45 protein-coding genes and 2 pseudogenes are annotated in these 45326 nt (G+C 66.6%); 22 read left to right on the forward strand and 25 right to left on the reverse strand.

Annotation, left to right across the window (positions count from 1 at the left end):
• From ABD53_RS17750 to ABD53_RS14515, 3 genes and pseudogenes are all read left to right on the forward strand, one after another.
• Window positions 1-103: pseudogene (locus tag ABD53_RS17750) on the forward strand (IS5-like element ISNeu3 family transposase); the annotation flags it as partial.
• Between the two features lie 166 nt (window positions 104-269).
• The gene (locus ABD53_RS16230) at window positions 270-1124 is read left to right on the forward strand and encodes a redoxin domain-containing protein (protein ID WP_152670797.1); all 855 of its coding nucleotides are present in this window, start codon (window positions 270-272) and stop codon (window positions 1122-1124) included.
• Window positions 1125-1130: 6 nt separating this feature from the next.
• Window positions 1131-1583, forward strand: coding sequence for a hypothetical protein (locus ABD53_RS14515; RefSeq protein WP_047866549.1), 453 nt, complete (start codon window positions 1131-1133; stop codon window positions 1581-1583).
• Between the two features lie 43 nt (window positions 1584-1626).
• On the opposite strand, the gene ABD53_RS14520 is transcribed toward ABD53_RS14515, so the two are convergent.
• From ABD53_RS14520 to ABD53_RS14535, 4 genes are read right to left on the reverse strand one after another with little or no spacing between them, the layout of a single operon-like run.
• The gene (locus tag ABD53_RS14520; protein ID WP_047866550.1) at window positions 1627-1848 is read right to left on the reverse strand and encodes a Sec-independent protein translocase subunit TatA/TatB; all 222 of its coding nucleotides are present in this window, start codon (window positions 1846-1848) and stop codon (window positions 1627-1629) included.
• Window positions 1849-1894: 46 nt separating this feature from the next.
• Window positions 1895-2371: an SRPBCC family protein gene (locus ABD53_RS14525; RefSeq protein ID WP_047866551.1), complete on the reverse strand. Its 477-nt coding sequence runs from the start codon at window positions 2369-2371 to the stop codon at window positions 1895-1897.
• A complete protein-coding gene (locus ABD53_RS14530; RefSeq protein ID WP_235401672.1) occupies window positions 2362-2730 on the reverse strand; it encodes a metallopeptidase family protein in 369 nt (122 codons plus the stop codon). The genes ABD53_RS14525 and ABD53_RS14530 overlap by 10 nt, the downstream gene beginning before the upstream one ends.
• A gap of 35 nt (window positions 2731-2765) precedes the next feature.
• Window positions 2766-3431 (reverse strand): TetR/AcrR family transcriptional regulator, encoded by a 666-nt coding sequence (locus ABD53_RS14535; RefSeq protein ID WP_084709730.1) that lies wholly within the window; start codon window positions 3429-3431, stop codon window positions 2766-2768.
• Window positions 3432-3651: 220 nt separating this feature from the next.
• Between ABD53_RS14535 and ABD53_RS14540 the strand changes: the two genes are divergently transcribed.
• From ABD53_RS14540 to ABD53_RS14550, 3 genes are all read left to right on the forward strand, one after another.
• Entirely contained in the window at window positions 3652-4872 is a 1221-nt protein-coding gene (locus ABD53_RS14540; protein WP_053058131.1) for an MFS transporter, read from the forward strand.
• Between the two features lie 121 nt (window positions 4873-4993).
• Window positions 4994-5254, forward strand: a complete 261-nt coding sequence (locus ABD53_RS14545; protein WP_047866552.1) for a hypothetical protein — start codon at window positions 4994-4996, stop codon at window positions 5252-5254.
• Window positions 5255-5287: 33 nt separating this feature from the next.
• Window positions 5288-6601, forward strand: coding sequence for a replication-associated recombination protein A (locus ABD53_RS14550; protein WP_047866553.1), 1314 nt, complete (start codon window positions 5288-5290; stop codon window positions 6599-6601).
• 33 nt (window positions 6602-6634) lie between these two features.
• Here the strand turns inward: ABD53_RS14550 and ABD53_RS14555 are convergent, their stop codons facing one another.
• A complete protein-coding gene (locus tag ABD53_RS14555) occupies window positions 6635-6946 on the reverse strand; it encodes a muconolactone Delta-isomerase (protein WP_047866554.1) in 312 nt (103 codons plus the stop codon).
• 167 nt (window positions 6947-7113) lie between these two features.
• Here ABD53_RS14555 and ABD53_RS14560 point away from each other — a divergent pair, with 167 nt between their 5' ends.
• Window positions 7114-7986 carry a nitroreductase family protein gene (locus ABD53_RS14560; RefSeq protein WP_053058132.1) on the forward strand — a complete coding sequence of 291 codons (873 nt, stop codon included), beginning with the start codon at window positions 7114-7116 and terminating at the stop codon, window positions 7984-7986.
• A gap of 38 nt (window positions 7987-8024) precedes the next feature.
• On the opposite strand, the gene ABD53_RS14565 is transcribed toward ABD53_RS14560, so the two are convergent.
• The 8 genes from ABD53_RS14565 to ABD53_RS14600 all read right to left on the reverse strand — a co-directional run bounded on the left by ABD53_RS14565 (window position 8025) and on the right by ABD53_RS14600 (window position 17827).
• On the reverse strand, window positions 8025-8645 hold the full coding sequence (locus tag ABD53_RS14565) for a GNAT family N-acetyltransferase (protein WP_053058133.1): 621 nt from the start codon (window positions 8643-8645) through the stop codon (window positions 8025-8027).
• A gap of 90 nt (window positions 8646-8735) precedes the next feature.
• Window positions 8736-9836 (reverse strand): molybdopterin-dependent oxidoreductase, encoded by a 1101-nt coding sequence (locus ABD53_RS14570; protein ID WP_053058134.1) that lies wholly within the window; start codon window positions 9834-9836, stop codon window positions 8736-8738.
• A 186-nt stretch (window positions 9837-10022) separates the two neighbouring features.
• Window positions 10023-12023 carry a DUF2029 domain-containing protein gene (locus ABD53_RS14575; protein ID WP_047866555.1) on the reverse strand — a complete coding sequence of 667 codons (2001 nt, stop codon included), beginning with the start codon at window positions 12021-12023 and terminating at the stop codon, window positions 10023-10025.
• Window positions 12020-13366, reverse strand: coding sequence for a glycosyltransferase 87 family protein (locus ABD53_RS14580; protein WP_152670798.1), 1347 nt, complete (start codon window positions 13364-13366; stop codon window positions 12020-12022). Before ABD53_RS14580 ends, ABD53_RS14575 begins: the two co-directional genes overlap by 4 nt.
• An 8-nt stretch (window positions 13367-13374) precedes the next feature.
• Complete coding sequence (locus tag ABD53_RS14585) at window positions 13375-14610, reverse strand: potassium channel family protein (protein WP_047866557.1); 1236 nt, start codon at window positions 14608-14610, stop codon at window positions 13375-13377.
• Between the two features lie 32 nt (window positions 14611-14642).
• A complete protein-coding gene (locus ABD53_RS14590; protein WP_160309710.1) occupies window positions 14643-15992 on the reverse strand; it encodes a magnesium transporter in 1350 nt (449 codons plus the stop codon).
• A 188-nt stretch (window positions 15993-16180) separates the two neighbouring features.
• Entirely contained in the window at window positions 16181-16957 is a 777-nt protein-coding gene (locus ABD53_RS14595; RefSeq protein ID WP_047866559.1) for a Gmad2 immunoglobulin-like domain-containing protein, read from the reverse strand.
• A gap of 201 nt (window positions 16958-17158) precedes the next feature.
• Entirely contained in the window at window positions 17159-17827 is a 669-nt protein-coding gene (locus tag ABD53_RS14600; RefSeq protein ID WP_053058135.1) for a TetR/AcrR family transcriptional regulator, read from the reverse strand.
• Between the two features lie 329 nt (window positions 17828-18156).
• On the opposite strand from ABD53_RS14600, the gene wrbA reads away from it, so the two are divergent.
• The 4 genes from wrbA to ABD53_RS14620 all read left to right on the forward strand — a co-directional run bounded on the left by wrbA (window position 18157) and on the right by ABD53_RS14620 (window position 22195).
• Complete coding sequence (wrbA, locus tag ABD53_RS14605; protein ID WP_047866560.1) at window positions 18157-18840, forward strand: NAD(P)H:quinone oxidoreductase; 684 nt, start codon at window positions 18157-18159, stop codon at window positions 18838-18840.
• A gap of 253 nt (window positions 18841-19093) precedes the next feature.
• Complete coding sequence (locus tag ABD53_RS14610; RefSeq protein ID WP_047866561.1) at window positions 19094-19948, forward strand: aldo/keto reductase; 855 nt, start codon at window positions 19094-19096, stop codon at window positions 19946-19948.
• A gap of 163 nt (window positions 19949-20111) precedes the next feature.
• The gene (locus tag ABD53_RS14615) at window positions 20112-21170 is read left to right on the forward strand and encodes an aldo/keto reductase (RefSeq protein WP_047866562.1); all 1059 of its coding nucleotides are present in this window, start codon (window positions 20112-20114) and stop codon (window positions 21168-21170) included.
• Window positions 21171-21175: 5 nt separating this feature from the next.
• Window positions 21176-22195 (forward strand): iron-containing alcohol dehydrogenase, encoded by a 1020-nt coding sequence (locus ABD53_RS14620; RefSeq protein WP_047866563.1) that lies wholly within the window; start codon window positions 21176-21178, stop codon window positions 22193-22195.
• Window positions 22196-22274: 79 nt separating this feature from the next.
• Here the strand turns inward: ABD53_RS14620 and ABD53_RS14625 are convergent, their stop codons facing one another.
• The 5 genes from ABD53_RS14625 to ABD53_RS14645 form a co-directional block, all read right to left on the reverse strand.
• The gene (locus tag ABD53_RS14625) at window positions 22275-22877 is read right to left on the reverse strand and encodes a DNA integrity scanning protein DisA nucleotide-binding domain protein (protein WP_235401674.1); all 603 of its coding nucleotides are present in this window, start codon (window positions 22875-22877) and stop codon (window positions 22275-22277) included.
• A 10-nt stretch (window positions 22878-22887) separates the two neighbouring features.
• Entirely contained in the window at window positions 22888-23550 is a 663-nt protein-coding gene (locus ABD53_RS14630) for an alpha/beta hydrolase (protein ID WP_047866589.1), read from the reverse strand.
• Between the two features lie 42 nt (window positions 23551-23592).
• Window positions 23593-24579 carry a ring-cleaving dioxygenase gene (locus tag ABD53_RS14635; RefSeq protein ID WP_047866564.1) on the reverse strand — a complete coding sequence of 329 codons (987 nt, stop codon included), beginning with the start codon at window positions 24577-24579 and terminating at the stop codon, window positions 23593-23595.
• 46 nt (window positions 24580-24625) lie between these two features.
• The gene (locus tag ABD53_RS14640) at window positions 24626-25042 is read right to left on the reverse strand and encodes a PPOX class F420-dependent oxidoreductase (RefSeq protein ID WP_047866565.1); all 417 of its coding nucleotides are present in this window, start codon (window positions 25040-25042) and stop codon (window positions 24626-24628) included.
• 67 nt (window positions 25043-25109) lie between these two features.
• Complete coding sequence (locus ABD53_RS14645; RefSeq protein ID WP_047866566.1) at window positions 25110-26786, reverse strand: hypothetical protein; 1677 nt, start codon at window positions 26784-26786, stop codon at window positions 25110-25112.
• Window positions 26787-27248: 462 nt separating this feature from the next.
• Between ABD53_RS14645 and ABD53_RS16235 the strand changes: the two genes are divergently transcribed.
• Window positions 27249-28538, forward strand: coding sequence for a S8 family peptidase (locus ABD53_RS16235; RefSeq protein ID WP_053058136.1), 1290 nt, complete (start codon window positions 27249-27251; stop codon window positions 28536-28538).
• 92 nt (window positions 28539-28630) lie between these two features.
• On the opposite strand, the pseudogene selD reads toward ABD53_RS16235, so the two are convergent.
• A pseudogene (gene selD, locus ABD53_RS14655) lies at window positions 28631-29608 on the reverse strand (selenide, water dikinase SelD); the annotation flags it as partial.
• A 6-nt stretch (window positions 29609-29614) separates the two neighbouring features.
• The gene (gene senB, locus ABD53_RS14660) at window positions 29615-30700 is read right to left on the reverse strand and encodes a selenoneine biosynthesis selenosugar synthase SenB (protein ID WP_152670800.1); all 1086 of its coding nucleotides are present in this window, start codon (window positions 30698-30700) and stop codon (window positions 29615-29617) included.
• A gap of 157 nt (window positions 30701-30857) precedes the next feature.
• Here senB and senA point away from each other — a divergent pair, with 157 nt between their 5' ends.
• Window positions 30858-32225: a selenoneine synthase SenA gene (gene senA, locus ABD53_RS14665; protein WP_200900412.1), complete on the forward strand. Its 1368-nt coding sequence runs from the start codon at window positions 30858-30860 to the stop codon at window positions 32223-32225.
• Between the two features lie 6 nt (window positions 32226-32231).
• On the opposite strand, the gene ABD53_RS14670 is transcribed toward senA, so the two are convergent.
• Together ABD53_RS14670 and ABD53_RS14675 are read right to left on the reverse strand one after the other, a co-directional pair.
• Window positions 32232-33083 (reverse strand): class I SAM-dependent methyltransferase, encoded by an 852-nt coding sequence (locus ABD53_RS14670; RefSeq protein ID WP_047866568.1) that lies wholly within the window; start codon window positions 33081-33083, stop codon window positions 32232-32234.
• A 75-nt stretch (window positions 33084-33158) separates the two neighbouring features.
• Entirely contained in the window at window positions 33159-35045 is a 1887-nt protein-coding gene (locus tag ABD53_RS14675) for a propionate--CoA ligase (protein WP_047866569.1), read from the reverse strand.
• Window positions 35046-35151: 106 nt separating this feature from the next.
• On the opposite strand from ABD53_RS14675, the gene ABD53_RS14680 reads away from it, so the two are divergent.
• On the forward strand, window positions 35152-35475 hold the full coding sequence (locus ABD53_RS14680) for a hypothetical protein (protein WP_047866570.1): 324 nt from the start codon (window positions 35152-35154) through the stop codon (window positions 35473-35475).
• 3 nt (window positions 35476-35478) lie between these two features.
• Here ABD53_RS14680 and phnE read toward each other — a convergent pair whose 3' ends face one another.
• From phnE to phnD, 3 genes are read right to left on the reverse strand one after another with little or no spacing between them, the layout of a single operon-like run.
• Window positions 35479-36342 carry a phosphonate ABC transporter, permease protein PhnE gene (gene phnE / locus ABD53_RS14685; protein WP_047866571.1) on the reverse strand — a complete coding sequence of 288 codons (864 nt, stop codon included), beginning with the start codon at window positions 36340-36342 and terminating at the stop codon, window positions 35479-35481.
• Window positions 36323-37216 (reverse strand): phosphonate ABC transporter ATP-binding protein, encoded by an 894-nt coding sequence (locus tag ABD53_RS14690; protein WP_053058138.1) that lies wholly within the window; start codon window positions 37214-37216, stop codon window positions 36323-36325. The genes phnE and ABD53_RS14690 overlap by 20 nt, the downstream gene beginning before the upstream one ends.
• A 7-nt stretch (window positions 37217-37223) precedes the next feature.
• Window positions 37224-38099, reverse strand: a complete 876-nt coding sequence (gene phnD / locus ABD53_RS14695) for a phosphate/phosphite/phosphonate ABC transporter substrate-binding protein (RefSeq protein WP_047866572.1) — start codon at window positions 38097-38099, stop codon at window positions 37224-37226.
• Window positions 38100-38511: 412 nt separating this feature from the next.
• On the opposite strand from phnD, the gene ABD53_RS14700 reads away from it, so the two are divergent.
• From ABD53_RS14700 to ABD53_RS14735, 8 genes are all read left to right on the forward strand, one after another.
• A complete protein-coding gene (locus tag ABD53_RS14700; RefSeq protein ID WP_152670801.1) occupies window positions 38512-38880 on the forward strand; it encodes a hypothetical protein in 369 nt (122 codons plus the stop codon).
• Window positions 38881-39254: 374 nt separating this feature from the next.
• On the forward strand, window positions 39255-40781 hold the full coding sequence (glpK, locus tag ABD53_RS14705) for a glycerol kinase GlpK (RefSeq protein WP_047866574.1): 1527 nt from the start codon (window positions 39255-39257) through the stop codon (window positions 40779-40781).
• A 54-nt stretch (window positions 40782-40835) separates the two neighbouring features.
• Window positions 40836-41873 (forward strand): dihydroxyacetone kinase subunit DhaK, encoded by a 1038-nt coding sequence (dhaK, locus tag ABD53_RS14710; RefSeq protein ID WP_047866575.1) that lies wholly within the window; start codon window positions 40836-40838, stop codon window positions 41871-41873.
• Window positions 41874-41941: 68 nt separating this feature from the next.
• Window positions 41942-42697 carry an MIP/aquaporin family protein gene (locus ABD53_RS14715; protein WP_047866576.1) on the forward strand — a complete coding sequence of 252 codons (756 nt, stop codon included), beginning with the start codon at window positions 41942-41944 and terminating at the stop codon, window positions 42695-42697.
• A gap of 111 nt (window positions 42698-42808) precedes the next feature.
• On the forward strand, window positions 42809-43435 hold the full coding sequence (gene dhaL / locus ABD53_RS14720; RefSeq protein WP_047866577.1) for a dihydroxyacetone kinase subunit DhaL: 627 nt from the start codon (window positions 42809-42811) through the stop codon (window positions 43433-43435).
• Between the two features lie 2 nt (window positions 43436-43437).
• Window positions 43438-43830, forward strand: a complete 393-nt coding sequence (gene dhaM, locus ABD53_RS14725) for a dihydroxyacetone kinase phosphoryl donor subunit DhaM (RefSeq protein WP_200900413.1) — start codon at window positions 43438-43440, stop codon at window positions 43828-43830.
• Window positions 43831-44318: 488 nt separating this feature from the next.
• On the forward strand, window positions 44319-44786 hold the full coding sequence (locus tag ABD53_RS14730) for a ferritin-like domain-containing protein (protein ID WP_047866594.1): 468 nt from the start codon (window positions 44319-44321) through the stop codon (window positions 44784-44786).
• A gap of 238 nt (window positions 44787-45024) precedes the next feature.
• Window positions 45025-45326: MFS transporter (locus ABD53_RS14735; RefSeq protein ID WP_160309711.1), on the forward strand; the 302-nt coding region annotated here is incomplete at its 3' end.

Genomic DNA, 45326 nt, shown 5'->3' on the forward strand with positions numbered 1-45326 from the left:
TGGTAAGCTCAAGTGCTTCCGGCGTATCGCCACTCGTTACGATAGGAAGGCCCTGTACTATAAGTCTTTCGTGTATCTGGCAGCTTCTCTAATGTGGCTATGATCCGCAAATGTCGATTCTGCCTAGCCCGCGAGCCTTTTCTCCTGCTCCGACTCCTCTTCGCCCCGCGGGCGGCGCTTGCTAGTATTTGAGGGGTTGGGCGGGGGCAGGGTGTGGGAGAGGCGTACCAGGAGTAACTGGAAAAGTATCAGGAACAGAGGAGGCCGTCGTGGCTCGCAAACAGATGGTATCGCCGCCCGGGGAGGGCGCGGAGGCGCCGGAGTTCAATCTTCCCGGTGCCCAGGGCGGGCAGCTCCGCCTGCACCTGCGCACGGTTCGCGGGCCGGTCATAGTAGCCTTCTACCGGGGGGCATGGTCCGAGGAGTGCGTGGGGTACTTCAAGAGGCTCGCCGAAAAGGAGCGCGAGATCAACGTCGCCGGAGCCACCCTGGCCGGGATCGGGCCTGTAGAGCCGGATGAGGCCCGGGAGTTCGTCCGGGCCACGGGGATAGGGTCCTACGTGCTCTACGACTACCTCCGCAAGACCACCGGCGAGTACGGCCTGCTCGAAAAAGACGCCGAGCACGGCGACACGGCGCGTCCGGCGGTGTTCCTGATCGGCTCCGACCATCAGATACTCCGCGCCTGGCTGGACGACCGGCCCGCGCCGGAGGATCTCCTCTCGGAGGTAAGCCGGATAACGGGGCTGCCAAAAGAGCCCGAGGAGGAAGAGGAGGAGAAGCCGAAAAAGCGCCCGAAAAAGTCCGCCGGGGAGGAAAAAGAGGCCGGCACGGGAGCAGACTCCGCCGCGGAGCCCGGCAAGACTGCCCGGGGGGACGGGGAGGACAAGAATGCCGGAGAAACCGCGAAATCAGAGAGCGCAGAGGCTGAAAAGAAGTCGGAGGACACCGCAAACGTCGGGAAGGAGCCGGAGGAGTCCGGGGGGGAGGCAGGCTCCCAGGAGGCGGAGACCGGGGCCGAAAATGCCGCCGCCGGAGAGGGCGAGACGCAGCCGCCGGAGAGCCCCGCTCCAGAAGAGGGAGAGGGCGACGAGAAGAGATCCTCTGCCGGAGAGACCGGTTAGAGAGCCGTGACGGAGTCCGGGGACGGGCCGGAGCTCGGAGCGCGCCTCGAAGCCCGGGAGCGTCATCTGGAGGAGCTACACGAGGAGCTGGCGCTCCTCCGGCTAGAGGCGGACGAGCAGCGGGCCGCGAGGGGCGCGGCGGAGGAGCGCGCCCGCGCGCTTGAGCGGCGGGCCTCGATACTGGACAAGCGAGTCAGATACTATCAGCGCGAGGAGCGTTCCCGGGAGGTCTCCACGGGACGCGGGGAGCGCCGCGTCCGGCGGCAGGAACGGGTCCTGGAGCGCCGGGAGGCAGAGAAGGCCCGCTTGAAGGAGCGCCTCTCCGCCAAGGACGAGGAGATAGCCCGGCTGCGGGCCGAGCAGAGAAAGCTCTCCGCCCGCCGGGACGACGCCCTGGAGCGCGCCGTGCGCCGGGTCCGGGAGCTTGAGAGGGAGCTGGATCTCCGGAGCGGAGACTAGCCGGAGCTATACGGTACTCTCGACACTCCAGGTGCTTCTGGAGTTATCCGTGACCCCCGTCTTCCCGCTCGTCGCGGGCGGGAGATAGCTCTTCCCGGGACTCATCCTCTCCGGCTGTATCACCGGACTTGCCGCTGCCTAGCTCGTCCACGAAGTCGTACGCCCCGCGGCCGAGAGACCGGGCCATGCGCGCGATACGGCTCGGGCCCACGATCATGGCGATCACGAACAGGACGACCAGTATCTCTATCGGGCCGAAGCTCAAGAGGCGTGTCCACCGGCCGGATACATTGGGTACGTTGGGTACATTGCTAGTAGCGTTCGGCCTCCATGAGCGCCTTCAGGCGCGTCAGCGAACGCTCGCCGTTGCGGTGGGCGAACCGCTCCACACCCGCGAGCCGGGCGGCCCGGCCCAGCAGCTTTCGCTTGAGACGGAAGTTCCCGGAGTAGAGGACGTTGCAGCCATCGGGCATGGGGCTGATCTCTACCTCGCCGCCGCCTTCGACCGTCGAGGTGTAGACCCAGCTTATGCTCGCCTCCCCGCGCCGGGTGACCCGGACGCCGGGCTCCAGCTTGCCGACCGGGGTATCCAGCCTGACGCGGTACGAGTCGTCTCCCAGGGCCTCGACGTCCTCGACTCCGACCATCCAATCTCCCGAGTTGCGGAAATCCGAGATATATTCCGCTACCCTGTCCGCCGGGGCCTGTATAACCTGCTCCAGGCGCACCGAGCCCGCGGGACTCTGGTAACCTTCGCCACCGGCACTTTCACCCGCGCCTAGCCCCATCCGAGCTCCCTCAGCCGCTCCTCGTCGAAGCCGAAATGGTGGGCGACCTCGTGGATGACGGTTATCCTGATCTGCTCGTCCAGCTCACCCGGGCCGAAGTCGCGCTGGAGCGGGCCGCGGTAGATCGTGATCCTGTCCGGCAGCACGGAGTTGTAGCCGGAGTCGCGCTCGGTTAGCGGCACGCCCTCGTACAGCCCGTAGAGCGTGTCGCTGCCGTAGCCGGAGGCGTTCTCCGGCCACTCGTCCACCACGATGGCGACGTTGTCCAGCATGTCGGCGAGCTCGGGCGGCAGCTCCGCGAGCGACCGCTCGGCAAGCTCCACGAACTCGTCGTAACCGATCCCGTTCGTCTCGTTCACGCCGGTATTGTACACGGCGTATACACGGCGGAGCCTCAGACCAGGGTCTGGGCGAGCTCCCTGGCTTCGTGCACGGGGGCGGAGCTCTCCTCCATCACCGAGGTTATGGTGGCCCCTTCGAGCAGTATCCAGATCCTCTCGGCCAGCTTGTCCGGGTCCTTCGAGCCGGCCTCCCCGGCGAGCTCCTTGAGATAGCCCTGGGTCCACTCCTTGTACTCCTGGGCCGCGACGCGGGCGGGGTGCTCGGGGTCGGATATCTCGGAGAAGGCGTTGATCGCGGCGCTCCCACGATAACCGCCGACCTCCAACCAACGTTCGAGCGCGTCGAAGATCACGACCAGCTTGCGCGAGGACTCCTCCGCCTCGTCCACGAAGCCCTGGATCCAACGCTGCCAGCGCCCCCTTCTCTCCCGCACGTAGGCCGCGGCGAGCTCGTCCTTGGAGCCGAAGTTGTTGTACAGGGTCACCTTCGCCACGTCCGCCTCCTCGACGATGGCGTCCACCCCCACGGCCCTTATGCCCTGCTCGTAGAACAGCCTCGACGCCGCTTCCAGGATGCGGCTGGCCGCCGGACTCAGCTCCCCCGCGCCTTCTTCCGGGCTTTCTTCCGTACCTCCCTCCGCGCCCTCTACGTCCTCTACCGTGTCTCCCGTATCTTCCGCGCCCTGATCCAACCCTTCCGGGCCTTCTGAACCGCTCATCTGCCACCTTCTAATCTCGGTAATCTCGAAGCCTGTGACCGCATTATCCCATCTGTGGGCACCCGCAAAAAATCTCCCTCACACAACCTTGACCAAACAGACCTGTATGTTTAGAATCCCCGGGCTGCGAACAAACTGGTCTGTTTATTACACAGGGAGGGGCGGCAATGCACTGGACACGGCTCATGCAGAGCATCGTTTTAGAGAAGGAGGGGTTCATATGAGGCACGTGAGGCACATGAGCCTTGGGAGTCATCTCGGGTTGGCCGGCGGGGCGGCGGTTGCGGTCGTCTACGGCCTCGCCCGGTACGGGTACGGGTTGTTCTTGCCGGAGCTCCGGGAGGAGTTCGGGCTTTCGGAGGGTTTGCTGGGACTTATTGCCGGCGGGTCCTACGTGGGGTGCCTCGCGGCGCTGATCGCGGTGTACGCGCTCTCCTCTTACGTCGGGCCGAGGCCCTTGATCGTGACCGGCGGGCTGAGCGCGTTCGGGGGGATGGCCCTGATCGCCCTGGCCCCGAACGCCCCGGCTTTGGCAGCGGGGGTGATCCTGGCCGGCATGGGCGTGGGTTGGGCCTGGACGCCCTACAACGACGCCGCGGAGCGCATGGTCGAGGCCGGAAAGAGGGCCCGGGTACTCAGCTTTATCAGCACGGGCCAGATCTTCGGCATGGTCGCCGCCGCCGCGGTGGCCTATCTCGCGACCGACGGCTGGCGCGTGGGCTGGCTCGTCTTCGCCGCCACCGCCCTCGCCGTTACCATCTGGAACGCGCTGTTGCTGCCCGGAGGGGCCAGCACCGCGCGGGAGGCTCGGGAAGGCGATAGGGAAGGCTCCCTCTGGAGCGGGCTGCGCTCGCGCTACGCTTGGCTGTTCCGGGGAGAGACCGAGCCGCTTTTCGCGGTCGCGCTGCTATTCGGGGCCGTGGTCTCGGTGTACTTCTCGTTCGCCGTGGAGCTGGTCTCCGGCAGCGGGCCGCTGTCCGCCACCGCCGGGACGCTACTGTGGATATTCGTCGGCGTCGCCGGGGTCGCGGGCTTCTTTACCGGCGACGCCGTGAGCCGGCTCGGCCTGCGGCAGGTGCTCCTCGGCGGGTTTATCGCCATGAGCGCCGCCATGATACTTCTCGGGGCCGCACCGCTGACCTGGTTGACCGTCGGCCTCTCGGCCTTGCTGTTCGGCGCGAGCGTGATGCTGCTCGGGGCGTTGTTCGCCGTGTGGAGCGCGGAGGTCTTCGAGGCCCGCTCGGGGGCCGGTCTGAGCGTGGTGGTCATGGTCATCACCGTGGGGCAGATAGCAGGCTCCGTGGCCGCCGGGTTCATTGCCGGTAGCGCCGGGCTCGGGATGGCCTTCGTGGCCGCCGCCGGTCTCGCCCTGGTCACCGGCTTCATAAAGCCCCGGAGCGGTGAAAACGGCGACACCGTTCCCGAGGCCTACGCCTACTAGTCCCCGGTAGGCTCGTAAGATTCGCCCGGCGCCGAACTATGTACAGGGTGGCGTATCCGCTGCAATATAATTAGCCTTTTCGGGTCCGAGCTTATGACTTCATGATGCGGGAGGTGCGGGGTTGAGGTTTCTGTCCGGTTCGCGGGTGGGGCGCTGGGCGGTGTGGGGCGTGTGCCGGGTGCTCGGCAGGCCGCTTCCGGTGCCGCACGCGGCGGAGTGGATGATGATCCCGGAGCACTCCGTGGATCAGGTCCTCGAGGACGACGCCCTCTGCAGCCTCTACCCGCAGGACGTCCTCGAAACTGCGCGTACCATGCAGCGCCAACGCCGGGAGCACGACGAGCGCCACACGGCGGCCGAGGACCGGCGCGGAACCGGCTGAGTCGGGGAAATATACTGCGTTTATACTGCGTCCGTGGACCTTTTCGACTCATCGGGAGAGGAAGAGCTGTCGCGCCGGGCCCCGCTCGCCGAGCGGCTGCGCCCGGCCGCGTTGGATGACGTGATCGGCCAGGAGCACCTTACCGGCGAGGACGGGCCCCTGCGCTCCGCAGCCGAGCGGGGCCGGGTCGGGACCGTGATCCTGTGGGGACCGCCGGGCACGGGAAAGACGACCCTGGCACGGGTGGTCGCGGGAGAGACTTCGGGAGAGTTCGTGGCCCTGAGCGCGGTCACCGGCGGCGTGAAGGAGCTTCGGGAGGCGCTGGGCGGGGCGCGGGAGCGGCTGAAGTACGAGGGGCGCGGGACGCTGGTGTTCGTGGACGAGGTCCACCGCTTCAACAAGGCCCAGCAGGACGCCCTGTTGCCCGCGCTTGAAGAGGGTCTCGTGGACTTTATCGGGGCGACGACCGAGAACCCGGCCTTCGAGGTGACGGCCCCGCTGCTCTCCCGCTCGCGGGTGCTGCGCCTGGAGCCGCTCGGCGAGGAGCGGCTGGCGGAGCTTCTGGAACGCGGCGCGGCGGAACTCGGCGCGACGCTGGATGAGGAGGCGCGGGCGCACCTCCTGCGGCTGGCCGGGGGCGACGGGCGGCGGCTGCTGAACGCGCTGGAGGCGGCCTCGGACCTCGGCGGGGGAGAGGTCGGCGTCTCGGAGGTGGAGCGGGCGGTCGGGCAGGCTTCCCTGCGGTACGGGCGCGAGGAGCACTACGACGTAATAAGCGCGTTCATAAAGAGCGTGCGCGGCGGCGACCCGGATGCGGCGCTGCACTATCTGGCGCGCATGATCGAGGCCGGCGAAGACCCCGTTTTCATGGCGCGGCGGGTCGTTATCCTGGCCTCCGAGGACATCGGAAATGCCGATCCGCAGGGCCTAACCCTGGCCGTCTCCGCCGCCCGGGCGGTGGAGATGATCGGGATGCCCGAGGGCCGCATACCGCTCGCCCAGGCCGTGACCTACCTGGCCTCCGCGCCGAAATCAAACGCCGCCTACGCCGCAATCGGCCAGGCCCTGTCCGACGTGCGCGACGGCTCCGCGCCCGAGGTGCCGCTGCGCCTGCGCCAGGCCCCGACCGGGCTCGCCAAGAGCGAGGGCCACGGCGCGGGCTACCGCTACGCCCACGACGACGTGGACGCCGGGGTCGCGGGCATGAACGACCGCTACCTGCCGGACGAAATGGCGGACCGCGTCTACTACGAGCCCAAGGATAGCGGCGAGGAGGCCCACGCAAAGGAGCGCCTCGACCGCTGGCGCGCCGCGCGCCGCCGGCGGGAAGAGACCGGCGGGGATTAGCCGTCCCGGGGTGTTAGAGGACACCCCAGGGTATCAGGAGCGCGCCCCCCAGCGGTTGCGGATGTCCTCGGCGAAGTCCTCGTAGGTTCGTAGGGGCAGGACCTCCTCCATCTCGAGCTCGTGGGCCATCGGGAGGCCGGCCATGAGTATCTGGTCCAGCTCGTCGTTGGACTCCACGTTCATGATCACGATCACCCGCCGTTGGCCCGAGACCTTGTACAGGTCCACGACCTTGCCCGCGCCCTTCGCGCCGAGGGCGGCCTCTGTCTCCGGCTCCCAGATGTCCCACAGCTCCTCCAGGGAGAGGCCCTCGGTCTTTACCCGAATCTTCACGAAATACAGCACTCCATCTCCTTTCTAGTAATTCCCAGCATCTTTATACACCTGCCCGAACCTCCCGCGCGACCCGGCGGCGGCGACCCGCTCCGAATGCCGCGCACATCTTGTGCTACAGTCGGGGCTCATTGGCTGGGCTACCGGAAAGACGCGGCTTTTCCCGACCCGGAGACGCTATGGGAGATATGGGAGAGTCTGGGAGCATGGACAGCGGGGTTATGAGCGTGATGCAGGCCATCGCCTCACGCCGGACCCACAACGGCAGGTTCAAGCCGGACCCCGTGCTCACCGAGCACGTGTATACACTGGCGCACCTGGCCCAACGGGCTCCTTCGAGCATCAACACCCAGCCCTGGCGCTTCTTCTGGCTCATGGACCGGGCAGACATAGACGCCATCGCCGATATAAGCCGGGATAGCTGGTACTGGATCATGGACGAGGGCCGGTTTCTCGACCGTTACAAGCCGAACATCCACGTCCCTTCCAAAGCCTCGGATACCCCCGAGCAGGGCAAGGGCATCCACGTAAGCAACATGCCGAGGATCCTCAGGCCGCTGGCACGGCTGTGGAACACGGACAAGGCGCTCCCGATCATGCGCCTCGCCCGCATCCCGAGCCAGATGGCCGACATGCAGGACGATCTCGTACGGAGCTCCCCCCTCATACTCGCCGGTGGTCTCGACAAGGAGACCATGTACAAGAGCGAGCTGGACACGCTCTACGCCATAACCGTGCTCGGGGCCGCGATGGTAAACATCTGGAACACCGTGGGCTCGCTCGACATGGGGATGCAGTTCATAAGCGGCCCCCAGGAAGCGCCCGGCGCCTGGCAGAAGGTGGAGCGCGTGATCGGGATACCGGACTCGGTGGAGCTGAAGTTCATCTGGCGGCTGGGCTACCTTCCCGAGGAGGACAAGCCAAACCGCTTCGACTGGAACTCGCCCCAGCGCAGCCCCCTCTCGGAGAACAACTCCGTCAAGCTGAACGGCGGCCTCGGGCCGCTCCCGGATGACGAGGACGAGCTACGGCGCTCCAGAGGCGGGGTCTAGGGCCGTACGGGGAAGATACGCTCCCGGAGATACGCGCATCACGCGCGGTTCGTATTACCCTCGGCGGAGAAGATGTCTTTCAGCACCGGGCTCTCGAACTCCGGGGAGAGGCAGTCCAGGAAGATCTCATCCCACATCCGGCCGCCCATGTACCGGCACTGCCTGCGGCGGCCTATCTCCTTGAAGCCCGCCTTCTCGTAGGCTCTGCGCCCGGCACCATTAAACTCGTACACCGAAAGCATTACGTTGTGCAGGCCGAGGGCGGTGAAGGCGTAGTCGAGCATCAGGGTGGCCGTCTCCGTGCCGAGGCCCCGGCCCCTGTAGCCTGACTCGCCGATCACGATCCCGAAGGCCGCGCTCCGGTTGCGGTGGTCTATCTCGTGCAGCCCGGTGTTGCCGACAGGGGTAAGATCCGGCGTCGCGTAGATGGTGAACATGGCTTCGCTTTCGGCCTTCATCCGGCTCTCGTACCAGGACTCTTCTTGCTCTGCGGTCATGGGCTGCGGGGGCGCGCCCAGGGTTCGTAGCGTCTCGAAGTCGTTGATCCAACGCCTGTATTCTGGCAACAGGTCGCGGCGCAGTGGCCCGAGCGCGACCTTCTCTCCCCGGATGTTGGTCGTGGGTCCCGTCTCTCCGACGCTTTCCGTGGGTTCCGCCACCGCACTCCCTTCCTCCTGCTTACCGCTGGTAGCGGAGTATAGCGCCTCCCAGCTCGCTCGGGCCCGCTCTGGTTCGTCCCGGGGCGGCTCTCAGGCCGCGGTGCGCCGGATGTTTACCCGGTGGTAGGCGTTGTTGACGTAGCCCTTGGGGTTCCAGGCCTGGCGGGGGGAGGCGGGCTGTACCCCGCCCGAGGTGTCGCGGGCGCGGGCGAGCAGGTGCACCTCCCGCCGCTCCGGCCCGGGCTCGACTCGCGCCTCCCAGAAAACCCACGACCCGGAGTCTTCGCCCGGCGTGAGATCCGCCGCGCTCCAGGTCTCGCCGCCGTCGGCGGAGACCTCTACGCGCTCGATACCGCGCCCCCCGCCGGTCGTCGCGTATCCCGCTACTTTTACGGGATCGCCGGATACGAGCTCTCCCTCCGCCGGGCGGCAGATCGCGCAGTTGACGTAGAGGTCTCCCAGCGGCTCACCCTCCGCGGGGTCCGCCTCACCGGGGTCCGCGTCCGCCGGATACAGCCTGTAGTCCCGGGCGTGGAAGTAGTTCTCGGAAGGCTCCCCGCGCACCTCTATCTCCGAGAGCCACTTGACGCTGCGGGCCCCGATATACCCCGCGGCCACCACCCGGAGCGGGTAGCCGTGGGCCCTCGGGAGCGTCTCGCCGTTCATCTCGTAGGCCAGCAGCACGTCGCCCGCCAGAGCCTTTTCGAGCGGTATGGACCCCCCGAACCTCGTTACGCTGTCCTCCAGGGGGACCTCGTCGAGGCCGGTAAAGGCCACGTGCGCGGCATCCCCGTCCACCCCGGCCTCCAGGAGGACGTCTCTCAGGGAGATCCCGGTCCAGCGGGCGTTGCCGATGGCCCCGACGCCCCAGGCGGTCTCGCCCGGGATCTGGCGCACCTGCATAAGCTCCGCGCGCCGGTTGCCGGCGCAGTGCAGGGCGGCCGTCATCTCCTTTTTCGGGAAGCGCTTCTTTAGCTCCTTGAGGGTGAGGTCCAACGAGCTCTCCACGAGCCCGGAGATCGTCAGCGTGTACCCGCCGGGGTCCACCTTTGGCATCGTGCCGTGGCTGCGGACGAAGAAGCGCTCCACCGGCGTTATGAAGCTCTCGCGCAGCGAGTGCGGCGGCGTCTCCAGGTTGAGCGGGTCCTCACCGTGGGTCCTGATGGTCGGGCTCTTTCCTGAAAGCTCCACCCGCGCGCCTCCTCTTCGTGGCTTCTCTTCGTGGCTTCTCTTCGTGGCTTCTCTTCGTGGCTTCTCTTCGTGGCTTCTCATAGCCGCGGCGCGTCAGGGCCACGGAGGTAATTCGACTAATCCGACTAGTTCGACCTCCCCCTGCTTACCCGGAAGGCGGGGATCGGACACCCGCCCCGGAGCACGCTAACCCTCTGCGCTCGTCCCTTTCGGCTTCCGGGAGCTTTCTGGGGCTCCTGAGTCCTCTGAGTATTCTGAGTCCCCGACGTCTTCGGGTGCCCGGTCGAGGCCGGTCTTTACGTTCGTCCCCAGCAGCAGGGCGAAGAAGACGAAAGGCTCGAACCAGGTGATGTAGGCGTAGAACCAGTAGGTGACCGTGAGCTGGAAGCCGATCACGAGCGCGGCGGAGAATGCGGCGAGCCGGCGTACCGTGCGACGCCTCGGGAAGACGGCGACGACGAAGCCGAGCAGCACGACGGCCGCGGTCAGGGGGGTCTTTAGCCACGAGAGCCAGGGGATCTGGCCGTAGATGCTCCACGGCGTGTCGCGCTCGCCCTGGAAGAGCAGCGTCTTCTCCACGAAGAGCCGCGCCCCTTCGAACGGCCCGCCCCCGGCGAGCAGTAGAACCCAGAATGAGGCGACCACCACCGCCACGCCGCCGAGCACGAAGTCCACGACCGGACGCCGGCGTGTCCCGCCGTGCAACAGCCACAGCGGCCCGAGCACGAGCGGGTACAGCTTGACGGCGAACCCCGCCGCCACCGAAGCCCCGCGCGCCAGCCCGGAGGAGGCCCCGGCCAGCCCGAGCGCGGCGATTGCGGCCACGATTATGTCGTTGGTGTTGTTGTTGGTCGAGTACAGGGTGTAGGGGAAGATCGCCCAGGCGAAGACCATCGCCGCCGCGCCTCTCTTACCGGCGAGCCGCCAGCCCGCGTACAGCATCCCGAACGCCCCGGCCACGAAGGCGAGGTTCGTCAGGGCGTGGGCCGCGGGCAGGTAGCCCCACTCGCCCTCAAAGCCGAATATGAGGACGAACGGGATGTAGAGGATGTAGTTCAGCGGCCCATAGGTATCACCGGTGCCGACGTCCGACGGCATGTTGCCGTAGGGGATGACGCCGTCCAGGATGCGGTCCGCGCCCACCACCCCGGCGTAGCCCACGTCTATCACGCGGGAGTCTATGTTTAGCCCGAGCACGACCGCGCTCGCGGCACCGGCGAGCACGAACAGCAGCCACGGCGGGAAGTTGCTCGTGCCCTCGACCCGCTCCCCGACCCCGAAACCCATCAGCAGCGTCCGAAAGAGCAGGTACACGAGCGGTACGTACCACAGGATCACGGCCACCCCCGATATACCTTCCCGGAAGAAGCCGTGGGAGACGAGGAATCCGGTGAGCGCCAGGATGTCCAGGTTGCGCAGGGAGAGGAGCCGGTCGTTGCGCAGAAACGCGAGGGCGAACACGAGGGCCATCGGACCCCAGACCCACCAGGCGTTGGCCTGCTTGCCGTAGGCCCCGTTATCCCCGCGGGCCATCTGCCAGCCGACCTGCTCGCCGGTGTACACGTAGGCGAACTCCCAGCTTTCGTCTTCTATGCCGGCGCGGGCGACCTCCTCGCGCTCGCCGTCTCCGTTTTGGTCGGACCAGAAGTGGACCGTCCACTCGCCCTCCTCGTACTCCGCGCCCGAGGAGTACGGCGGCCCGCCAGAGAGCTGGGACCGGATCTCGGGGTTCGACTCTGCGAGCTTCACCGCCTCTTCCTCCGTGAGGTCGGGGCTGTCCACGCCCTCGGCGGCGGGTGTGATCTCCCGCCCCTCGACCTCGCCCGACTCGTCGGAGACGGTGACGCGGGCGACGGTCTCGCTGGACTCCCGGGTGAGGAAAACCCGCCACTCGCCGGACTCTCCAGGCCCCGACTTGTAGGCCGCCCTCGCGTCTACCGCCGAGCTCTCGGCGAGCTCCGCTATGCCCGGCACGGAGACGGCGCTCTCCCGGGCCTGGGCGGGGGACATCTCTGGCTCTCGCGAGCCCTGCGCGAGGGCTCCTTCCGCACCGAGCGTCAGCGCCGCGACTCCCGCCAGGGTCATCAGGGTCAGCGCGCGGACCGCGAGCGGCCAGAACCTACCGGCTCTCCAAGGACTCCAGGCCCGCGCGGTGTACCCGGTGCCCGGCGGGTGAGGGTCGCTCACGAGCCGGCCTTCCTCAGCCTGCCGGTCCCGTCGGAGGCGTCGGAGGGTCTGGATGCCGCCGCATGCTCTGGAGGCAGGACGAGCATCAGCGCCCAGAGCATTACCAGCAGGAGGTTTCGCACCACTAGAAAGGCGACGGCGCCCGGGTCCAGGGCCATGAGCTGTCCGTAGTGGGTCGGGTAGATCTGGGTCGTCGTCCAGCAGGCGGCGAGGAAGATCGCGGCCACCCCCACCCCCGCGAGGCCGCCGGCCGCGAGTGGCACCAGCGGCAGCAGCCAAAGCATGTACTGCGGCGAGAGTACCTTGGAGGCAATCATGAACGCCAGTACGAAGGCCGCCGCGTAACGGGGAAAGTCCGCCCGTGAGAGCCGCCCGGCCCTGGACTCCCGGTACATCAGGAGCGCCGTCAGCCCCAGCAAGACGATTGTGACCGGCAGGCTCAGGGTGCTCAGGAGCCCGGCGCCGCTCCCGGACACGTCGAAGGCTCCGAACTCGAAGGTAATGTCCCGCACCCGTCCGAGCGCCATGAGCGCCGAGGTCCACACGCTTTCCAGCTGCAGCCCCCGCTCGGAGTGGTAGGCGAAGCTCTGCACGAAGCCGCCGCCACCCACCAGCAGCGCGGCCCCGAAGAAGAATCCCACGATGCCGCAGAAGACCACGATAATCGCCGGAGCCTCCCGGCGGAGCACGGAGACGAGCGAGCCGCGCCCGCCCCGGCAGAGCGCGAGCGCGGGGACGGCGAGCCCGGGCACCAGCTTTGCTGCGGCCCCGAGGCCGAGCGCGGCGTAGCCCACGACCGGCCGTGAGGCCGCGGCAGACCACGCGGCGGCGGCGAGCGTCAGGGTGGCGAAAGGGTCGTAGCGGACCGTCGCCACGGGGTACAGGATCAGCGCGGCGGCCGCGAAGACCAGGGCGGGGACGAGAGGACCGCGCTCCAGGCCCCGAGCGGCCAGCGCGACCAGCGCCAGGCTCGCTACCAGAAACAGCGACATCTCAGCGGCGAAGAGCCCGGCGAAACCCTGCAGGCTCGACGACAGCAGGGCCGGCAGGACGAAAGATATGAGGCTCGCCGGCGGGTACTCGATAAAGAAGTCCCGGTAGGGTATCGCTCCTCCCAGGAGAGCCTCTCCGGCCCGGCGGTAGAGCTGCATGTCGTTGGACTCCGCCGCTATACCGGCGGGCATGCCGTAGTACCGCTGCATGAGCAACGCGAACAGGGCGGCTCCTATGACGCCCAGCACGCCCCAGAACACCGCCGGGCTGGAGAGGACCGGACGGGAGTCAGAGGGGAGGGAGGAGGCAGTGGATCTAGTGGAGCTGGTGGATCTCGTAGGCCTCGCCATCCCGGGGATTACTCGCCTAGCTCCTCGATCTCCTCCAGCGCGCCGAACAGCTCGGCGAAGGGCTCCAGGCCCTCGGGCGCGCCGCTCGCCAGCAGCGAGTCGCCTTCGCGCAGCCGGTAGGAGTCTCGCGGGCGGTAGGTCCAGCGTCCGCCGCGGTTCACGGCTAGCGCGTACATTCCGGTCTCGGTCTCCAGCTTCAGCTCGCCCAGGGTCCGGCCGTCCGCCGGGGATTCCGCCACGACGGTCAGCTTCAAGACCACCTCGTCGGACTCGCCGACGGCGGCGGAAAGCACCGGGTGGACCTCCTCGCCTTTCTCCACGATCCACACCATCTCCTGGGCGCAGTCCGCGATCGTCTCGGAGGCGGTCGCCAGGTGCAGGATGCCGCGCAGGCGCGAGGGGCTTTCCATGTGGCGGGCGGCGAGTAGCACCCAGCGTTCGGTGCGGTAACGCATCCCGTCCATCTCGTCCTCGATGGCGACGACCTCGCGGGCGAGCCCGGCGTCGTAGTACAGGAGCGCGGAGTACGCGAGTCCGACGGCGACCTCCGAGAGGTTCTTCATCTCTATCAGGAGGTCCACCGCCCGTTCGAGCTCCGAGAGCGACTCCGTGGCCCCGACGCCCTCGTCTTCGGAGACCAAGCGTTCCAGCGGCGGCGCGCCGGCGAGGTCCCGCACGCCCTCTATCCCCTCTGAGGCGCCCTGGAGGAAGATCACATCCCCCTCGCGCAGCACGTCGTCGGGCTCGGGGTCGAAGTTCCACTCGACGTCGGAGCGGATGGCTATGGGGCGCATGCCGCTCTCCACCGGAAGGTCGAGGTCCCCGAGCGAGCGCCCGTCCATCTGGCTCTCGGGGTAGACCCTGACACGGGAGGTGACCTCCTCGGCCTCGGGGAGATCCTGCAGCAGCTCTGACGGGATGCCGAGCTTCTTGACTACTATCTTGGCGATGTCGTAGGCGGCGTTGCCGATCTTCTCTATGTCCGTAACGACCTGGAGTATCCCGGCCATCTGTCCGGCGTCCGCCGGGCTGCGGGCAGCGAGCACGGCGAGACTGCGCATGTCGAAGACGAGGTCGTTTAGGCGCTCTTCGAGGCGGAATACTTCCTCGGAGAAGTCCTCGGAGTTGTAGAAGATTGCGGCGTAGGCCAGGTCCACCATCAGCTCGGAGGTGTTCTTGGCCTCGGCGAGCATCTCCTTGAGGTTGCGGGGTTTCTGGGACTTCTGGGATTTATCTTCTCGCATGGCTCTAGTGTCTCCTGAGTTTACTAAGCGTCCTAACCGGCGAGTCCGAAGACCGACAGGGCAATTATAAGGCTAGCAAAGCCGAACAGGTCCACCGCGGCCGTGATGATCGGTATTCCGTAGGTGTCGGGGTCCATCCCGAGCCGGAAGCTGGTGACCGAGCCGTAGTAGGCGGCGAGGATGGCGGCGGTCGTCGCTATCAGCCCGGCGAGGGCGCTGATCCCGACCATGGTGAAGAATCCGGGGCTCATGCTCCCGGCTTCCAGCCCGAGCGCCGACAGCGTGCCCGGCCCGAGCAGTGCCCCGAGACCGACCGCCAGAAAATGCGCCGCCCCCCCGATAAACAGGAACACCCCGATGGCGAAGGTGTAGATCAGGCCAAAGTCCGACACCGCCCCGAGCTGGGGCAGGCTCCTGGGCTCCAGGAGCCCCACGTGTACCTTGGAGGAGAGCCGGCTGGCGAGTATGCCGCCGAGCGCCCCGCCCTCCTGCAGGAAGGCCGGGAAGAGTATGAGCATCGCCGGGAACGCCGCGAACTGCTCCAGCCGCGCCTCCAGGGCGACGCCGACGATTATTATGACTGTCCCGTTCAGGGCGAGTATGGGCAGGCTCTCCCGCAAGATACGTACGAGACCGGCGGCCCCTCGCGCCAATCCGACCGCCACGGCGGCCGCGGCGGCCACCAGCAGCGCGACCGCGAGGCTGCCGGAGAACACGGGTATGCCGATGAGGTAGGTTGCCAGAACCAGCGCGGGCAGGGTGAGGATGTCGCCCGCGGCGGTCAGCATGGGGGCGGCGATGTTGTCCAGGTCCCAGCCCCGGCGCACCGAGAGCCGGGCGACGAGCACGGTTATCCCCACGAGAAATATTCCGGCCACGACGCCGCCGACGGTCGAGATCACGACGTAGTCGAGGGTCGAGAGCTCCGTAGGTACCCCGAGCAGCCCGGCGAAGGCGCGGGCGAGTATCGCGAGGAACACGCCGGTGACCAGCGAGAGCACGGCGGCGGCCTGGACGTTCTCCGCCAGCGGCCCGCGCCGGAAGTCCACCCGGAAAAGGCCCGTGTGGATGGCGGTCGAGAGACGGCTGCCCATCGCGCCGAAGATCGCACCTCGCATCGCTATCGCCGCCGGTATGAGGATGGCGAGCCCGACGAGCTCCTCCAGGGTGCCCGTGATCCCGGCCAGCGCCAGACCGGCGACGAGCTCGCCGACCGAGGAGATGAAGAGGGCGGCGAAGCCCTGCCGCAGTGACTCCTTCTCCCGGCCCAGATACCCGAGCAGCTTCGGCACGAGGTGGGGCCGCCCGAGGCGTAGCCGCTGCCACCGCCGAACCTGGCTCTCCTGCGTCTCTTGACGCTCCTGTCTTTCCGTTTCAGACACGGAGAGTTGTATAGCTGGTGATGGGGGAGTTGTAAAGCGTCGGGCGGCCGCCCCGAGGATCGCCGGAGAATAACCGCGGGTAATCGGAGATAACCAGAGACGGTTACGAGGATAGTCCCGCCGGCGCATCGGGTCGCGCCGGCGGGACTATGGAGGTCACGCTTTTTGTCTGGCCGGAGCCGCTAGGTCTACTGGAAGTACAGCGGGACGGCGGCGCCGTCGAACGAGCCGTCTCTGGCAGAGAGGCTGCCCACCTCTAGCGTTCCCCTCTCGCCTTTCAGGGTGGCGGGGTAGTCGGGACGGAAGCTGTACGCGCCCCAGGTGGAGGTCCAGTCGGCGGTTGTGTAGCGGCCCTGCTCGACGATCTGACCCGAGGAGTCCTTTATCCTCCACACGCCGGAGGCCTCGAACGGCCTGCCGTAGCCGTGCACGAGGAAACCGGGCCCGACGGCGCTGCCGGCTCTCGGGGCCATTACGGTGGTCCCGTTCGCCTGAGTCGGGCTCGGGAGGAGCTGCACGGCTCCCGGCGTCGCGTCCACGACGATCCTGCCCGGGTCGTCGAGCGAGAACACGTTTACGGAGCGGGCCGCATCCGTGAGGAAAAAGTCCACGTATAGCCAACCGGCGTTCTGGCGCACGACGCGGTAGTGGGAGAACGCGCGTCCCAGCCCCTGTCCGCCGGTTAGCGCGGTGGCCCGGGTCTCGGGCAGCCTGACCCGGATGACGGTGTCGCCGTCACGGTACCTGTAAGAGAACCTCGGCGGCTCGCCGGTGGGGGAGGCGTCGAAGTCCAGCACCGCCCTCGCGTAGGTTATGTGGTCTCCGAAGCGCACGTCGGTGACGCCGCCGGCGGTCCTGGCCTCGGCGGTTTTGGTCAGGGGCTGTATCGCAATCGCCGCCGCCGAGGCCGCAAGCACCATCGCGGCGAGCGTGGCGAGTAGTGGGATCCGGGTATACCTCTGCATAGCTCCTCCTCCTGGTTTTTAAGATTGCTTACGATTACCTACAACCAGGATGCTAACGGACCGGTTTTACGGAAGGGTTGCGAAGGAGATACGCTGGTGTAAAGAGCCGGTAAGAGTTCGGTAACAGTCTGACCGGCGTCTAAACGGCGGCTAGATCTTTCCGGGCTCTTCCCGGTTATTCGGTTCTTATGTAGCCTTTATCTAGCTTTTGCGGGGCACCAGAGAGGCGAGACCGGCGTTTATGCGCCCGGGTGAGAGCCCGAGGTCCAGGCGCTGATGATGGTAGAGCTCCACGTCGAGCGGGGCCAGGAGGGCGGTCGCCAGGTACTCGACGTCGAGCCCGGGGTCCACGTCACCCTGGCGTACGGCCTCGCGGAGCAGGCCCAGGACGGTCCAGCGGCGCCAGTCGTAGGCCGGGTGTGAGAGCCTTTCGGAGGGGGAGAGAGAGGTGTGCGCGCCATAGAGCAGCTCCAGGTTGTCCTCCATGAAGCCGATCAGGGCCCCGAAGAAAAGCTCCAGCCGTCCCAGAGGACCCGCGCCGCTGGCCGCCAGCTCACGCATTATCTCTTCCTGAAAAGACCTCGTGGGCTCGTCCAGCAGGGCCTGACACAGCAGTCCCTTGTTCGGATAACGCCGGTATAGCGTACCCTTGCCGACCCCGGCGCGGGCCGAGATCTCCTCCATCGTTACCCTGGAGACACCGCTCTCCTCAAAGAGCTCCCGCGCCGCCTGGAGCACCCGCCGCCGGTTGCGGGCCGCGTCCCGGCGCTCGGCCCCGGCGGGCGCGGGATGCCCCCCGTGATCCAGAGTCCAACCGGTGCCCGAGCCCCGCTCGTTGACACCCCCGCTTCCAACTCTTCCAATGGACATAGAGGAGAGCCCCCTGCCTCCGGGCCGCCTCCGAGCCCCGAAAGCGCCCGGAGGTGTGAGCGTACCTTGACACCCCGAGTCTAACGCGATAGCTTCTTCGTGAAAAGTGGACTGGCGTCCGTTTAAATTCGGACTCTCAGAGGCACTCCAGGTTGTTGCACCCGTCCAGGAAGGTAAGCGAATGGTGGTTCGCGGGTGATTCACAGATGATTCGCAGGTTGCTCGGTCTCGGCGCAGAGTCGGGAGAGCAGGAGGGTTCGGAGCCGGAAACACGGTCGGTGCAGTCAGAGCGTTCAGAGCAGTTAGAGCGGTTAGATGAGAGGAGAGACATGAGCACCAGGGTACTTATAGCCTACTATTCGACATACGGTCACGTGCATCAGATGGCGGACGCCGTCGAGGAGGGTGCGAGCCGGGTCTCGGGCGCGGAGGTCCGGGTGCGCCGGTTCCCGGAGACGCCGGCGGCCGCGGAGGCCATGGCCTCCGACGAGAACTACCAGAGCGCGCAGCGGGCCCAGGAGGGGCATCCGGAGGTCACCCATGACGACCTGCGCTGGGCCGACGGCATCATCTGGGGTACTCCCACCCGCTACGGCAACATGGCGGCCCAGATGAAGCAGTTCCTGGATACCACGGGCTCGCTGTGGCAGAACGGCGAGCTGGAGGACAAGGCGACCGGCGTCTTCACCAGTACCGCGACCATTCACGGCGGCCAGGAGACCACCATCCTGACGAGCCTGGTGCCGCTGATACATCTCGGTATGGTCTTCGTCGGCACGCCCTACGGCCAGAACCCGCACATCCTGACCACCGAGGGTGTGGGCGGCTCGCCGTACGGACCCTCGACCATCGCGGATGGCGACGGCTCGCGCCAGCCCGTGGAGGACGAGTTTCTTACCGCCCGCAACCTGGGCGAGCGGGTGGCCCACGTCTCGTGTCACATGTCCGAGGTGCGGGCGAGCAGGTCTCAGGGCCAGCAGCCCAACGCCCCCGTCTACACCGAGAATAACTAGAGGCTCTTCTCAGAGGCTCTTCGCAAGAGGTTGTATTAGAGGCCCGGTCGTAAACCGGGCCTCTCTCGTAACTTCGCCGCCACTGGGGCCGGGTGCGACCGTGTACCCGGACTGCCGGGCCCGTCTCGGGAGGCGGGGTGTAGAGGACCTTGCCCGCGAAGTTTCGGTGGTCGTCCCACCAGGGTATTTACGTAGCCGTGCCCGATCCGAAGGGTGCAAACAACCCATTATTAGAGGAGTTTAGAGGAGTCCTATGACTGTTAATAGAGTGCCGAGCATCACACTCAACGACGGTAATACCATTCCGCAGCTCGGTTTCGGGGTCTTCCAGGTCGAGCCGCAGGATACCGCGAAGGCGGTAAGCGAGGCCCTTGAGAACGGCTACCGGCACATCGATACCGCCGAGATGTACGGCAACGAGAAGGAGGTCGGCGAGGCGATACGGAATTCCGGTCTCGACCGCGGCGACCTCTTCGTCACCAGCAAGCTAAACAACGGCTTTCACGAGCCAGAGGATGCTCGCGCGGCGTTCGAGGAGACGCTCGCGGATCTCGGAATGGACTACGTGGATCTCTTTCTTATCCACTGGCCGTTGCCGACGCGCTACGGTGGCGACTACGTATCCACCTGGAAGACGCTGGAAGAGTTTCAGCGCGAGGGCCGCGCCCGTTCGATCGGGGTGTCGAACTTTCAGCCCGATCACCTGGACAGGCTGGCCGCCGAGACCGACACGACCCCGGCGGTGAACCAGATCGAGTCTCACCCCTACTTCACGAACGACGCGGTAAGAGACTACTGCCGGGAGCGGGGAATCGCCGTCGAGGCCTGGTCGCCGATTGCCCAGGGCGGGGTGCTAGAGGACTCCACCATCTCCGGCATCGCCGACAGGGTAGGCAAGACCCCGGCACAGGTCGTGCTGCGGTGGCACATACAGCGCGGCAACATCGTCTTCCCGAAGTCCACGACGCCCTCGCGCATAGAGCAGAACTTCGACCTTTTCGACTTCGAGCTGGAGTCCGGCGACCTGGAGGCCATCCTCGCCCTCGACCAGGGCGAGGATGGCCGCACCGGCCCGCATCCTGACACGTTCGACTACGTTCCGGGATAATCCGTACAACGTCTCGTCTTGCGGACGGCCCCGGTAACCGGCAGGCGCCGTTGCCGTGGCGGACGTCGAGCGCGGCAGCGGTCCGCGTAGCGGGTTCTCCCATGCGCGGGCCGTCCCGCCACGCTAGACTCACGGCGGCCCGGACACGACGCGAGGAGGTCTCATGCAATATCGTAGACTAGGAAGATCCGGCCTGTACGTCTCCGCGCTCACGCTGGGCACGATGACCTTCGGCGGCAAGAGCGGCTTCGAGAAGGTCGGTTCCACCGGCGTCTCCGAGGCGAAGCGTCAGGTGGAGATGTGCCTCGACGCCGGGGTGAACCTCTTCGACACCGCCGACATCTACTCGGGCGGGGAGTCCGAGGAGATACTCGGCGAGGCCGTCGAGGGTCGTCGCGACGAGCTATTGATTGCGACCAAGGCCCGCTTCCCGATGGGGAGTGGACCGAACGACGCCGGGCTCTCGCGCCATCATCTCATACGGGAGTGCGAGGCCAGCCTGCGCCGGCTCGGGACGGATCACATAGACCTGTACCAGGTACACCAGTGGGACGGACAGACGCCGCTCGAGGAGACGCTCGAGGCGCTAGATACCCTGGTACGGGACGGCAAGGTGCGCTATATCGGGGCCTCGAACTACTCGGGCTGGCAGCTAATGAAGGCGCTCGGGGAGTCCGAGAGGCGCGGCTACCAGCGGTACGTGAGCCAGCAGATCCACTACACCTTGCAGGCTCGGGAGGCCGAGTACGAGCTGTTGCCCATCGCCGTGGACCAGGAGTGCTCCATACTCGTGTGGAGCCCGCTGGCCGGAGGGCTGCTATCCGGGAAGTATCGCCGCGACCAGGAGACTCCCGAGGGCCGGCAGCTAGAGGGCTGGGACGAGCCGCCCGTCCACGACACCGAGCGGCTCTACGACATCGTGGACGTGCTGGTCGAGATCTCCGAGAACCGCGGCGTGCCCGCGTCGCAGATCTCACTCGCCTGGCTGCTTGGGCGGCCCGGCGTCGCCTCGGTAATAGTCGGGGCGCGCAACGAGGATCAGCTCGCCGACAACCTCAAGGTCGCCGACCTCGAGCTCGCGGACGACGAGCGCCGCCGGCTGGACGAGGTGAGCGCGCCGCAGCTCATCTACCCGCACTGGCACCAGCTGAAGACCGCCTCCGACCGTTTCGGCCCCGCCGAGGAGCCGCTGTTCGAGCGGCATCTCGAAAGCAGTAACTAGGCCTCATGCGGGGCACCCACCGCTCGTTGCGCACGGACCGGGTCCACTTCGGGCCCGGCAGTCTCGACGAGCTCGCCACCGAAGCCGGAGAGTACGAGCGGGTATTCATCGTCACCGGCCGCACGCTGGACGAGGAGACGGATCTCGTCCGCCGGGTAGAGGAACTACTCGCAGACAAGCACGCGGGAACCTTCGCCGCGATGGGCGAGCACACCCCCGGCAGCGCCGTCGAACGGGTTGCGGAGGAGGCCCGGGGCTGCGGACTGCTCGTGAGCGTCGGCGGTGGCAGCGTCATAGACGGCACGAAGGCAGCCGCCGCGCGGCTCGGATACCCGGCGCACGTGGCGGTGCCGACCACGCTATCCGGCGCGGAGTGGGCCGAGAGAGTCGGCGTGACCGACGAGGCTGCCGGAAAGAAGTCCGGATTCATTGACGAGCGGGCGGTGCCGCCGGTCGTGATCCTGGACCCGGAAGCAACACGATTTACACCGGAGAAGCTGTGGCTCTCGACCGGCATCCGGGCTCTGGATCATGCGGTGGAAGGCTTTATCTGGGGCGGGCCGCACCCGGTCACGGACGTCACCGGTCTCGAAGGGGCAAGGCGGCTCGTGGAGCATCTGCCCCTTAGCAAAATGAGACCTGGTGACGAGGAGATCCGGTTAGAGCTACAGCTCGCGGCCTGGCTCGCCTACTTCGCGCCGCTCAACACCCCGATGGGCCTCTCGCACGGCCTCGGACGCAGGATCGGGGCCAGCTACAGCGTGCCCCACGGCTACACCTCTTGCATCACCCTGGCCCCAACCGTCTCCGTGGCAAAGCGAGGGATGCCGGAGGACCGCTGGGAGACGCTGGGAGAAGCCCTCGGCGGCGAGCCAGACGAGAGGATAGCCGCGCTAATAGAGGAGCTCGGCCTGCCGTCCACGCTCTCCGATGTGGGCGTGCCCGAGAGGGATATAGACCCTATCGCCGCCGAGTTCGGCGACTCTAGCGGAGAGGCGCGGGAGGTTTTACACCAGGCCCTCTAGCGTTCCGTTAGCGGAGCGCGCCACCCATGATACCCGGATCCGCTCCGTATGAGCGAGGGGTGTGTGGCTGCCTATAGCCCTATTCGTCCACGCTCACGACGGTTACCTCGTCGTGGGCCTGGGTGCTCGTCGGCTTGCCAGAGAGGTGGGAGCTGTAGCGGCCCCACATCCACAGCTCGGGTGTTATCTCGGAGACCAGCTCGCCGTCGTCGAAGAGCCTGACCATAGAGCTCTCGGAGACGACCACCGCGACCGCCCCGGTCCTGCTGGAGACCGAGGCGGCGGCCATGTGGCGGCTGCCGAGTCCGAGCGGGACGTTCAGGTTGTCGGAGGTGGTGTCTATGTACCTGGCCGCCGAGAGCACGGTCCCGGCGTCGGAGACCACGAAGGCTCCGTCGAGCTGGGCGAGCTCTTTTAGGGTCTCGCGCACGTCGGGGTCGGCTATGTGTTTGACGTCGTCCGGGTGGCCGGCGAGGGGGTCCAGGATCAGGGGCTTCGAGCTGCCGATAACACTCTCCGAATCGCCGACGACGAAGAGCGTGCCGATCTTACGCCCCTCCCGGCCTTCGCGGGCCACCTCGACGGCCAGCACTATCGTCTGCTCCAGCACCCCGGGGTCCACGCCGCGCCTGCCGGTGCAGACGTCCTTGAATATGTCACCCGTCATGTCGCCGGACTCCATGAAGCCTCCGTTATCCTTCTCTAGTATCTTCCGTATCGTACATGCGTGCGACGACGCTGGCCAACCACTCGCGGGCCTCTTCTACCTCCGGTGCGGTCAGTCCGTGGCCGGCCCGCCGCCAGCGTTGATCCACCTCCGCGCCGGCCTCGGTGAGCATCCCGCCGAGCCGCTCCGCGTGGTCCGTGGGGATCATCTGGTCCGCCGTGGCCGAGGCTATGAAGACCGGGGTTCCGGCGAGATCCGGGGCCGGCTCGGGCTCGAAGGGCACCATCGCGCGCAGCAGCACCGCCGCCCGTAGCATCCCCGGAAACGAGAGCATCAGGCTGCCCGCTATGTTGGCCCCGTTTGAGTAGCCGACCGCGACGATCTTCTTCTGGTCGAAACCGTAATGTTCTGAGGACCTCTCTACGAACTCCGCGAGCTCCCGGGTCCGCGCGTGCAAATCCTCCACGTCGAACACGCCTTCTGCCATACGCCGGAAGAAGCGCGGCGCGCCGCCTTCTAGCACTTTGCCCCGGGGGCTCAGTATGGCCGCGCCGGGCAGGAGCCGTTGCCCTAGCGGGATGAGGTCATTCTCGTCGGCCCCGGTGCCGTGCAGCACCAGCAGGGTGACCTTGGCCCCATCCTCACCCGGTACGAAGCGGTGCGTGAAGCCCGGCTCTTCCGCGCTCATCTTATCGCTCATCTCGCGTTCATTTCTTCGTTCATTCCTTGTTTATCCGTTTCTTACCTCCGCCGGGGTCTCTAGCGCGGGGAGGTGGCTCTGGAGCTCTGCCCGGCGCGGCTCGTGCTGGGGCGGCAGCTTGAGGTTCGTGCCGAGTTCGGAAAGGTTCTCGTCCGTGGCGAAGCCGGGCGGGTCGGTCGCGATCTCGAATAGCACCCCGCCGGGCTCGCGGAAGTAGATCGCCTTGAAGTACTGTCGGTCTATTACCGGGGTGACGCCGTAGCCGAGCGCGGCCAGCTCTTCGCGGAGCTCGCGGTGGCCCTCCTCGTCCGGCACGCGGAAGGCGACGTGATGCACTGTGCCGACGCCCATGCTACCGGTGGGCTCTCGCGGGTCCTCCAAGATGTCCACCCTGTTACCCGGCCCCCCGTCACCGGCCTCCAGGCGGGTCCGGCCATCGTCCTCCCCGGTCTCCCGGAAGCCAAGCACGTCCGTTAGCACGGATATAGTGCGCCCGCCGTCGCGCTCGGAGAGCGTGACGCCGTCGAAGGAGGAGATCGCATACTCCTCGGGCACCGGAGAGTCTTCCCAGACCTCCCCGCCGACCGCCGGGCCGCCGTCGCCCGCGCCGCCTCTGCTCGCGACCAGCTCCAGCTTGAAGCCGTCGGGGTCCTGGATCTCCAGCACCGGGCTGCCGAAGCGGGTGCCTGGGCTGTTGGTATCCACGCCGCGCTCCGCGAAGCGGTTTTCCCAGTAGTCCAGGGAGCCCTCCGGCACGGCGAACGAGGTGACCGTGAGCTGTCCGTGGCCCCTCTTTCCCAGCGGTGCACCGGGCGAGGCCCACGGGAAGAACGTCATTATGGTGCCCGGGTTACCGGCGGCGTCGCCGTAGTAGAGGTGGTAGGTCGTCGGGTCGTCGAAGTTGACGGTCTTCTTGACCAGCCTCAGCCCCAGCACCCCCTCGTAGAAGTCCAGGTTGCGCTGCGGGTTCCCGGCGATGGCTGTTACGTGGTGTAGACCTTGCGGCCTCTGTGTCATGCTACTCATGCTCCTCCAGTGTCTCCAGCGGTGAGAAAAGCTCCGGCTAGCCCATGTGGGTGGCGTGCTCGGGTACGACGTAGAGGACTATCCGCTCGTCTCCGGGCTGATGGTAGGGATACTCGTCCGCGTCCATGTACTTCTTCGCCATCTTGTTTATAAAGGCGTTATCCGGGTCCTCCTCGACCTCGACGAGCTTGCCCCGCAGCTCCAGGTACCGGTAGGGGTTGTCCGGGTCTATGATCGAGACCGCGATCCTCGGGTCGCGCTGCAGGTTCACGTACTTCTGGCGGGTCTTGGTCTGGCTGAACTTGAAACGCTCCCCGTCCCACTCGAACCATACGGGGTTGTTCTGCGGCTCGCCGTGGGGCCCGATGGTCGCGATGTTCGCGAACGCCACCTTCTCCAGAATGTCGGCGTATTTCCCGGGGATGACCGTCCCGCCGCTCTGCTCCGTAGCCACGATACTCCTCTCTAACCTCTCCGACGCCTGTCCTCTCCCGCTCCCGGGGGATCTAAGGGAGTCAAAATCAGAGACAGAGTTTACCGCGAGCCTCCGGACCCGGATGACCGTGGGTCAGCCCATCCGTGGGGCATGATCCGTATCCGGGCTCTCGGGGGGCGGGAGCCTTTTCGGTGGCCGTGTCGCGTTTGAACATGGAGAGGCGCTGGCCGCTTTCCAGGGTGATGCTCACGCGGCGGTAGTCCTCCTGGAACTCCGGGGAGCGTGCGATCTCCCGGACGCTCACGAACTTGTAGGGGGGATTCACGCCGCCGGCGAGCATTATGTAGTCCGGCTTTCGCGAGAGCACGTACTCCCCGTCGCCCGCCTGGTGGCCCGGCAGAAACTCCGGCTCCTTTTGCCCGTGACGCGCTATGTGCCCGTCGTTGAGGCCGAGCATGTCTATGATGGTGAGGTCCGTGTAGTATCCCAGCACGCCCACGCCGTTGGCGGCGACGACGGCCTCGGGGTCGTGCTCCCGGAACCAGGCGACCACCTCCTTGCGATCCGTCTTGTCCTCCTGCCACTGCGCCTTCTTGGCCTCCTCGAGCTCGAACTGCTGCGGCAGGTGGGCGACGAACGGAAACACGAGAGCCGCCGCCAGCACGCCCGCGACTATCCTCCGCCGCCCCGCGAAAGGCATGTTATCCGGCCCCCAGAAGGCCAGGAGCCGGGCGAACCCGGCGGCCGCCACAGCCAGGGTCACGGGCAGCAGGGGTACGATCAGCCGGTAGAACGGCATGTAGTCTCCCCCGACGTACACGACGTACGCGCACCACACGGGGGCCACGGCCAGCACGGCCACGGAACGGACTAGAAGACGCCGGTCGAGGGCCGCGCCTGCGAGCGCCACGAGCCACGCGATCACGAACCAGTTGCCCTGCGCCGCGTCCATCAGATAGTCGAGCCCCCATCTCTCGGCGTTCTCCAGTCCGCCCGCCTTGGCGTAGGCCGTGTTCGGCAGGAGCGAGCCATAGTAGTACAGCCGCCACAGGGTAAAGGACAGGATAACGGCCGCGCCGGGCAGCCCGGCTATCAGGAGCCGTTGCAGCCTCTGTACGGTTGAGGCGTTTTTCGGGATCATGGCGCACCCCGCCACCCCGAATGCGAGCGCGAGCGCGCCTTCGGGGCGTGTGATCGCCGCCAGCCCGAGGAGCGCGCTCCCGAGCACGGGGCCCTCCAGAGGTCCTTCCCGGGACAAAAGATACAGCCCGCCCGTGAGCAGCAGCGCGAAGAGTCCCGTCTCCAGTCCCGATGCGGAGTAGAACGCGAAGCCCGGGGCGAGACATAGCAGTACCGGAGCCACGGTCGCGCCCAACAGGGTGGCGGGGCGCGCCGACGACACCGCGGAGATCTCCCGGTAGCCCCACAGAAACACCAGGAGCACGGTAAGCGCGCCGAAGAGCACGCCGAGAAACAGGGACACCTCCGGCAGGGAGACGCCGCTCACCCGGGAAGCGCCCGCGAGCAACAGGGTCCACAGGAGGTTCGTGATCCCCTCTACCCTCTCTCCGTCCGGGTTGAAGGTCAGCCCGTTGCCGCTGAGGAGGTTGCTGGCATAACGGAAGGAGATGAAGGCGTCCTCGTAGATTATGGATACGGCCCTGGCCCGGTACACGAACAGGAGCCCCAGGGCCGCGACGCCGAGCCCCGCCATGCCGGCGAAGAGCGCCCGAGCCTCCCGGGAGGATTTTGCCCCGATCATCGCATTGATCTCGTCAAGTAAGTGAAACCTCTTCCGTGTACGAGCGGATCAAAGCCCTCCTTACGGCTAGAACCCGGCGTGCTCCTTCTAAGACCTGCTCAACTTACCCACAAACCCGTACTCTCTACCCAGGGGCCCAGGACGAGCTCCACCCGAACCCGCCCCAAGCTACCCTGGGGCCGGACGAAAGGTCTCGCGGAGGCCGGTAACGGGTAGACCGGATGTGGGCAGTGCTCGACCTGCGCGGCTTTTGGGAGGGCTCGCGCAAGGCTTTTCGCCCCGGGGGGCGCCGTGCGCGGGTGCTGGCGTCGGGCGGGTTACTCGAGAAGGTGATGCTTGCTGGGAAATGTGGCAAACTTTACTATGAGAGAACCAAGTCGGTCGGGGTGAGTGTCGGGGAAGAGGCATACCGGACCGTACGCTACCGGAGGGGGAAACATAGTGGCTGTCGGGTATAGGGCTTTGGTCCTGCTAGCATCTATGGTCTTTGCGGCCTCAGTGGTCGTAGTGGGTGTCATACATCCCGCCTGGGGAGCGAGCAAGAACGGGGGAGGCCCGGACGCCAGTCAGGACACAGCCAAGCCCGAGCCGGCCCCCGGCAACGATAACGCGGAGCGGGAGACGGTCAAAGGCCCGGACGGGAAGCCGGTGCAGGCGGGTAGCCTGCTGGTGAGCTACGAAGCCGGCGTATCCAGGGCCCGCCAGAACGCTAACGCCAGGGGCATAGGCGGCGAAGTCTCAGAACGAGTAAAGACCGCGAACCTGGCCATACTGAAGCTCCCCGAACGAGCCAACCTCGGAAAAGCCAAGAAGGGCCTTGAGAAGAGGCCGGGCGTCGAGAGCGTGGAGTATGACTACAAGGTCAAGGCGGCCAACACGAACGTAAACGACTACTTCTACCGGCAGGGCAAGCAGTACGAGTTGTCCGGGCATCTCAGATTTTCGAGGGCGTGGGACAGGGCGCGGGGCTACGACAGGGCTCGCGGTCACCCCGTGCACGCTGCCGTTCTGGACTCGGGCTGTAACAAGGTCCGGGATCTCAAGCGACAAATCATTCGGGATTACGACTTTTTCAACGGAGACCCCTACGCCTACGACGACTCCGGCCACGGTACGCGGGTGGCCTCTATCCTCGGGGCCCGGACCAACGACCGTGGCGGCATGGCTAGTGGGGCGTGGCGCACGAAGATACTCTGTGGCAAGGTGTCGAACCAGAACGACTTCGCCTACTACTCCACGCTGGTCAGGGGCATGAAGTGGGCCCGCAACAAAAACGCGAGAGTGGTGAACATGAGCTTCGAGAGCTACAATTACTCGAAGGCGCTCTGCGACACGGCGAAAAGCCTCTACAGGTCCGGTACGCTCGTGGTAGCGGCGGCCGGTAACTCTGGAGGTTACGAGAGAGCCGTCTACCCCGCGGCCTGCCCGGGTGCTCTCGGTGTCTCTGCCGTTAACATCTATGACAAACGCACCAGTTTCTCAAGCTACGGTCCGTACGTGGATCTCGCCGCCACCGGTAGGAATGTTATGACTCTCAGGAGAAACGGGACGTACAGGTATGCCAACGGTACTAGCTTCGCCTCGCCCCTGGTTGCTTCCGCTGCGGCCCTGAGCATGGGCAAGTTCGACTTCAATGCTAAGCAGGTCTCGTACAGGCTGAGGAGCCGGGCCCGGGACATCGGGCCCCAGGGTAGGGATAACTACTACGGGCATGGCGTGGTAAACGCGGCCACGGCGGTGCAGCCTTACTAAAGGAGGTACACGCATAATCAGAGCCCCCGTGGAAACGAACTCCAACGGGGGCTCTATCGTCTTGGCTCGGGAAGCGGCGGGTCTCCGGGGGGTTAGGAGGTTACCGTGACGCCACTCCCGGTAGTGACCTCTCCTATGACTGTGGCGAGATCGCCGCTGGCCCGCAGGGCGTCCAGTAGCGGCGGCAGGCTGCTCTGTGGGGCCGAGATCAGGAGCCCCCCGCTGGTCTGGGTGTCGAAGAGGGGGAGCAACTCCTCCTCGGAGACGCCGTCGGCCCGTACGGAGCCCGAGAGGTGCTCCCGGTTATCCTTGAGGCCACCGGGGTAGACGCCTTCGGCGGCGAGCCTCTTCGCCCGCTCCAGGATCGGGGTCTCCGATAGCCTCAGTACCGCCCCCGCCGAGCTGGCGTCGAGCATCTCCGAGAGGTGGCCGAGCAGACCGTAGCCGGTCACGTCGGTGGCGGCGGAGACCCCGGCGCTTTGCATGGCTTCTGCGGCGGATCGGTTGAGGCGTGCGGCCCACTCCACGGCCTCCTCTATCTCGGCGTCGGAGACGAGCTCGCGCTTGAGCGCGGTCGTGAGTATCCCGATGCCCAGGGGCTTGGTGAGGACCAGGGCGTCGCCCTCGGCGGCCCCGGCGTTTCTTACCACCCGGTCGGTCTCGACGAAGCCGGTCACGGAGAGGCCGTACTTGGGCTCGTCGTCCTTTACGGAGTGCCCGCCGAGTAGCCGGGCGCCGGCCTCATCTATCTTGGAGCGGCCGCCTTCTAAGATCTCGCCGAGCACCGAGAGATCCAGCGAAGCCGGGAAGCCGACCAGGTTCATCGCCGTCAATGCCTCGCCGCCCATCGCGTAGATGTCGGAGAGGGCATTGGCGGCAGCGATCTGGCCGAAACGGTACGGGTCGTCGACTATCGGGGTGAAGAAGTCGGCGGACTGGAGCAAAAGACCTCCGCCAAACGGTATGAAGCCCGCGTCGTCACGGGTCCCCATGCCGCTTACCGAGCCGTCATCCCGAACCGGGTCGCTTATTCCTTCCAGAACGTCCTCCAGGGCCCCTGGAGAAAACTTGGACGCTCAACCGGCCTTGGTGGAGTATTTGGTTAGCCTGATCCTGGTTCTCTCATCCATGGGTCGAGTATAACGCGCCTCGTCCGTTGTGGACCCGGCCTCCACCGCCAGCTTCTCTGCGGACAGCTCTTCGACGAGCGCCGCGAGCGCCGCGCGCTCCCGGTCGGGCTCGAAAAGGTACGCCCGATCCCGCACGTGGCGCTCGAGCTCCGCGTAGAACCCCGCGTCGGACTCTGCGCGCCACAGCAGGCGCGCGAGCGCCCGCTCGTCGCTTGCGGGATCCCGCTCGTCGCTTGCGGGATAGTAGCCGGGATAACCCCGGCCCAGCATCCCGACGTTGCCGGGTATCTCCGAGGCGAGCACCGGCAGACCGGCGGCCATAGCCTCTCCGACCGCGTTCGCCCCGCCTTCCAGCCCGGAGCTCTGCACCAGCACGTGCGAGCGTGCCAGGAGCCCGCGTGCTTCCCCGGGCCCGAGCCGCCCCAGCCAACGGTAGCGCGGGCTGAGGCCCTCGTGCCTGCGGGCCTCGGCCGCGTGGGCGTCGTCCGCCCCTCCGGCGTGCAGCACTCGCAGCCGGGACTGCTCCGGCACGAGCCGGGCGGCCAGGACGGCCCGGAAAGGGTCCTTCTCCGGGCGCAGGTTTCCTATCACGCAGGCCGTGAAATCAGGGGCGTCACGGGTGCCGGAGGGCTCGCGCGCGGTGGCCGGGGCGGACTGGTAGATGACGCGGGTCTTGTCCCGGTGACGACGGGGGAGGGAGTGTGGGCCACGCTCCTGTAGCACGATCAGGCGCCAGGCCAGATCCAGGGACTCCCGGGCATCGGCGTCCTCGTGGATGTCGCGGTACAGGTCGGTGCCGGTCAGGGCCACCACGAGAGGCCGGTCCGGGTGGGCGGCGGCGAAGCGGGCGACGGACTCGTGGCTGCGGCGGGCGTGGAGCGCGATCAGGAGCCCCGCCTCTTCGTCCCGCCAGGAATCCGAAACGGAGACCTCGTGGCCCGAGTCGCGCAGCAGGCGCGCCCAACGGTCGGCCGTCGTCCAGTTGCCGCTACCGGAGGCCCGGCCTTTCGGGGTTACGATCTCGACTCTCATCCTGCCTCTCACTCTGTTCTCATTCGGCGCGTCTTCGCGTGCCGGGGCGTAAGCGTAAGCATACGGATTTTGCGGTGGTTTGCGTTAGTATTCCAGTTTCAGGAGGCTTTCGGAAGATGCCGGATACTAGAAGATACAAAGAGCCAGAGGGGGCGTGATGCAGGATAGACACGGGGCCCGCGAGGACACGGGGAACGTAGAGGACATGCTGCGCGACTCGCGCCGGCGCACGCTGGAGCTGGTCGGCGACCTCGACGAAGAGCAGATGATGGGGCCGCAGCTCAAGATAGTGAACCCGCCCTTGTGGGAGATAGGGCACCTGGCCTGGTTCCAGGAGTACTGGAACCTCCGCCGCCGCGACGGCACCCGCGACGAGTTCTCGGGCTCCGAGTTCCTGGAGCGGCCGGACGAGATCTACAACTCCGCCGAGATAGACCACGACTCACGCTGGGGGGCGGACCTGCTCTCCACGTCCGGGACCCACGATTACATGCAGAACGTCCTCGACCGCACCCTGGACCGTCTGGACCGGGAGGGTGGCCCCGAGCTCTCCTACTACTCCCGGCTCGCCACCTTCCACGAGGACATGCACGCCGAGGCGTTCACCTACACCCGGCACACCCACGGCCTGCCCGCGCCGGAGCTCTCCGACTACGACCCGCACGCGCTGGACGGCCAGCCCACGGGGCCGCTCCCGGGCGACGCCGAGATACCCGGCGGCGAGTTCATGCTCGGGGCCGACCCTGGCTCGGTCGAGCGCGGCGAGGTCCCCTTCGTGTTCGACAACGAGAAGTGGGCCCATCCCGTACAGGTCGCCCCGTTCAAGATGGCTCGGGGCCAGGTAACCTACGGCCAGTTCGCGGAGTTCGTCGAGAGCGGCGGGTACGAGAAGCCCGGGCTGTGGAGCGAGGCGGGGTGGCGCTGGCGCGAGGAGAACGGGATCGAGCGTCCCCTGTACTGGGAGAAGCGCGGCACCGGAGACGGCGAGTGGCACCGGCGGCACTTCGACCGCCTGGAGCCGATACCGGAGAACGCCGCCGTGATCCACGTCGGCTACCACGAGGCCGAGGCCTACTGCAACTGGGCCGGCCGGCGGCTGCCGACCGAGGCCGAGTGGGAGCTGGCAGCGGCGGCAGAGCCCGCTCCAGACGGCGGAATCTCCTCCCGCAAGCGGCTCTATCCCTGGGGCGACAAGCCGCCGGTTCCCGGAGACCGGCGGGCGAACCTGGACGGCATCCTGATGGGGACGGTGGACGTGGCAGCATTCCCCGAGGGCGAGAGCGCCTTCGGGGTGCGCCAGATGCTGGGCAACGTGTGGGAGTGGTGCTCGGACGTGTTCCAGCCCTACCCCGGCTACGAGCGGGACCCGTACAAGGAGTACTCGGAGCCCTGGTTCGGAGACCACATGGTGCTGCGCGGCGGCTGCTGGGCTACCCGGTCCAGGATGCTCCGCAACACCTGGCGCAACTTCTACATGCCGGACCGCCGGGATACCTTCGTCGGCTTCCGCACCTGCGCACGGTAGATACCGCTATGCATCTCCGGTCTCTCGCCGGGCGGTAAGCAAGAAGCTGCGAGGGAGCCCGGGCAGGCCTCTAGGCGGGACCGGGTAAGGCCAGCGACCGTAGCTAGCACCGGGCTCACCGGGCTGGACGGCCCGGGCGCGCCAGCCGTGCCCGGCGAGCAGGGATTCGGGATCGTTCGTGCCGAAGCGCAGCGGCGAGCCCAGCCGCGAGAACGACTCCAGCAGGGGCCACGCCACAGGCGAGAAGAGGAAGTCTCGGTTGATGAAGTCGGCTCCGAGCCGGCTGCCGGGCGCGGAGAGGGTGCCCACCCTGTCGAGCAGGGCGTGTACCTCGGCTCGCCGCAGGTACAGGAAGAAGCCTTCCGCGAGCCACACCGAGGGCTCCTCCGGATCGTGTCCGGCCTCGTTCAGGGCTCGCGGCCACCCCCCGCCGGACAGGTCTACGCCTACCGGGCGGCGCTTACAGTTCCCGGGGGGCTTTTTGTGGGTGAGTAACTCCTCCTTGAGCTCCAGGACCTCTGGCAGGTCGAGCTCGTACAGTCGGGTGCCGGCCGGCCACTCCAGCCGAAAGGCGCGGGCGTCCATACCGGCGGCCAGCAATACGATCTGGCGCGCCCCGCTTTGACGCACAGCGCGGGCTAGAAACTCGTCGTAGAAGCGGGTCCGCACCACCGAGAACAGCCCCGGACCCGCGCCGAGGGTGGTGGCCGCGAGGTCCATCGTCCTCAGCCACGCGAAGCCTTCGGGTCCGGCGAAGTCGGCGGCCAGCGGGTCGTCGAAGAGCCGGTCGGCCCGCGCGCTCTCCCGCGCCCGGGCCGCGGCCATCCACCTCGAAGTTAGGCCCGCCGCGCTCGGCATGGGGACCTCCAGAAGCCGGACAAAAGAGACTCAGGACATTATAACCAACCCGCTAAACGTCTGGTCCCGGCCGCCTCACCCTTCCGAGGAGGCTCGGACGCTTTCGAGTGCCGAGGGGTCTTCCAAGGTGGAGAGGTCGCCGGGGTCGCGGCTCTCGGCGAGAGCCTGTATGCCGCGCCGGAGCATCTTGCCTGAGCGGGTCTTCGGCAGGGCCTCGACGAAGTGTACCGAGGCGGGCCGGGCTATCGCGCCGACCTGTTTGTCCACGATGTCCTTTACGGACTGCTCCAGCTCGGGGCCCGCGCTCTCCGGGTCGCCGGCGACGACGTAGGCGAGGACCACCTGACCCTTGTACTCGTCCTTCACGCCGACGGCGGCGGCCTCGGCCACGTCGGGGTGATCGCTTATGGCCTCCTCGATCTCCCGCGTCCCTAGCCGGTGGCCGGCGACATTGATCACGTCGTCCGAGCGGCCCAGGATAAAGTAGTGGCCCTCCTCGTCGCGGGTGCCCCAGTCGAAGGTGGAGTAGACCTCCTGCGGAAAGTCCCGGAAGTAGGTCTCGACGAACCGCTGGTCGTCGCCCCAGATCGTGCTCATGCAGCCGGGGGGCAGGGGAGGGACGATGGTCAGCACCCCGCGCTCGTCCGGGCCGACCTCCTCTCCCGTGCCCTCCTCCAGGAGCCGCAGATCGTAGCCGGCGCAGGCGAAGCCCGCCGAGCCCGGCTTCAAGGGGCCATCCTCGAGGCCGGGGAGCATGCTGGAGAGGATCGGCCACCCGGTCTCGGTCTGCCAGTAGTTGTCCCGGATGCTCACGCCGAGGCTCTCGGCTGCCCAGCGGGAGGTCGGCTCGTCGAGCGGCTCGCCGGCGAGGTACAGCTTGCGCAAGCTGGAAGTGTCGTGACGCTGCATGTACTCGGGGTCCTGTTTTCTAAGGGCCCGGATCGCGGTCGGCGAGGTGAACATCGTGTTTACGCCGTACTCCTCGACGATGCTCCACCACACGCCGGGGTCTGGACGGGTGGGGAGACCTTCGTACACCACGGTCGTCATGCCGTGGAGTAGCGGCGCGTACACGATGTAGGAGTGGCCCACGACCCAGCCGATGTCCGAGGCGGTGAACATCGTCTCGCCGGGCTCGGAGTCGAAGACGTCCCGCATCGAGGCCGCGAGGGCGACGGCGTAGCCCCCGGTGTCGCGCTGGATGCCCTTCGGCGTGCCGGTCGTGCCGGAGGTGTACAGGATGTAGCTCGGCTCACTGGACTCCACCCACTCGACCGGGACCTCCGCACCCCAGTGCTCTTTTCTTAGAGTGGCGTAGTCCAGGTCCCGGCCCTCGACGACGTTCATGTCCGGGTCGAGGCCGCGGTTGCGGATCACGACGCTCGGGGGCGGGTGCTCGGCGGTTTCGAGCGCCTCGTCCACGAGTGGCTTGTAGGGGATCACGTTCCCGCCCCGGCTCCCGGCGTCGGCGGTGACGAGCGCCTTCGGGCGGGCGTCGTCTATGCGGGAAGCGAGGTTGGGTGCCGCGAAGCCGCCGAAGACTACGGAGTGTATGGCCCCGAGCCTCACGCAGGCCAGCATGGCGAAGAGCGCCTCGGCCATCATTGGCATGTAGATCACGACCCGGTCCCCGCGCCCGACACCGAGACCCCGTAGCGCGGCGGCGAAGGCGTTTACCTCGTCGTACAGCTCGCGGTAGGTGTAGGTCTCCCGCTCTCCGGTCTCGGTGGAGACGTAGACTAGGGCGGCCTGATCGGACCTCTCCGAAAGGTGCCGGTCTACCATGTTGTAGCAGAGGTTCGTCTCGCCCCCGACGAACCATCTAGCGAACGGCGGGCTCGAGAAGTCCAGCACCTCGTCCCACTCCTTTTGCCAGTCTATGAGCCGGGCCTTCTCCGCCCAGAATGCCTCCGGCTCCTCGACGGAACGCCGGTGGAACTCCCTGTACTCCGCGATGCTCATCCTGGAACCTCCTCGGATTAGCTACCTTTCCCTGACAGGAGTATAACGGTGCGGAGATCGGCGCGGTGTATCTCCGGGTGCGGCCCTCGGGTAGCATAGCTTTGAAGTGAGAGAGTGGCTCTACAAGAAGGACGAGAAAGGCGGGCCCCGGCGCTTTCTGAGCCACCGGGAGTTGGCGGCGTGGGATGCGCTCAAGGTGGGTAGATTCGCCGGGCCGCCCCTGGGGCTCTGCGTGGTGGCTACCATATTCGACCCACAGGAGCTCGGACGGCTAGCGTTCCTCTCGCTCGGCCTCATGTTACTCGCCTTTTGTGTCGCGGTCGTGGCCGTGATGTACCTGTACGTCGCTCTCTCGGGCGGCGTGATGGGCCCCGAGGAGCGGCTGCGCTATCGGGAACGGCTGCGCGAGTCCCGGCGGGGTCGTTGGTAGAGGTTAATTAACCAGCCGCGATCGGAGGGCGGCGGAGAATCGGTCCACTATGAGGACGACGATGATCGTGGCCCCGACGAGGGTGGCGACTTTCGGGTAGTCGAAGAGCTGCATGGAGACCAGGATCTCCTGCCCGATCCCGCCCGCGCCGACGAAGCCCAGGATAGTGGCCGAGCGCAGGTTGCACTCCCACTGGTACAGCGAGAGCGAGGTGACGCTCGCCATCGCCTGGGGCATCCTGCCGAAGATAAACGCCCCGAACCCACTCGCACCGGTCTCGTGCAGCGCCTCCACCGGACGTTCCGGAACGGCTTCGAGCGTCTCGCTGTAGAGCTTGCCGAGCACCCCGGCGGAGTGTACGGCGAGCGCGAGCATCCCCGGAAATGGCCCTAGCCCGAGCGCCACGACGAACACGAGCGCCCACAGGATGTCCGGCACCGAACGGAACACGTTCGTGAGCAGCCGGGCGGCGTGATACGGCACGGCGAGCGCGAGTCGCCGGGCGCGGCTCGCCCCGACCGTGGACGCCTCGCGGGTGCCGAGGGCGGCGAGCGGGAAGGCGACGACGGCCCCAATCAGGGCTCCCAGGAAGGCCATCTGGAAGGTTTCCACGACGCCGGTAAACGTGGTCTGGAGGGTTGACGCCGAGAGGTCGGGCGGGAACATCTCGGAGACGAAGCTCTGGACCGGCTGCGCCCCGGAGAGGAGATCCAGGAGGTCGAAACCGACCCCGAGCCCGCTCCAGCCGGTGAGTCCCAGGATCACGAGCACGGCGAGGCTCGTCTTCCACGAGACCCTGGGGAGTGCGCCGCCTATCTGCGGGGTTTTAGAGACCGATGGTCTCCGTTCAGTGCGAGGTGACGCCATCTTGTCCTCCGGTAACGCGGGGTGATACGCCCCGGGGCCCCGTGCCGTCCGGGGCTTCGGGGTGTGGGCTCGGGTGGTACGGGTCGCCGGAGTAGACCCCGGCGAGCCTCTCGTCCGTCAGACCCTCCGGCCCGCCGTCGTAGAAGAGCCGGCCTTCCCGCAGGGCCACTATGCGCGGGAAGCGCCGGGCCAGCTCCACGTCGTGCAGGTTTACCACGAGCGTCGAGCCTTCCCCGTTAAGCTCCGCGACGGCCTCCAGCACCCGCTCGGTGGTCTGCGGGTCCACCGCGGCGAACGGCTCGTCGGCGAGCACCAGACCCGGACGCTGCACGAGCAGCCGCGCCACCGCGACCCGCTGCTGCTGACCGCCCGAGATGTCCGAGGTCCGTGAGCGCGCCAGCTCCAGGAGCCCGAGACGCTCTAGCGCCTCCCGGACCCGGGAGGCGAGGCCGGCGTCCGGCCCGGCGGCCAGCATCTTCAGGGCCCGCCACCCGCCGATACTCCCGACCTCCCCGAGGCCGGCGTTCACCCCGACGGGGAGCTGGGGCACGAGATTGTATGCCTGACGCACGACACCGACACGGCTCCTCAACTCCTTTAGCTCGCGCCAGGAGAGGCCGAAGAGGTCGTCGCCGCCGATGGTCACCCGTCCGCTACCCAGGGCGACGCCGCGGGTCAGGAGCCTGAACAGGGTGGACTTGCCCGCGCCGGAGGCCCCGATCACGGCCAGCCTCTCGCCAGGCTTTACGGAGAGGCTTACGTGTTTGAGGGCGGGGGCGCCGCCGTAGGACACGGTGGCGTCGTCCAGCTCGAACCCGAGGGAGTCCCTGGAACTCTTGGAAACCCTTGAACTATTGCCCGGTGCCTCGTTCAAGGAGCCGCTACTCCGTGGGGGTGAGAAGGTCCAGCTCCCGGGCCTGCTCTTCCACCTCGTCGTAGTCGCCGGGCTCTACCCTCTCGTAGCCCTGGGCCCGGAGAAGGTCCAGGAGCTCCGGGTCTTCGAGATCCAGGTATGCTTGGGCGACCTCTTCCCTTAGGTTTTCGGGCAGATCGTCGCGCACCACCCACGGGTAGCCTTCCACCAGGATGGTCTGTATAACCCGGTAGGAGTCCTCGTCTATGGTGCCCTGCTCGACGAGGTCCAGCAGGATGCGGTACTCCAGACCACCCGCGGCCACGCGTTCGTTGGCGACGGCCTGGGCGGTGGCGTCGTGGCCGCCGGTGTAGGTGTACTCGCCGAGGTCCGTCCGGTAGTCCACACCGGCCTCATCGAGCATTATCGAGGGGTAAAGTGAGCCCGAGGTCGAGGAGGCGCTGCCGAAGGCGAAGTCCTTGCCTTCGATGTCCTCCACCTCTTCCACCTCGCCGTTTGCCGGGGCGATGATCGCGGAGCGGTATTTGGTGTCGCCGGTTCTGGGGTTGATCTCGGTGACCAGCGGGCTGATGTCAGCGCGCTCGCGGGCCTGCGCATACGTGAGACCGCCGAAGTAGGCGAGATCCAACTCCCCCGAGGTCATCGCCTCGACCACGGCGTTATAGCTGGTGGGGACCTCCAGCTCCACGGGCCGGTCCAGCTCCCCCGAGAGGTACTCCTCCAGCGGCTGGTACTGGGCCTGTACCTCCTCGGGGTTCTGGTTCGGGATCAAACCAACCGACAGCGCCTCCTCGTCCTGCGACGATCCGCACCCGACCAGCGCCAGGGAGATCGCCCCCAGGGCTATAACACCCGCCCTACGTACGTTACGCCTGCCTCTCAAAGCTCCGCTCTCCTCCAAACTTCGCGCCATACACGGAACCCGGGCAACCTCGTCCGTGGCTTATATGCCTGGTCAGGCCCCGCTAAACGTACCGAACCGCAACGTCGTATATGTTAGCACGCCCTCTCGAAAGCTCCGTCCCGGCCTGCTCGTATACCGCTTCTGGAAACGGCCGAACTTGACACGGGTTTCATTATTGAATAGGTTAATAAAGTAACATAACGCTGTGAGGAGTTGGAGGCTAGTGGCTCTCTTCATGGTTCTCTGGTGTGATGGTCCACGGAGGCGCAAGGGGTGACGGTGGAGGCTGGATCACGATTCTAGAGAGGATTTTAGAGAAGGAGACTTCTGATGCTGAGAGCCCTGTTTATTCGTGGCGCGCCGGGTGGATCATGCGAGTGGCGGATGCACCGTGAGTGAGGCGTACAAAGAGCCCGTAGAGTCCGTAGAGGAGGGGGCCGGGGACCATGCCTCGGTCGTCGTGCTCGGCGGAGACGCCTTCGAGCTGTTGGAGAGGCTCCAGGGATGGAGGCGGCCCCCGGTCTACGCCAACGTGGATCTCACGAGCGGGATATCGTCTGAAGCGCCCGGATTGCGCTTTCTCTCCTGGCACGTGGAGAGTGTGACCCCGACCCGCCGCCGGATCATCGAGCTGGCCCGGAAAGTCTCTTCCCTGCTCGCCCCGGGGGTCTCCTGTGTCTCCACCAGTGACAGGGGCCTCTGCGGTTTCTGCCGTTACTGTGGTTACCGGGGTTACGAGTATTACGAGAGCCGTGGATAGCCGGGAGCGTTACACACCGCCCCCGCCTCCGGCGGTTTTTGACTCATTTGACTCGCCTACCTCCGCTCGCTACCATGCTTCCGGACAACGAAAGATGCAGAAGCTTGGTCGGGGTGAAGAGACCAAAGAGATAAAGCCCCGCACGAAGACCCTGGGCTCGTCCGGTGATCGGACGGTCTATCTGGTCTGCCCGTGCGGGGCTTTTGCGTAGCTCCGTGAGGGAGAGGGGGGACGATGCGATGAGGCTCCGCTAGGCTCTTATGAGCTTTATGGGCTCCTGCGGGTTCTGTAATCGGCCCGCCGTGTGGGGCGCAGGGTAATGGGAAAGTAACAGGAAAAAGAGGGAAAAGAGAAAAAAGGGAAGGGGAAGCCAAATGGCGGGTACACACATACTGGCTATAGATCAGGGCACGACGGGGACCACGGTGCTCGTGTTCAACCACGACGGCGAGGTCGTCGGACGCTCCTACTCGGAGTTCACGCAGCACTACCCGAAGCCGGGCTGGGTCGAGCACGACGCGAACGAGATCTGGAGCGTCACCCTGCGCTGCATCGGCACCGCGCTCGGCGACGCGAACATCTCCGCCAGCAAGGAGCTCGAAGCCATAGGCATAACCAACCAGCGCGAGACCGCCGTGATGTGGGACCGGTCCACCGGCGAGCCCGTACACCACGCCATCGTATGGCAGGACCGCCGGGGCGCGGAGCTTTGCGACAGCCTCAACGATCAGGGCTACGGCCCGATGGTCCGCGAGAAGACCGGGCTCAACATAGACGCCTACTTCTCCGGCTCGAAGGTCAAGTGGCTGCTAGACAACGTAGACGGCCTGCGGGAGCGCGCGGAACGGGGTGAGATCTGCTTCGGCACCATAGACTCCTGGCTCGTCTACAAGCTAACCGGCGGCCGAGAGCACGTCACCGACTACACCAACGCCTCCCGCACGCTGCTCTACAATATCTTCGACCTGCAGTGGGACGACGATCTCCTCGGGATGCTCGAGGTGCCGCGCGAGATACTCCCGGAGGTAAAGCCCTCCAGCCACGTCTACGGCAACACCGACCCGGAGGCCTTCTTCAGGGCCGAGATCCCCGTGGCCGGTATAGCCGGGGACCAGCAGGCCGCCCTCTTCGGCGAGGCCTGCTACGAACGCGGGATGGCCAAGAACACCTACGGCACCGGCTCCTTCGCCCTGATGAACACGGGCACGGAGCCCATAAAGAGCGAGGGCGAACTGCTGACCACCATCTCGTGGGGCATCGGCGACGAGCCTGTGGAGTACGCACTGGAGGGCGCGATATTCATCACGGGCGCTGCGGTGCAGTGGCTCAGGGACGGCCTCGGCATCATAAAGGACGCTTCGGAGACCGAGGAGCTTGCCCGCAGCGTGGACGACAACGGCGGCGTCTACTACGTCCCCGCCCTCGTCGGGCTCGGCGCGCCCCACTGGGACCCCTACGCCCGCGGCACCATCATCGGCCTGACCCGGGGCACGACCAAGGCCCACCTCGCCCGCGCCGCCCTCGAAAGCATGGCCTACCAGACCCGCGACGCGGTAGACGCCATGGAGCGGGACTCCGGCATAAAGCTCCCGAGCTTCCGCGCCGACGGCGGGGCCGCCGCAAACTCCTGGATGATGCAGTTCCAGGCCGACATCCTCGGCGTCCCCGTCGAGGTCCCCGACATCACGGAGACCACCGCTCTAGGCGCGGCTTACCTCGCCGGCATAGCCACCGGGTTCTGGAAGAGCCGCCAGGACGTCGCCGACAAGTGGCGGCTCTCCAGCCGCTACGAGCCCCAGATGTCCGACGACGACCGCGAGTGGCTCTACGGCCGCTGGACGGGCGCCGTGGAACGCTCCAAGGGCTGGGCCCGCGAGGCCGTGGAATCCCCGCTCACCTAGCCGGCCGGTAGACCCGGGAAAATCAGGGAAAACCAGGAAAGGAAGAGCAGAGCCATGAAGAAGGTCCTGAACGCCCCCGACCGGGCGGTCGAGGAGATGCTGCGCGGCATGGAGCTGGCCCACGGCGGGCGAAACGGAAACGACGGAGAGAGCGGCCTCATACGCCGCCTCTCCGGCCAGACCGTGGCGGTGCGCGCCGACGCGCCCGTTAGCGGCAAGGTCGCCATCGTAAGCGGTGGCGGCTCCGGCCACGAGCCCGCCCACGCCGGGTACGTCGGTCCCGGCATGCTCGACGCCGCCTGCGCCGGGGAAGTCTTCACCAGCCCCTCGCCGGAGCCGGTGCTAGAGGCGACGAAGGCCGTGGACGGCGGAGCGGGAGTGTTCTACGTCGTAAAGAACTACACCGGCGACGTGCTCAACTTCGAGATGGCCGGAGAGCTCGCCGGAACCGAAGATATAGAGACCGACTACGTCGTCATCAACGACGACGTGGCGGTCGAGGACTCGACGCATACCACCGGGCGGCGCGGCGTTGCCGGGACGGTGCTCGTGCACAAGATCTGCGGCGGCGCCGCCGACGACGGCAAGAGCCTCCCGGAGATAAAGTCCCTGGCCGCCCGCGTAAACGAGAACGTCCGCTCGATGGGCATGGCGCTCACGAGCTGTGTCCCGCCCGAGCGCGGCGAGCCCATCTTCGACATCGCCGAAGACGAGATGGAGCTCGGCATCGGCATCCACGGCGAGCCCGGCACCGAGCGCCGCAAGATAGAGCCCGCAGACAGCATCGTGGACATGCTCCTGGAGAAGGTGCTCGGCGACTCCGTGGACTACTCCGGATCAGGCGGTCAAGACGTGGCCGTGATGGTCAACGGCATGGGCGGCACGCCCCTGATGGAGCTATACGTAGCCTACGCTCGCGTCCATGACGTGCTCGCGGAGAACGGGATAAACGTCCACGGTGCGCCCTACGTCGGCGAGTACATGACCTCGCTGGAGATGGCCGGATTCTCGGTGACGCTGCTCAAGCTGGACGACGAGATGAAACGCTACCTCGCAGCCCCGTGCAGCGTCGCCGCCGGCGGGTTGTTCTAAGTCTGTTCCAAACACGAGCTTACGAATCCCTATGATCCTGATAACCCTGATGAAAGGAGTCTCGCGAAGTGGACTTTAGCGTATACCTCGCCGAGTTCGTCGGCACCCTGATACTGGTTCTGCTGGGCGACGGCGTGGTCGCCGGCGTACTACTGAGATACTCCAAGGCGGAGGATGCGGGCTGGATCGTCATTACCTTCGGGTGGGGCCTGGCCGTGGCCCTGGCGGTCTACTCAGTAGGCTGGGTTAGCGGCGCCCACATAAACCCGGCGGTCACCGTGGGTCTGGCCTCGATAGGCTCCTTCGACTGGGCCATGGTGCCGGGATACATACTGGCCCAGATGCTCGGCGCGTTCACCGGAGCCGTGCTGGTGTGGCTCGCCTACTACGATCACTGGGGGGCCACCGAGGATGCCGGCCTGAAGCTCGGCGCGTTCTGCACCGCGCCCGGTATCCGCAACACCGTGCCGAACTTCATTACCGAGGTCATCGGCACCGCCATGCTCGTCTTCGGCGTCGTTGCCATCGGCGCGAACGCGACGGCGATAGGCTCCTCCGGGGGCGTGGACCTCGCCGCCGTCTTCTCCACGGGTATAGCGCCGCTGCTCGTCGGCTTCCTGGTGCTCGCCATCGGGCTCTCACTCGGTGGCCCGACGGGCTACGCCATCAACCCGGCCCGCGACCTCGGGCCGCGTATAGCCCACGCCGTGCTCCCGATAGCCGGCAAGGGTGGCTCGGACTGGGGCTACTCCTGGATACCGGTGGTTGCCCCCATAGTCGGCGGCGTTATCGGCGCGGTGGCCTACAATATCCTCGGGTTCTAGGAGACGGTTCGTGGCGGGCCCACTATAAGGCCCGCCGCTTCATGGATTTTCGTAGACTTCCCTAGACTTTCATAAACCTCGTAACTCAACCCGGAGGGAGGGTGTAGAGATTTGGGCGCCACCGAGAGCACCGTGGCCGCCGTGCGGGCGATGGCCGCGGCGATGAAGGAGAACCGCGAGCATCTTACCCAGCTGGACGCCGCCATAGGCGACGCCGACCACGGCACGAACATGAACCGGGGCTTCGAGGCCGCCCTCGAACGCCTGGGAGAGCCCGGATCTCCCGCCGAGGCGCTAAAAGCGGTCTCCACGGCCCTCATAAGCAAAGTCGGAGGCTCCGCGGGCCCACTCTACGGCACGGCCTTTCTCCGGGCCTCCTCCGAGCTTGGCGAGGAGGTCTCTGCGGCTGAAGCCGCCTCGGCACTCGAAGCGGCGCTCGCCGGGGTCGAGCAGCGTGGAAAGGCAGAGCCCGGTGAGAAGACCATGATAGACGCCTTAGAGCCCGCCGCCCGCGCCGCCCGGGAGGCCGCCGGGGCGGAGAGAGGCGTCGCGGAGGTCCTCCGGGCCGCCGCGGACGCCGCCCGAGAAGGGGCAGAGTCCACCGCCCCGATGACCGCGACCAAGGGCCGCGCCAGCTATCTCGGCGAGAGGTCCGCCGGGCACGTGGACCCGGGGGCCGCCTCGACACACCTGCTGCTGGAGGCCATAGCCGGCTCGATGGAAGGACAGGAGGGTTAGCCGTGGCAGTCGGAATGGTTTTGATCTCGCACAGCAAGCAGGTCGCCGAGGGTACCGTGGAGCTCGTACGCCAGATGGCTGGAGACGTCTCCCTGGCCGCTGTCGGCGGCGACGCGGAGGGCGGTACCGGCACCGACCCGGACGCTATCCGCCAGGCCGTCGAGGGCCTCCAGGCCCGGGAGATACTGTTGTTCATGGACCTCGGCAGCGCCGTCATGTCAGCGGAGACCGTGCTCGAGATGCTGGACGAAGACTTGAAGAGCCGGGTACACCTCGTAGACGCGCCCTTTGTCGAGGGGGCATTCTCTGCCGGGGTGGTCGCCTCCTCCGGCGCCGGTGCCGAGGAGTGCCTGGAGGCCGCAGAGGAGGCCCGCACCGTCTCCAAGCTCCACTAAAAAACCTCCCCTGGCCCTCCCAGAACTGTGGCCCGTGTCCTGGATCGCCCCCGGCGTCCGGGACGTTTCGGGGAGACCGTGATACCGCGCCGCGCGGCGGAGCTCCTTTCCAGGTTGTTCGCGGGGCCACTGGGACCCCATGCGCTTCTGGCGGTCTCTATACCTCTTGGCACCTACTGGATGGCCCCGGTAGCCCTCCGATAGGCCAAGCTTTCCCTCGCGTGGTCCCCTCATGCACGGCCCCGGTGCGAGCTCTGCGGCACACGTCTACGGGTGGTCGTGAGGGGTGTGTAGAGCCCCGAAAAAGCCCTGCGAGAGGTTGCGAGATACCCGGGAGGTGCTACACTACGTGACTAGGAATAAAACTAAGAACTGTTCTTGATTATTCGTTTCGAGTAGCGGTTCACTGTTAGTATTAGGGCAAGCGATAGACCAGGAGGTCGAAAGTGGAGACCAGCAAGGCGAGTCAGGGCATTCTGTCGGACGATATGGCCGGTAAGCGCGAGGAGATCGTGGATCTTCTGAAGAAGGCTTACTTCATGGAGCTCGAGACGGTGATGAGCTACGTCACCAACTCCGTGAACCCGGACGGCGTGCGGGCCGAGGAGGTCAAGGAGTCCCTGGAGGAGGACATTCAGGAGGAACTCGGGCACGCCCAGCAGTTTGCCTCGCGCATCAAGGAGCTCTACGGTGTGGTTCCGGGTTCGATGGACTTCAAGGCCGAGCAGAAAGGGCTGCAGCCGCCGGAGGAGCAGGTGGACGTGGTACACGTCATAAAGGGCGTGATCGCGGCCGAGACCGGGGCCATCGAGCACTACACCCGCGTTATCGAGGAGACCGAGGGCGTGGACCACGTTACCCAGGACATGGTAATAGCCGTCCTGCGCGACGAGCAGGGTCACCGCAAGCTCTTCGAGGGTTACCTGCGCGAGTATGAGGCGATGGGCCTGGCCTAAACAGTTTAAATAGGCTAAATAGCCCGGATAACCTGGATATACCCAGGGACTCCAAAAGTCCGAGCCCGCGGGTCTAGCGGATCGGATAAGGGGACCCGGCCTTGAGGCCGGGTCCCCTTTAATCGTGCGTTATCGTGCGCCGGTTGGTGATGGTTGGTGCCGGGCGGTGCGCGGTAAAGGAGTTTAGACTGCCTCGTGTCACGTATCCGGCGGCGCACGAGGAGCGGGGAGGAGGCTTGTGAGTCAGGAGTATGCCGGATACCGGGGGCTTTTGAGCCCCTCTCTCGTTGCCCTGTTCCTCGGCACTTTCTTTACCATGATCGGCTTCTACCTGCTGCTCTCCGTGGTGCCCCTGTACACCGAGAGCTCCGGTGGCCGGAGCTCGGAGGCCGGGCTGGCGACGGCGGCTTTCATGCTTTCCACCGTGGGGGTGCAGGTCGCCATGCCCGCGATACTGCGGCGCTTTGGTTACAAACGTGTGCTGATAGCGGGCCAGGCGCTGCTCGGGCTGCCGACGCTGGCCTATAGCCTCGCAGGCTA

The sequence above is a fragment of the Rubrobacter aplysinae genome, assembly GCF_001029505.1.
In the GTDB taxonomy this organism is placed as follows: Bacteria; Actinomycetota; Rubrobacteria; order Rubrobacterales; family Rubrobacteraceae; genus Rubrobacter_A; species Rubrobacter_A aplysinae.

Bases quoted from the DNA above. Each gene is read 5' to 3' on its own strand.
- ABD53_RS14580 (WP_152670798.1), bottom strand. From the start codon at position 13,366: ATGGCGAGGCCTACGAGATCCACCAGCTCCACTAGATCCACTGCCTCC.
- dhaK (WP_047866575.1), top strand. From the start codon at position 40,836: ATGAAGAAGGTCCTGAACGCCCCCGACCGGGCGGTCGAGGAGATGCTG.
- ABD53_RS14620 (WP_047866563.1), top strand. From the start codon at position 21,176: ATGCGGGGCACCCACCGCTCGTTGCGCACGGACCGGGTCCACTTCGGG.
- ABD53_RS14625 (WP_235401674.1), bottom strand. From the start codon at position 22,877: ATGGAGTCCGGCGACATGACGGGTGACATATTCAAGGACGTCTGCACC.
- ABD53_RS14635 (WP_047866564.1), bottom strand. From the start codon at position 24,579: ATGACACAGAGGCCGCAAGGTCTACACCACGTAACAGCCATCGCCGGG.
- glpK (WP_047866574.1), top strand. From the start codon at position 39,255: ATGGCGGGTACACACATACTGGCTATAGATCAGGGCACGACGGGGACC.
- ABD53_RS14600 (WP_053058135.1), bottom strand. From the start codon at position 17,827: ATGTCCATTGGAAGAGTTGGAAGCGGGGGTGTCAACGAGCGGGGCTCG.
- ABD53_RS14675 (WP_047866569.1), bottom strand. From the start codon at position 35,045: ATGAGCATCGCGGAGTACAGGGAGTTCCACCGGCGTTCCGTCGAGGAG.
- senB (WP_152670800.1), bottom strand. From the start codon at position 30,700: ATGAGAGTCGAGATCGTAACCCCGAAAGGCCGGGCCTCCGGTAGCGGC.
- ABD53_RS14585 (WP_047866557.1), bottom strand. From the start codon at position 14,610: ATGCGAGAAGATAAATCCCAGAAGTCCCAGAAACCCCGCAACCTCAAG.
- ABD53_RS14610 (WP_047866561.1), top strand. From the start codon at position 19,094: ATGACTGTTAATAGAGTGCCGAGCATCACACTCAACGACGGTAATACC.
- ABD53_RS14670 (WP_047866568.1), bottom strand. From the start codon at position 33,083: ATGCCGAGCGCGGCGGGCCTAACTTCGAGGTGGATGGCCGCGGCCCGG.
- senA (WP_200900412.1), top strand. From the start codon at position 30,858: ATGCAGGATAGACACGGGGCCCGCGAGGACACGGGGAACGTAGAGGAC.
- ABD53_RS14560 (WP_053058132.1), top strand. From the start codon at position 7,114: ATGGGAGATATGGGAGAGTCTGGGAGCATGGACAGCGGGGTTATGAGC.
- ABD53_RS14730 (WP_047866594.1), top strand. From the start codon at position 44,319: ATGGCCGGTAAGCGCGAGGAGATCGTGGATCTTCTGAAGAAGGCTTAC.
- ABD53_RS14595 (WP_047866559.1), bottom strand. From the start codon at position 16,957: ATGCAGAGGTATACCCGGATCCCACTACTCGCCACGCTCGCCGCGATG.
- ABD53_RS14525 (WP_047866551.1), bottom strand. From the start codon at position 2,371: ATGGGGCTAGGCGCGGGTGAAAGTGCCGGTGGCGAAGGTTACCAGAGT.
- ABD53_RS14645 (WP_047866566.1), bottom strand. From the start codon at position 26,786: ATGATCGGGGCAAAATCCTCCCGGGAGGCTCGGGCGCTCTTCGCCGGC.
- ABD53_RS14630 (WP_047866589.1), bottom strand. From the start codon at position 23,550: ATGAGCGCGGAAGAGCCGGGCTTCACGCACCGCTTCGTACCGGGTGAG.
- ABD53_RS14535 (WP_084709730.1), bottom strand. From the start codon at position 3,431: ATGAGCGGTTCAGAAGGCCCGGAAGGGTTGGATCAGGGCGCGGAAGAT.
- wrbA (WP_047866560.1), top strand. From the start codon at position 18,157: ATGAGCACCAGGGTACTTATAGCCTACTATTCGACATACGGTCACGTG.
- ABD53_RS14615 (WP_047866562.1), top strand. From the start codon at position 20,112: ATGCAATATCGTAGACTAGGAAGATCCGGCCTGTACGTCTCCGCGCTC.
- phnE (WP_047866571.1), bottom strand. From the start codon at position 36,342: ATGGCGTCACCTCGCACTGAACGGAGACCATCGGTCTCTAAAACCCCG.
- ABD53_RS14540 (WP_053058131.1), top strand. From the start codon at position 3,652: ATGAGGCACGTGAGGCACATGAGCCTTGGGAGTCATCTCGGGTTGGCC.